Source organism: Streptomyces sp. WZ-12, assembly GCF_028898845.1.
In the GTDB taxonomy this organism is placed as follows: Bacteria; Actinomycetota; Actinomycetes; order Streptomycetales; family Streptomycetaceae; genus Streptomyces.
The window spans coordinates 115,343-173,013 of the sequence record NZ_CP118574.1 but is presented as its reverse complement, the minus strand read 5'-3'; the positions used below and the strand labels follow the sequence as shown (position 1 = coordinate 173,013).

10 protein-coding genes and 1 pseudogene (2 of these 11 running past the window's edge) are annotated in these 57,671 nt (G+C 72.3%); 7 read left to right on the top strand and 4 right to left on the bottom strand.

The window, feature by feature from the left end:
- Positions 1-2,251: the 3' portion of a type I polyketide synthase gene (locus tag PV796_RS00445; RefSeq protein ID WP_274910691.1), read on the top strand. 3,938 nt of this gene lie to the left of the window's left edge; the window shows 2,251 of its 6,189 coding nt (coding positions 3,939-6,189); its start codon lies beyond the left edge, outside the window; it ends in the stop codon at positions 2,249-2,251.
- 143 nt (positions 2,252-2,394) lie between these two features.
- Positions 2,395-3,579, top strand: a complete 1,185-nt coding sequence (locus tag PV796_RS00440; RefSeq protein ID WP_274910689.1) for a cytochrome P450 — start codon at positions 2,395-2,397, stop codon at positions 3,577-3,579.
- Positions 3,580-3,662: 83 nt separating this feature from the next.
- Here PV796_RS00440 and PV796_RS00435 read toward each other — a convergent pair whose 3' ends face one another.
- The 4 genes from PV796_RS00435 to PV796_RS00420 are packed head-to-tail and all read right to left on the bottom strand — an operon-like array spanning position 3,663 to position 7,566.
- Complete coding sequence (locus tag PV796_RS00435; protein ID WP_274910687.1) at positions 3,663-3,851, bottom strand: ferredoxin; 189 nt, start codon at positions 3,849-3,851, stop codon at positions 3,663-3,665.
- A gap of 49 nt (positions 3,852-3,900) precedes the next feature.
- Positions 3,901-5,103, bottom strand: a complete 1,203-nt coding sequence (locus tag PV796_RS00430) for a cytochrome P450 (RefSeq protein WP_274910686.1) — start codon at positions 5,101-5,103, stop codon at positions 3,901-3,903.
- On the bottom strand, positions 5,100-6,158 hold the full coding sequence (locus PV796_RS00425; RefSeq protein ID WP_274910685.1) for a DegT/DnrJ/EryC1/StrS family aminotransferase: 1,059 nt from the start codon (positions 6,156-6,158) through the stop codon (positions 5,100-5,102). Before PV796_RS00425 ends, PV796_RS00430 begins: the two co-directional genes overlap by 4 nt.
- 16 nt (positions 6,159-6,174) lie before the next feature.
- Positions 6,175-7,566, bottom strand: coding sequence for a glycosyltransferase (locus tag PV796_RS00420; protein ID WP_274910684.1), 1,392 nt, complete (start codon positions 7,564-7,566; stop codon positions 6,175-6,177).
- Between the two features lie 365 nt (positions 7,567-7,931).
- Between PV796_RS00420 and PV796_RS00415 the strand changes: the two are divergent.
- The 5 genes and pseudogenes from PV796_RS00415 to PV796_RS00395 all read left to right on the top strand — a co-directional run.
- Positions 7,932-11,987 (top strand): annotated as a pseudogene (locus PV796_RS00415) (type I polyketide synthase); the annotation flags it as partial.
- A 45-nt stretch (positions 11,988-12,032) separates the two neighbouring features.
- Complete coding sequence (locus PV796_RS00410) at positions 12,033-21,578, top strand: type I polyketide synthase (RefSeq protein ID WP_274910682.1); 9,546 nt, start codon at positions 12,033-12,035, stop codon at positions 21,576-21,578.
- 19 nt (positions 21,579-21,597) lie between these two features.
- A complete protein-coding gene (locus tag PV796_RS00405) occupies positions 21,598-54,633 on the top strand; it encodes a type I polyketide synthase (RefSeq protein WP_274910681.1) in 33,036 nt (11,011 codons plus the stop codon).
- 304 nt (positions 54,634-54,937) lie between these two features.
- Positions 54,938-55,693 carry a thioesterase II family protein gene (locus tag PV796_RS00400; protein WP_274910680.1) on the top strand — a complete coding sequence of 252 codons (756 nt, stop codon included), beginning with the start codon at positions 54,938-54,940 and terminating at the stop codon, positions 55,691-55,693.
- Positions 55,694-56,081: 388 nt separating this feature from the next.
- On the top strand, positions 56,082-57,671 hold the 5' portion of the coding sequence (locus PV796_RS00395; RefSeq protein WP_274910679.1) for a helix-turn-helix transcriptional regulator. The gene runs 1,311 nt beyond the window's last position; the window shows 1,590 of its 2,901 coding nt (coding positions 1-1,590); it begins with the start codon at positions 56,082-56,084; its stop codon lies off the right edge, out of view.

Sequence of the window (57,671 nt, the reverse complement as noted above, 5' to 3'; positions counted from 1 at the left end):
CACCGCCCGGCTCGTCTTCGTCACCCGCGGCGCCGTCGCCGCCGGCCGCGCGACCGGCAACGACCCGGCCGCCGCCGCGGTCTGCGGCCTGGTGCGCTCCGCCCAGACGGAGAACCCCGGCAGCCTGCTGCTGGTCGACCTCGACGACGCGTTCCGGTCCGCCGGGATGCTGCCGCACCTCCTCGGCCTCGACGAGCAGCAACTCGTCGTCCGCGACCGGACGGTGCGCGCCGCCCGCCTGGCCCGGCTGCCGGAACCGGCCGTCGACGCCGCGCCGGCCCGCACCTGGAACCCGGACGGCACCGTCCTGATCACCGGCGGCACCGGCGGCCTGGGAGCCGCGCTCGCCCGACACCTGGTCAACACCCGCGGCGTCCGGCACCTGCTGCTCGCCGGCCGCCGCGGCCCCGACGCCCCCGGCGCCCGGGAACTGACCGGGGAACTGACCGGACTCGGCGCACAGGTCCGCGTGGCGGCCTGCGACGTCGGCGACCGCGCGGCGCTGGACGCGCTCCTCGCCTCGGTGCCCACCGCGCATCCGCTGACCGCGGTCGTGCACACCGCCGGCATCCTCGACGACACCCTGATCGGCTCCCTCACCACCGACCAACTGGCCGCCGTGCTCCGCCCCAAGGCCGACGCCGCCTGGCACCTGCACGACGCCACCCGCGACCGCGACCTGGCCGGCTTCGTCCTGTACTCCTCGGTCTCCGGCGTCCTCGGCACCCCCGGCCAGGCCAACTACGCCGCCGCCAACGCCTACCTCGACGCACTGGCCCAACACCGCGCCGCACAGGGCCTGGTGGCGCACTCCCTCGCCTGGGGACCATGGGGCCGGGGCAGCGGCATGACCGCCTCGGTCAGCGACGCCCACCTGGAACGCATGGCCCGCGGCGGCCTGCCGGCCCTGGACATCGAGGACGGTCTGGCGCTCTTCGACGCCGCCCTCGCCCGCCCCGAGCCGGCCGTGGCGCCCAGCCGCCTCAACATCGCCGGGCTGCGGGACCAGCAGGCGCTGCCCGCGATCTGGCGCGACCTGGTGCCGCGCGGCCGACGGTCCGCCGCCACCGCCGACCGCTCGCCCGTCACACTCCGCGAGCGCCTGGGCCGCCTCGACGAGGCCGGCCAGGAACAACTGCTCACCGACCTGGTCGTCGGCTACACCGCCGGCCTGCTCGGCCACCCCGACCCCAGCGCCGTCGACCCCGAACGGGGCTTCCTGGAGCTGGGCTTCGACTCCCTGGTCTCGGTCAGCCTGCGCAACCAACTCGGCCCGATCCTCGGCCTGCGACTTCCCTCGTCGGTCGTCTTCGACCACAAGTCGCCCGCCAAACTGGCACGTTGGCTGCACCAGGAGCTCGGCAACAGCCCCGACGCCGGTGGGTCCGGTCCGACCGCCGCCGCCCGTTCCACGGCGCGCTCCGACGACACCCTGGAGGGCCTGTTCTACAACGCGGTGCGCGGCGGCAAGCTCGTCGAGGCGATGCGGATGCTCAAGGCCGTCGCCAACACCCGGCCGATGTTCGACACCCCGGCCGAACTGGAGGAACTCTCCGAGCCGGTCACGCTCGCCGACGGCCCCGACAACCCGCGGCTGATCTTCGTCAGCGCCCCCGGCGCCACCGGCGGCGTCCACCAATACGCCCGCATCGCGGCGCACTTCCGCGGCCAGCGGCACGTCTCGGCGCTGCCGCTGATGGGCTTCGCCCCCGGCGAACCGCTGCCCGCCACCAGCGAGGCCGCCGCCCGGGTCGTCGCCGAGAGCGTCCTGATGGCCAGCGACGGCGAACCGTTCGTCATGGTCGGCCACTCCACCGGCGGCTCGCTCGCCTACCTGGCCGCCGGCGTCCTGGAGGACACCTGGGACGTCCGGCCCGAGGCGGTGATCCTCCTCGACACCGCCTCCATCCGCTACAGCCCCGGCGAGGGCAACGACCTGGACCGCACCACGCGGTTCTACCTCGCCGACATCGACTCGCCCTCGGTGACGCTGAACAGCGCCCGGATGTCGGCCATGGCCCACTGGTTCATGGCCATGACCGACATCGAAGCGCCCGCCCCCACCGCGCCGACCCTCCTCGTGCGCGCCGCCCGCGACCTCGACGGCTTCCGCCTCGACACCTCGTCCGTCCCCGCCGACCACGTCCGCGACATCGACGCCGACCATCTCTCCCTGGCCAAGGAACACTCGGCGCTGACCGCGCGGGCCATCGCGGATTGGCTCACGGAACTGGAGGAATCAGCGGTTTGAGAAACAACTGAGCGGGGCCGCCGGCCAAGCCGCCACATATCCCGCCGAGGCGGTGCGGGGTGGCGCCGCTCCGCGCTCCCCGGCCCGCCGCAGACAGGCAGGCGCCTGCCCCCCCACGGCACCACCCTCCAGAGGAGTCCTCCATGAGCACATCCACCGCGCCGCCCTCCCTCGCCGCGGAGGCACGCACCGTCCTGCACCTGAGCCCCCTGCTGCGCGACCTGCAATCCAAGGCCCCCGTCTGCAAGGTCCGCACCCCGGCCGGAGACGAGGGCTGGCTCGTCACCCGCCACTCCGAACTCAAACAACTGCTGCACGACGAGCGGTTGGCCCGCGCCCACGCCGACCCGGCCAACGCGCCGCGCTACGTGCGCAATCCGCTACTGGACCTCCTGGTCACCGACGACGTCGACGCGGCGCGCGCCGTGCACGCGGAGATGCGCTCGCTGCTCACCCCGCAGTTCTCCGCCCGTCGGGTGCTGGACCTGCAGCCGAAGGTCGAGGCATTCGCCGAACAGGCGCTCGCGCACCTCGTCGCCCAGGGCCCGCCCGCCGACCTGCACGGCGACTTCTCCATGCCGTTCTCGCTGTCGGTGCTGTGCGCCCTCATCGGCGTCCCCGCCGCGGAGCAGGGCCAGTTGATCGGCGCGCTCGCCAAGCTCGGCGAACTCGACGACCTGCCCCGGGCGCAGGAAGCCCAGGACGAGCTGTTCGGCCTGCTGTCCGGACTGGCCCGCAGCAAGCGCACCGCACCCGAGGACGACGTCATCTCCCGGCTGTGCCTGAAGGTGCCGTCCGACGACCGCATCGGACCGATCGTCGCCGGACTGCTCTTCGCCGGCCTGGACAGCGTCGCCAGCCACATCGACCTGGGCGCGGTGCTGTTCACCCAGTACCCGGACCAGCTCGCCGCGGCGCTCGCCGACGAGCAACTGATGCGCAGCGGCGTCGAGGAGATCCTGCGGTCCGCGAAGGCCGGCGGTTCGGTGCTCCCGCGGTACGCCACCGCCGACGTGCCGGTCGGCGACGTGACCATCAAGGCCGGCGACCTGGTACTGCTGGACTTCACGCTGGTGAACTTCGACCGCACTGTCTTCGACGAGCCCGAGCTGTTCGACATCCAGCGGGCGCCCAACCCGCACCTGACGTTCGGCCACGGGATGTGGCACTGCATCGGTGCACCGCTGGCCCGGGTCCAACTGCGCATCGCCTACACCCTGCTGTTCACCCGGCTCCCGGGCCTGCGGCTGGCCCGCCCGATCGAGGAACTGGGCTACGCCTCCGGCCAGTTGTCCGCCGCACTGACCCAGCTGTCCGTCACCTGGTGACGATCCGTCTGCCGCTCCGGGCAGGCAGCAGTTGAGGGCCCCCGTCCCACTCGGACGGGGGCCCTCACGCACGGGGAGCGGGCTCAGTCCGCCGCGACGTTGATCGCGCCGGACGGGCACAGCGCCGCCGCCTCGCGGGCGGCGGCCGGCGCGCCATCCGCCGCGTCCAGGACGGTCACCAGACCGTCGTCGTCCTGGTCGAACAGGTCAGGCGCGGTCAGGACGCACTGGCCGGCGCCGACGCAGCGGCCGGTGTCCACGGTGATGCGCACGAGGTTCCTCCGAGGGTCGGGTCCTGGCGGCCGGGTGTCCCGGCCGCCCTCACTTCCAGGTGACGGGCAGTTCGTGCAGACCGAACAGCACCCCGTCGTACTTCAGCGGCAGTTCGGACACCGGCACGGCCAGCGTGAGGGAGGGGATCCGCGCGAACAGCGTCTTGTAGGCGATCTCCATCTCGACGCGCACCAGGTTCTGGCCCAGGCACTGGTGGACGCCGTAGCCGAACGCCACATGAGAACGCGCCGAGCGCTCCGGGTCGAAGCGGTCCGGCGCGGCGAACACCGCGTCGTCGTGGTTGGCCGCCGCGATCAGCGGCACGATGCCCTCGCCGGCCCGGATCAGCCGGCCACCCACCTCCACGTCCTCGACGGCCACCCGGAACGCCACCAGATCCGCCACCGAGTAGTAGCGCAGCAGCTCCTCGACGATCCGGTCGTCACCGACCCACTGCGGGTTGCTGAGCAACTGCACCACGCCCAGGCCGATGTTGTTCGCCGTCGTCTCGTGCCCGGCGATCAGCAGCAGCATGGCCACCCCGGACAGCTCCTGCCGGGACAGCGTGCCCGCGGCGATCAGCCGGCTGATGAGGTCGTCGCCGGGGCGCCGCTGCTTGATCTGGATCAGCCGGCCCAGGTACCGCAACAGCGCCCGGGTCGCCTCGTCGCGCTGCGCGTCGGTCGAGCTGAGCCGGACCAGGACCCGGGTGCGGTCCTCGAAGAAGTCCCGGTCGGCCTTGGGCACGCCCAGCAGGCTGGAGATCACCAGGGACGGCACCGGCAGCGCGAAGGACTCGACGAGGTCCGCCGAGGTGCCCGCGGCCAGCATGGCGTCGATCCGCCCGTCCACGATCTGCTGGATCACCGGCCGCAGTTCGCGCACCTTGCGGACGGTGAACTCCGGGATCAGCGTCTTGCGGAACCGGCCGTGCTCCGGCGGGTCCAGCGCCACGAACCACCCCGGCACCTCGTGCTGCGACGGCGCCCCGCCGGTCCGGGCGGCCTTGGGGAAACCCGGCTTGGACGGGTCGGCGCTGATCCGCGGATCGGTCAACACCGCCCGGACGTCCTCGTGGCGGGTCACCAACCACACCGGGCCGCTGGGCAGTTCGGAGCGGACCGGGCCGCCGCCCGCGCGGTACTCCGCGTACTCCGGCGGCGGGAAGGGCCGCCCCGGTTGCCGCAACGGGAAAGCGACCGGGCACCGCGCGGCCGCCGCCGACTGCTCCGCTTCCGTTTCGGTACTCATGCCACTCCGTAGAACGCGCGGATCCGGCCGGTGATGAACTCCTGGTCGCGGGCGGTCAGACCGGTGTGCGTCGGCAGGTAGAAGCCGTCGGCGCTGAACCGGGCGGCGTTGAGCGAGGGCCAGTCGGCCCGGAAGTAACCGGGCTGCTGGCTCATCGGCTTGAAGAACACCCGGGTCTCGATGCCCTCGCCGGCGAGGTACGCGCACAACTCGTCGCGCCGCTCGGCCCGCAGGTCGTACATCCACAGCACCTCGCGCGGCGGCATCAGCGTGATGCCGGGCACGTCGCGCAGCGCCTCGTCGTACCGCTTCTCGATGTCCCGGCGCAGCGCGAGGATCATGTCCAACTGCTCGGTCTGGGCGAGCGCCACCGCGGCCTGCATGTTGGTCATGCGGTAGTTGTAGGCCAGCTTCTTGTGCAGGAAGCTGTGGTCCTTGGTGAACGCCATCGCGCGCAGATGCGCCATCTGCGCGGCCAGGTGCGGGTCCCGGGTCAGGCAGATCCCGCCCTCACCGGCCGTGATGATCTTGTTGGCGAAGAGCGAGAAGCAGGCGATGTCGCCCCGCGGCCGCACCCCGTGCGCCTCCGCGGAGTCCTCCACCACCCGCAGGTTGTACTCGTGGGCCAGGTCCAACACGGCGTCCATGGCGCACTGCCGGCCGTAGATGTGCACCGGCATGATCACCTTGGTGCGCGGGGTGATCTTCTCTTCGATGCGGGACACGTCGATGTTCAGGTCGTCGCCGCAGTCCACGAAGACCGGCGTGGCGCCGGTGTAGGTCACCGCCCACGCGGACGCGATCATCGTGAACTCCGGGACGATCACCTCGTCACCGGGACCGACGCCGAGCGCCCGCAGCGCCAGCGTCAGCGCCGTGGTCCCCGACGAACACGCCACGCCGTACGGCACGTCGTTGTACGCCGCGAACGCCTCCTCGAACCGCTTGACGTACGGCCCTTGGGAGGAGATCCAGCCGCCGCCGACGGCCTCGGTCACATAGTCGAGCTCGCGGCCGTTGAGCCACGGCATGGACACCGGATGCGTATAGGACATGAGTCGTCTTCCTCGGTCAGTCGGTTGCCAGGGCGGGAAGGCCGAGCAGCAGGTCCGCCGCCGCGGCCCGGCCGCCGGCGTCCCGCAGCAACCCGGCGAAGTGCTCGGCGCGCTCGGTGAAATGGGGTTGGTCGAGCACGCGGGTGATCTTGTCCAGGACGTCGTCGGCGTCCACCGTCTCGGGCCGGTCCAACGTCAGGCTTACCCCGAAGTCCTGGCCGCGGACCGCCTGGTCGTCGCAGTCCACCCACAGCGGGCGCACCACCAGCGGCTTCCCGAAGTACAACCCCTCGTGGTAGCCGTTGCCGCCGGCGTGCGTGAAGAACACCCGCACGTTCGGATGGGCCAGCACGTCCAACTGCGACGGGACCCACGCCTCGATCCGCAGATTGTCCGGCAGTTGGTCGGCCGGCGGCAGCAACTCCTGCTGCTCGCGGGGGAGTTTCCACAGCACCTGGTGGCCCGCGCCGTCCAACCGCCGCGCGACCTCCACCAGCGACGCCACCTGCTCCCGGGTCAGCCGGGTGATGGTGCCGAAGCCCATGTAGACCACGGACTTCTGCGCCGACAACCAGTCACCGAGCCCGTCGTCGTCCGGCGCCTGCGGCAGCGGCGGCACCATCGTGCCCACCAGGTGCATCTTCGGGTGCATCGGGAACGGGTAGTCCAACTCCCGCACGGAGTAGCACAACACCCGCTCCGCGTGGTCGATCCGCGCCATCATCTGCCGTGCCTCGGGCGCGATGCCCAGCTCGGTGCGGATCCGGTTGTCCTCCTCGACGACCTTGCGGATCGACGGCGTCAGGAACATCTTGAGCGTCCGCAGCCGGAACAGCCGGTTCTCCACCCGCTGCGGGAGAGTCATCGCCCCCGGCAGGCCCGAATGCGGCACCGGAAAATCCGACGGGGTGTAGGACTTGGCGAACGGCACGTGCGAGGTGAGCACATTGCTCGGCACGAACGGCACCCCCAGCACGAACGGAATGCCCTTGGTGATCGCCAACTCGTACCCGAACTGGCACATGCTCTCGATCACCATCAGCGCCGGCTGTACCTCCGCCACGATCTCCTCCAGGCGGCGGTACTTGGCGATCCGCGACTCCGGCGCGAACGAATGCCGGATCACCGCGGCGTGCGCCTTGAACCGCGAACGCTGCGTCACCTCGGCATAGGTCGCGTCGTCCCACGTGACCGCCGACATCCGCGAAACGGTGTCACCCAGGGACGCGAAGTGCAGCGGGCTGCCGTCCACCGCCGCCGCCACCTCGTCGCGGGCCTTCTCGTCCGCCGCGAACCACAGGTCACCGACGCCGCGCCGGGACAATTCCCCGGCGAGCACGAGCAGCGGATTGAGCAGGCCGCTTTCGGCATAACTCACGAACAGGATCGGCCGCCGATTCGCGCCCATGGACAACACCCCTCGGAAAGTGGCGGGCCGCTCGCCCGCGCGTCGCGCGACCACCCGGCCGGACGCCGAGTGACCGCTTTCGCCGACGCCGCAGCCCGGGGCGCACCGCCGGAACGGACAGCGGTCGGCACCCGGAACGCGCCGCGGGGAAAACGGGTCGCTTACTTGGTCTCACGCCACGGACCGGGGATTCCCTAGTCTTCGCCCCGCGACGGCCCTATCCGGCCCCACCGGCCAATGACCACCGCCGGCCGCCGCCATTCCTTAGGGAAAAGTACAGGCTTTGCGACCGTACGATCCGGCACGCAGAGGTGAGCCGAGGCCGACTTTTCCGCGGGGGGAGACACGACATGACGATCGGAGCCGACGAGGACCCGGTAGTGGTCGTCGGAATGGCCTGCCGCTATCCGGGCGGCGTCGCCGGGCCGGAGGACCTGTGGGAACTGGTCCGCAGCGGCCGCGACGCCACGACCGGCTTCCCGACCGACCGCGGCTGGGACCTGGCCGCCCTGGCCGGCGACGGCCCCGGCCGCAGCGCGGCCCAAGAGGGCGGATTCCTCACCGGTGCCGCCGAGTTCGACGCCGCCTTCTTCGGCATGTCGCCGCGCGAGGCCGTCTCCACCGACCCGCAGCAGCGCCTCGTCCTGGAGACCGCCTGGGAGGCCCTGGAGCGGGCCGGCATCGACCCGCACTCGCTGCGCGGCAGCCGCACCGGCGTCTTCGTCGGCGCCAGCGGCCAGGACTACGCCGCCGTCACCCGCACCTCGCCCGACGACCTCGACGGCCACGCCCTCACCGGCCTGACTCCCGGCGTCATCTCCGGCCGCCTGGCCTACGTGCTCGGCCTCGAAGGCCCCGCCGTCACCGTCGACACCACGTCCTCCTCGTCACTGGTCGCCCTGCACTGGGCGATACGCGCGCTGCGCGCGGGGGAGTGCAGCACCGCCCTGGCCGGCGGCGTCACCGTGATGTCCACCCCCGCCGCGTTCGTCGGCCACACCCGACAGGGCGGCCTCGCCGCCGACGGCCGCTGCCGGCCCTTCTCCGACGACGCGGCCGGCACCGCCTGGGCGGAGGGCGTCGGCATCGTCGCCCTGGAACACCTCTCCACCGCCCGCGCCGCCGGCAACCCCGTCCTCGCCGTACTGCGCGGCTCGGCCGTCAACCAGGACGGCGCCACCAACGGCCTGACCGCCCCCAGCGGACCCGCGCAGGAACGCGTCCTGCGCGCGGCCCTGGCCGACGCCCGACTCGACCCCGCCGACATCGACCTCGTCGAGGCCCACGGCACCGGCACCCCCCTCGGCGACCCCATCGAGGCCCGCGCCCTCCTCGCCACCTACGGCCCCCATCGAGACCCCGAACGCCCGCTGTTCCTCGGCTCGTTGAAGGCCGACATCGGCCACGCCCAGGCCGCCGCCGGGGTCGGCGGACTCATCAAGACCGTGCTGGCCCTCCAACACGGCCTGATGCCGCGCATCCGCCGCCTCGCCACCCCCACCCGCCAAGTGGACTGGTCCCAAGGCACCGTGGCCCCGCTCGCCGCCGACATGCCCTGGCCGTGCAGCGACCGGCCGCGCCGCGCCGGCGTCTCCTCCTTCGGCATCAGCGGCACCAACGCCCACGTGATCCTGGAAGAGGTCCCACCGGCCACCGACCGACCCACCAACCGGACCGGCACCCTCCGTCCCACCACCGTCCCCTGGCTGGTGTCCGCCGCCACCCCCGAAGCCCTCGACGCGCAACTCGACCGCCTCCGGACCCACCTGAGCGAACGGCCCGCCGCCGACCCGCTGGACGTCGGCCACTCGCTCGCCACCGGTCGCGCCGCACTGCGCCACCGCGCGGTCCTGCTGCCGACCGCCGACGGCGTCGTGGAGCACGCCCGCGGCGAGGCCGGCGACCGCCGCACCGCCGTCCTCTTCTCCGGACAGGGCAGCCAGCGCCTCGGCATGGGACGCGAACTCGCCGCCCGCCACCCGGTGTTCGCCGACGCCCTCGACGAGGTCCTGCGCGCCCTCGACCCGCACCTGGACCGCCCGGTGCGCGAGGTGATGTGGGGCACCGACGCGGCGCTGCTGGACCGGACCGGATGGACCCAACCCGCACTGTTCGCCGTCGAGGTCGCCCTCCACCGACTGGTCACCTCCCTCGGCCTGCGCCCCGACGCCGTCGGCGGGCACTCCGTCGGCGAGATCGCCGCCGCGCACGTCGCCGGGGTGCTGACGCTGAAGGACGCCTGCCGCCTGGTGGCCGCCCGCGCCACCCTCATGCAGGCGCTCCCGGCCGGCGGCGCGATGGCCGCACTGGAGGCCACCGAGGACGAAGTGGCCCCGCTGCTCGGCGCACACGCCGCGCTGGCCGCCGTCAACGGCCCCACCGCGGTCGTCGTCGCCGGCACCGAGGACGCCGTACGGCACCTCACCGCGCACTTCGCCCACCGCGACCGCCGCACCAGCCGCCTCGCCGTCTCGCACGCCTTCCACTCACCCCTGATGGAACCGATGCTCGACGCCTTCCGGGACGTCGTCGCCGGCCTCACCTTCCACCGGCCGTCGCTGCCCCTGGTCTCCAATCTCACCGGCGAACCCGCCGGCGACGAGATCACCACCCCCGACTACTGGGTGCGCCACGTCCGCGGCACCGTCCGCTTCGCCGACGGCATCACCGCCCTGGCCAAGGCCGGCACCGACGTCCTGGTCGAACTCGGCCCCGGCAGCGTGCTGTCCGCCATGGCCCGCGACACCCTCGGCCCCGGCAGCGCCACCCACGTCGTGCCGGCCCTGACCAAGGACCGCCCCGAAGAGGCCGCGTTCGCCGCCGCCCTCGGCCGGCTGCACACCCTCGGCGTCCCCGTCGACTGGCCCGCCTTCTACGCCGGGACCGGCGCCCGCCGCACCGACCTGCCCACCTACGCCTTCCAACGCGCCCGCCACTGGCCCACCCCACCCCGCCCGGGTGCCACCACGCCCGGCGCGCTCCGCCACCCGCTGCTCGGCTCCGCCGTCGAACTCGCCGACGGCGGCGGCACGGTGTGCTCCGGCACCCTCTCCGCCCGCACCCACCCCTGGCTGACCGACCACGCCGTCGCCGGCCGGACCCCGCTCCCGGCGACCGCACTGGTCGAACTCGCCGTCCGCGCCGGCGACGAGACCGGCTGCGACGCGCTGCACCAACTCGCCGTCACCGCACCGCCGGTCGTACCCGACGACGAGGCCCTGCACGTCCAGGTACGCGTCGGCCCCGCCGACGGCTCCGGGCGCCGCACCGTCACCGTCCACACCCGCCCGGACCACGCACCCGCCGGCGACTGGACCCCGTGCGCCACCGGCGTCCTCGGCCGTGCGCCCCGGCCCACCACCCCCACCGACCTCACCGGCCCCCTCTGGCCACCGGTCGACGCCGAACCCCTCGACCTCGACGACCACTACGAACGCCTCGCCGACCGCGGCTTCGACTACGGCCCCGCCTTCCGCGGCCTGCGCGCCGCCTGGCGCCGCGACACCGAACTCTTCGCCGAAGTGGCCTGCCCGCCCGGCACCGCGGACGACGCCGCCCAATACGGCCTGCACCCCGCCCTGTTGGACGCCGCCCGGCACGTCACCCTGACCGCGCAGGGCACCCTGCCGGTCGCCTGGCACGGCGTCCGCCTGCACGCCGTCGGTGCCGACACGCTGCGCGTCCACCTCCGCCCCGACGACTCCACAACGCTGCGCCTGACCGCCGTCGACGTGCACGGCGCACCGGTCGTCACCGTCGACGCCCTCACCGTCCGCCCCCTGACCGACGACGAACGCGACGCCCCCCGACGCCCCAAGCGCGCCCGCGGCGGCCCGCCCGCCGACACCCGCCCGCCCCGACCCGCCGCGGCCCGCCCCGGACCCACCGCCGAGCCCGCGCCGGCCACCACCGGCGCCCCGCTCGCCGCGCTGCCACCGGCCGCCCGGGAACGCCACCTCCTGGAGCTCGTCCGCACCCAGGCCGCCGCCGTCCTCGGCCATCCCGGCGCGGAAGCCGTCGGCGCCCGCGGCGTCTTCAAGGAACTCGGCTTCGACTCGCTCGCCGGCGTCGAACTCGCCGACCGGCTCGGCGCCCACACCGGACTGCGACTGCCGGCCACCCTCGTCTTCAACTTCCCCACCCCCGAACGCGCGGCCCGTCGCATCGGGGAACTCCTCGCCGCAGCCGCCCCCGCCGGATCCGGGGCCTACGGCGACGAACTCACCAGGTTCGAGGCGATCGTCGCCAACCTGCCGCCGGACGGACCCGAACGCCGGGCCGTCGCCGACCGGTTGGACGCCATCGTCTCCACGCTCCGTCAGAACTCGCCTGCCCAGGTGCCCTCCTCGGACGAGGACATCGACACGGTGTCGGTCGACAGACTGCTCGACATCATCGATGAAGAGTTCGAAACCACATAGCGCAATTGTTGCTTTCGTTCGCGACCCGATGACGAGGACAAACCGATGCCGGAACCCCAGCAGGACCAGCCCGACCAGCAGGAGAAAATCGTCGACTATCTCCGGCGGGTCACCTCCGATCTCCGACGCGCTCGGCGCCGCCTGGGCGAACTGGAATCCAAGGACAACGAACCCATCGCGATCGTCGGAATGGGCTGCCGGCTGCCCGGCGGCGTCAATTCACCGGAATCCCTCTGGGACCTGGTGCGGTCCGGTGCCGACGCCATTTCCGGATTTCCCGCGGACCGCGGCTGGGACCTGGAAACCCTCACCGGAAAAGGCGACGGAAGCAGCACCACCCACCAAGGCGGATTCCTCCACGACGCCGCCGAATTCGACGCCTCCTTCTTCGGCATCTCGCCCCGCGAGGCGACCGCGATGGACCCCCAGCAGCGCCTCCTCCTCGAAGTCGCCTGGGAGGCCCTGGAGCGCGCCGGCATCGCCCCCACCTCCCTGCGCGGCAGCAACTCCGGCGTCTTCGTCGGCTCCTACCACTGGGGCGCCCCCGCCGCCGACACCGCCGCCGAACTCCGCGGCCACGCCCTGACCGGCACCGCCGCCAGCGTGCTCTCCGGCCGCCTCTCCTACACCCTCGGCCTCGAAGGCCCGGCCGTCACCGTCGACACCGCCTGCTCCTCCTCCCTCGTCGCCCTGCACCTGGCCACCCAGTCGCTGCGCGCCGGCGAGTCCGGCCTCGCCCTGATCGGCGGCGTCACCCTGCTCGCCGAACCCTCCGTCTTCGTCGAGTTCAGCGCCCAGGGCGGCCTGGCCCCCGACGGCCGCTGCAAGGCGTTCTCCGACGCCGCCGACGGCACCGGCTGGGCCGAAGGCGTCGGCGTCCTCGTCGCCGAGCGCCTCTGCGACGCCCGCGCCAACGGACACCGGGTCCTCGCCGTCATCCGCGGCTCCGCCGTCAACCAGGACGGCGCCTCCAACGGCCTGACCGCCCCCAACGGCCCCTCCCAGGAACGCGTCATCCACCAGGCCCTCACCCGGACCGGCCTCACCGCCGCGGACGTCGACGCCGTCGAGGCCCACGGCACCGGCACCCGGCTCGGCGACCCCATCGAGGCCCAGGCCCTGCTCGCCACCTACGGCGCGGCCCACACCGCCGAACAGCCGCTCTGGCTCGGCTCGTTGAAGTCCAACATCGGCCACACCCAGGCCGCCGCGGGCGTCGCCGGCGTCATCAAGATGGTGATGGCGCTGCGCCACGGCTGGCTGCCGGGGACGTTGCACGCCGATGAGCCGTCCTCGCATGTGGACTGGTCGGCGGGGACGGTGCGGTTGCTCGCCGAGGCTCGGGAGTGGCCGGTGACCGGTCGTCCGCGGCGGGCCGCGGTCTCGTCGTTCGGTATCAGCGGTACCAACGCCCATGCCCTGCTGGAGCAGGCGCCGGAAGCCGCCGACGCCGCGGCCGACACCGGCGCTGCCCCCGCCGCGCTGCCCTGGATCGTCTCCGGCCACACCGAACAGGCCCTGCACGACCAGGCCGCCGCGCTGACCTCCCGAGTGGCGGACGACCCCGCGCTACGCCCCCAGGACATCGGCCACACCCTCCACGCGGCCCGCGCCCTGCTCGACCACCGCGCCGTCGTCGTCGCCCCCACCGGCCCCGAACTCCTCGCCGGCACCGAGGCGTTGGCCGCCGGCCGCGCCGCGAACACCCTGGTGCGCGGCGTAGCGGACGTCGAGGGTCGTACGGTGTTTGTCTTCCCCGGTCAGGGTTCGCAGTGGGTGGGGATGGGGGCGCGGTTGTTGGAGGCGCCGGTGTTCGCGGAGCGGATCGCCGAGTGTGCGGCGGCGTTGGGGGAGTTCACTGACTGGTCGTTGGTGGAGGTGTTGCGGGGGGTTGAGGGTGCGCCGTCGTTGGAGCGGGTGGATGTGGTGCAGCCGGCTTCGTTTGCGGTGATGGTGTCGTTGGCGGCGTTGTGGCGGGCGCATGGTGTGGTGCCGGATGCGGTGGTGGGGCACTCGCAGGGGGAGATTGCTGCGGCTGTGGTGTCGGGTGGGTTGTCGTTGCGGGATGGTGCTCGTGTTGTTGCGTTGCGGAGTCAGGCGATCGGTCGGTCGTTGGCGGGGCGGGGCGGGATGATGTCCGTCGCGCTGCCGGTGGCGGAGTTGGAGCCGCGCCTGGAGCCGTTCCAGGGGCGGGTGTCGGTAGCCGCGGTCAACGGGCCGCGCTCCGCCGTGGTCGCCGGCGAACCCGAGGCGCTGGACGAGTTGCAGGCCAGGCTGACCGCCGAGGAGGTCCGCGCCCGGCGGATCGCGGTGGACTACGCCTCGCACTCGCACCAGGTCGAGGACCTGCGCGACGAACTGCTGGAAACCCTGGCGGAGTTGACGCCGCGGCCGGCTGAGGTGCCGTTCTTCTCCACGGTCAGTGGTGACTGGCTGGACACGACCGGGATGGACGCCGATTACTGGTTCCGGAATCTGCGGGGGCGGGTGCGGTTCGCGGATGCGGTGGGGGAGTTGTTGGCGGGGGAGTACCGGGCGTTCGTGGAGGTGAGTTCGCATCCGGTGTTGTCGATGGCGGTGCAGGAGGCCATGGACGAGGTCGGGGTGGCGGCGGTCGCTGTGGGGACGTTGCGGCGTGAGCAGGGTGGGTTGGACCGCTTCCTGCTGTCGGTGGGTGAGGCGTTCGTCCGGGGCGTGGAGGTCGACTGGTCGCAGGTGTTCGAGGGGACCGGTGCGTCCCTGGTGGACCTGCCCACCTACGCCTTCCAGCGTGAACACCTCTGGGCCGTGCCGCCCGCCCCGGAGGCCGGCGCCGGCACCGACCCGGAGGACGCCCAATTCTGGGCCGCCGTCGAGCAGTCGGACCTCTCCGCGCTGACCGCCGCGCTCGGCACCGACGAGGACTCCGTCGCCGCCGTGCTCCCGGCGCTGTCCTCCTGGCGCCGGGCCCGCCGCGACCGGTCCACGGTGGACTCCTGGCGCTACCGCGTCGTCTGGCAGCCGCTCGGCGGCACCCTGCCGCGCCCGTCGCTGACCGGCACCTGGCTGCTGGTCACCGCCGACGGCGTCGATGACGCCGAGGTCGTCGGGGCGTTGACGGAGCACGGGGCCGAGGTGCGGCGCCTGGTCCTGGACGAGGCGTGCACCGACCGGGCCGTGCTCGCCGCGCGACTGGCCGGCGCCCAGGACGTGGCCGGCGTGGTGTCCGTCCTCGCCGAGGCGGAAGACGACGACGCCCACCACCCCGGCCTGACCCGCGGACTCGCCCTCAGCCTCGCCCTCGTCCAGGCACTCGGCGACGCCGAAGTCCCCGCGCCGCTGTGGTTCCTGACCCGCGGCGCCTTCGCCACCGGCCCGTCCGACACGGTCGCCCGGCCACTCCAGGCCCAGGTGGCCGGCGTCGGCTGGACCGCCGCGCTGGAGCACCCGCAGCGCTGGGGCGGCACCGTCGACCTGCCCGCCGCCCTCGACGCCCGGGCCGCCCAGCGGCTCGCCGCCGTACTGTCCGGCGCCCTCGGGGCAGAGGACCAACTCGCCGTCCGACCGGCGGGCGTACTGGCCCGCCGGATCGTCCGGGCCGGGCACCGCCCCGAGCAGCGGGCCCGCGCCTGGTCCCCGCGCGGCACCACCCTGGTCACCGGCGGCTCCGGCACCCTCGCCCCGCACCTCGCCCGCTGGCTCGCCGAACGCGGCGCCGAGCACGTGGTGCTGGTCAGCCGGCGCGGCACCGCGGCCCCGGGAGCACCCGAACTCCGCGCCGAACTGGCCGACTTGGGAACCGAGGCGACCTTCGCCGCCTGCGACATCACCGACCGCGCCGCCGTCGCCGCCCTCCTGGACGGCCTCAAGGCCGACGGCCGCACCGTCCGCACGGTCATCCACGCCGCCGCCACCATCGAGCTCGCCGCGCTCGCCGACACCACCGCGCCGGCGTTCGCCGACGTCGTCCACGCCAAGGTCACCGGCGCCCGGATCCTCGACGAACTGCTCGACGACGCCGAGTTGGACGACTTCGTCCTGTACTCCTCCACCGCCGGCATGTGGGGCAGCGGCGTCCACGCCGCCTACGTCGCCGGCAACGCCTACCTCTCCGCCCTCGCCGAACACCGCCGCGCCCGCGGACTGCGCGCCACCTCCGTCCACTGGGGCAAGTGGCCCGACGACCGCGCGCGCGAACTGGCCGACCCGCACCGGATCCGCCGCAGCGGCCTGGAATACCTCGACCCCGACGTGGCGTTGACCGGTCTCCAGCAGGTCCTGGACGACGACGAGACCGTCATCGGCCTCATGGACATCGACTGGGACACCTACCACGACGTCTTCACCGCGGGCCGGGCCGCGCACCTCTTCGACCGGATCCCCGAGGTGCGGCGCCGCCTGGACCGGGCGTCCGCCCCCGCCGCCACGGGCCCGGCCACCAGCGACCTGGCCGCCCAACTGCACGGCCTCGCCGGCGCCGAGCAGGACCGGCTGCTGCTCGCGCTGGTCCGCACCGAGGCCGCCGCCGTCCTCGGGCACGCCTCCGCGGAGTCCTTCCCGGAGCGCCGGGCCTTCCGTGACCTCGGCTTCGACTCGGTCACCGCCGTCGACCTCCGCAACCGGCTCGCGGCCGGCACCGGGCTGCGGCTGCCCTCGACGCTGGTCTTCGACCACCCCAACTGCGCGGCGCTCGCCGCGTTCCTGAAGGCGACCGCGCTCGGCGCCACCGGTGACGCACCCCGACCGGGCCCGGCCGCCGGCAGCACCCCGGCCGCCGTCGATGACGACCCGATCGTCGTCATCGGCATGAGCTGCCGCTACCCGGGCGGCGCCGACACCCCCGAGGAGCTGCTGCGGCTCGCCCTCGACGGCGCCGACGCCATCTCCGCCTTCCCCACCGACCGCGGCTGGGACGCCCGGGGCCTGTACGACCCCGACCCGGACCGGGCCGGCCACACCTACTCGCTCCAGGGCGGATTCCTGCACGACGCCGCCGGCTTCGACCCCGGCTTCTTCGGCATCTCCCCGCGCGAGGCCCTCGCCATGGACCCGCAGCAACGGCTGCTGCTGGAGACGTCCTGGGAGGCGTGCGAACGGGCCGGCATCGCCCCGGAGTCGCTGCGCGGCAACGCCGCCGGCACCTTCTTCGGCGCCAGCTACCAGGACTACTCGACCACCGTGCAGCACGGCACGGGGGAGTCCGAGGCCCACATGGTGACCGGCACCGCGGCCAGCGTCCTCTCCGGCCGGGTCTCCTACCTGCTGGGCCTGGAAGGCCCGGCGGTCACCGTCGACACCGCCTGCTCCTCCTCGCTGGTCGCCCTGCACCTGGCCTGCCAGTCCCTGCGCAGCGGCGAGAGCAGCCTCGCCCTGGCCGGCGGCGCGGCCGTGATGGCCACTCCGCACGCGTTCGTCGGCTTCAGCCGGCAGCGCGCGCTGGCCGAGGACGGCCGCTGCAAGCCGTTCTCCGACGCCGCCGACGGCATGACGCTCGCCGAGGGCGTCGGCGTGGTGCTGCTGGAGCGGCTCTCCGACGCCCGCGCCAACGGGCACCGGGTGCTCGCCGTCATCCGCGGCTCCGCCGTCAACCAGGACGGCGCCTCCAACGGCCTGACCGCCCCCAACGGTCCCTCCCAACAACGCGTCATCCGCGCCGCGTTGGCCAACTCCGGCCTCACCACCGCCGACGTCGACGCGGTGGAGGCGCACGGCACCGGCACCACCCTCGGCGACCCCATCGAGGCGCAGGCGCTGCTGGCCACCTACGGACAGGACCGCGACCCCCAACGGCCGCTGCTGCTCGGCTCGGTCAAGTCCAACATCGGCCACACCCAGGCCGCCGCGGGCGTCGCCGGCGTCATCAAGATGGTGCAGGCGATGGCCGCCGGGGTACTGCCCGGCACCCTGCACCTCGACGAGCCGTCGCGCCATGTCGACTGGGAAGCCGGCGCCGTCGCGCTGCTCACCGAGGGCACCCCCTGGCCCGAGACCGGGCGCCCCCGCCGCGCCGGCGTCTCCTCCTTCGGCATCAGCGGCACCAACGCCCACCTCATCCTGGAACAGGCCCCGGCCACCGAGCCCCTGACCGACCGGCCCGAGGACGCCGACACGGTCGTCGCCTGGCCCCTCTCCGCCAAGTCCCCCGCGGCCCTGCGCGCCCAGGCGGCCCACCTGCTCACCACCGTCGAGCGGGCCCCGGACCTCCCGCCCGCCCGCGTCGGACACGCCCTGGCCACCACCCGCACCGCGTTCGACCACCGCGCCGTCGTCGTCGGCGAGCGGCGCGAGGAGCTCCTGCGCGGCCTGACCGCCCTGTCCACCGGCTCCTCCGCGGCCGGCCTGGTCACCGGCGCCGCCGGCCCGGACCCCGCGGGCGCGGTCTTCGTCTTCCCCGGCCAGGGCTCCCAGTGGTGGGGCATGGGACGCGAACTCCTCGCCGACTCCGAGGTGTTCCGCACCGCGGTCGACGACTGCGCCGCCGCCCTCGCCCCGTACGTCGACTGGTCGCTGCACGACGTCCTGGCCGGCGAGGGCGACCCCGCCCTGCTGGAACGCGTCGACGTGGTCCAACCCGCCCTGTTCGCCATGATGGTGGCGCTGTCCGCGCTCTGGCGCGCGCACGGCGTCGCCCCGGCCGCCGTGGTCGGTCACTCCCAGGGCGAGATCGCCGCGGCCTGCGTCGCCGGCGCGCTCAGCCTCGCGGACGCCGCCCGGGTGGTGGCGCTGCGCAGCCAGGCGCTGCCGCAACTGTCCGGGCGCGGCGGCATGATGTCGGTGTCGGCGCCCGTCGAACGGGTCGCCGCGCTCCTCGCCCCGTGGCAGGAGGCGCTGTCGGTCGCCGCGGTCAACGGGCCCGGTTCCGTCGTCGTGTCCGGCGACACCGACGCGCTCGACGCCCTCCAGGCCGCCTGCGAGGAACAGGGCGTCCGGGCCCGCAGGGTGTCCGTGGACTACGCCTCGCACGGCCGGCACGTCGAGGCCGTCCGCGACGAACTCGCCCGCGTCCTCGCGCCGGTCAGCCCGCGCGCCCCCGAAGTGCCGTTCTACTCGACCGTCACCGGCGCGCGGATCGACGACGCCGCGTTCGACGGCACCTACTGGTATACCAACCTGCGCCAGACCGTCCGTATGGAAGAGGCCACCCGCGCCCTCCTCGCCGCCGGCCACCGCGTCTTCGTCGAGGTCAGCCCGCACCCGGTGCTGGCCGCCCCGATCCAGGAGACCCAGGAGGCAGCGGCCGGAGACGGCGCCGCCGCCGCGGTGGTCCTCGGCTCGCTCCGCCGCGACGAGGGTGGCCGCCGCCGCTTTTTGACCTCGCTCGCCGAGGCCCACAGCCACGGCGCACCGGTCGACTGGACCACCACCTTCGCCCGGCCCGCCTACGGCCCGGTGGACCTGCCCACCTACCCCTTCCAACGGCGGGACTTCTGGCCCGCACCCCGCCCCGCCACCCCGGCCGCCGGCGACGCCTCGGACGCCGCGTTCTGGGAGCTGGTCGACAACCAGGACCCGGCCGCGCTCGCCGACGCGCTCGGCGTCCCCGCCGACGAGGGGCACACCGCCCTCGGCGCCGTCCTGCCCGCCCTGTCCGCCTGGCGCACCAAGTCCCGGGCCCGCTCCCGCATCGACGCCCTGCGCTACCACGTGGAGTGGACCCGCGTCCCGGAACCCGCCGTCCGGACCACCGGCCGGCTGCTGGTCGCCGTACCGCCGGACCACGCCGACACCCCCTGGGTCGCCGCGGTCCTCGACGCGCTGGGCACCGACACCGTCCGCTTCGAGGCCAAGGGCACCGACCGGGCGGCCTGGGCCGCGCACCTCGGCCAACTCGTCGAGGACGGCGAGGAGTTCGCGGCCGTGGTGTCGCTGCTGGCGGCCGCCGAGGACCTCCACCCGGACCTCGGCTCGGTACCCCTGGGACTCGGCCAGACCCTCGTCCTCGTCCAGGCCCTCGGCGACGCCGGACTCACCGCACCCCTGTGGTGCCTGACCCACGGCGCCGTGACCACCGGCCACGACGACACCCTGGGCAGCCCGGTACAGGGCGCCCTATGGGGCCTCGGCCGGGTCGTCGCGCTGGAGCACCCCGACCGCTGGGGCGGCCTGATCGACCTGCCCGCCACCCCCGACGCCCGCACCGCCGCCCGCCTCACCGGCCTGCTCGCCGACCCGGCCGGCGAGGACCAACTCGCCGTCCGCGCCTCCGGAATCCTCGCCCGCCGCCTGGCACACGCCGCCCCGGCCGCGCCCCGCCCGGGCCGCCGCTGGACCGGCCGCGGCACCTGCCTGATCACCGGCGGCACCGGCGGCATCGGCGGCCGGGTGGCGCGCTGGATGGCCGAACACGGCGCCCCCCACCTGCTGCTCACCAGCCGGCGCGGCCCCGACGCCCCCGGCGCCGCCGAACTCCGCGCCGAACTGGAGGCGTTGGGCGCCCGCGTCACCCTCGCCGCCTGCGACGCCGCCGACCGCGACGCGCTGGCCGCCCTCCTCGCCACCCTCCCCGACGACCAGCCGCTCACCTCCGTCTTCCACTCCGCGGGCGTGGCCGACGGCGACGCCCGGGTCGCCGACCTGACCCTCGACCAGCTCGACGCGCTGCTCCGCGCCAAGCTCACCGCCGCCCACCACCTGCACGCACTCACCGCCGACCGCGACCTCGACGCCTTCGTACTGTTCTCGTCCGGCGCCGCCGTCTGGGGCAGCGGCGGCCAACCCGGCTACGCCGCCGCCAACGCCTACCTCGACGCCCTCGCCGCCTACCGCAGGTCCCTCGGCCTGACCGGCGCGTCCGTCGCCTGGGGCACCTGGGGCGAGGTCGGCATGGCCACCGACCCCGAGGTCCACGAACGCCTGCACCGCCAGGGCGTCCGCGCCATGGAACCCGACCACGCCCTCGGGGCGTTGCAACAGATGCTGGAGGACGACGACACCACCCTCGCCGTCACCCTCATGGACTGGGAGGTCTTCGCCCCCAGCTTCACCGCCACCCGCCCCAGCGCCCTGATCGGCACCGTGCCCGAGGCCGTCCACGCCCTCACCGACGACCCGTCCACCACGACCGGCGACGGCGCCGCCCCGGCCGTCCCGCCGCTCCGTCACCACCTGGAAGAACTCTCCGCGGCGGAGCGCGGCCGCGCCCTCGTCGACGCGGTCCGCGCCGAGGCCGCCGCGACCCTCGGCCACGACACCCCCGACGCCGTCCCCGCCGGCCGCGCCTTCCGCGACGTCGGATTCGACTCCGTCACCGCCGTCGAACTGCGCAACCGACTGCGCACCGCGCTCGGCCTGCCCCTCCCGGCCGCGCTCGTCTTCGACCACCCCACCCCCACGGCCCTCGCCGGACACCTCGGCACGCTGCTCTTCGGCACCGCGCCCGAGGACCCCGACACCGGCCGCCCCGACGACCCCGACGCCCGCATCCGCGAGGCGCTCGCCACCGTCCCCATCGGACGGCTCCGCAAGGCGGGCCTCCTCGACCTGGTGCTGAAACTCGCCGACTCCGAACCCGCCGACGACCCCGCCCCCGAGGCCGACGGCGCCTCGGAATCCCTCGACGACATGGACGCCGAAGCCCTGCTGCGGCTGGCCACCGAGAACTCGGCTAACTGAAAGAGAGCTGGAGCCCACCATGAGCACGCCCCCCAACAAGTACGTCGAGGCACTCCGGTCGTCCCTGAAGGAGATCGAGCGGCTGCGCCGGCAGAACGAACAACTGGTGGCGGCGGCGGTGGAACCCGTCGCGGTCGTCGGCATCGGCTGCCGGTTCCCCGGCGGCGTCACCACCCCCGAGGACCTGTGGGACCTGGTCGCCCAAGGCCGCGACGCCATCGGGCCGTTCCCGCAGGACCGCGGCTGGGACCTGGAGAAGCTGGCCGGCGGCGGCGAGGGCAGCAGCCTCGCCCAGGTCGGCGGATTCGTCGCCGACGCCGCCGGCTTCGACCCCGGCTTCTTCGGCATCTCCCCGCGCGAAGCGGTCGCCATGGACCCCCAGCAGCGCATCCTCCTGGAGATCACCTGGGAGGCCCTGGAACGCGCCGGCATCGACCCCTCCACCCTGCGCGGCAGCCAAACCGGCGTCTTCGTCGGCACCACCGGACAGGACTACGGCGAGGTCATCAAGGCGTCCGACGAGGACGTCGAGGTCTACTCGACCACCGGCCACGCCGCCAGCGTCATCTCCGGACGCCTCTCCTACACCCTCGGCGCCGAGGGCCCCGCGGCCACCGTCGACACCGGCTGCTCCTCCTCACTGGTGGCCCTGCACTGGGCCGTTCAGGCCCTGCGCGGCGGCGAGTGCGCCATGGCCCTGGCCGGCGGCGCCTCCATCATGTCCACCCCCGGCCCGTTCGTCTCCTTCACCGCGCAGAGCGGACTGGCCGCCGACGGCCGCTGCAAGTCCTTCTCCGACCACGCCGACGGCACCGGTTGGGGCGAGGGCGCCGGCATGCTCGTCCTGATGCGGCTCTCCGACGCCGAGCGCGAGGGCCGCCCGGTCCTCGCCGTGCTGCGCGGCTCCGCCATCAACCAGGACGGCGCCTCCAACGGCCTGACCGCCCCCAACGGCCCCTCCCAACAGCGCGTCATCCGCGCCGCGTTGGACAACGCCCACCTCACCGGCGCCGACATCGACGCCGTCGAGGCGCACGGCACCGGCACCACCCTCGGCGACCCCATCGAGGCCCAGGCGCTGCTGGCCACCTACGGACAGGACCGGCCCCGGCCGTTGCTGCTCGGCGCGCTCAAGTCCAACATCGGCCACACCCAGGCCGCTTCGGGCGTCGCCGGCGTGATCAAAATGATCATGGCGTTGCAGCGCGGTGTGCTGCCCCGCAGCCTGCACGCCACCGAACCCACCGCCGACGTCGACTGGACCGCCGGCGCCGTCACGCTCCTCGCCGAGCCCGTCGCCTGGCCCACCACCGGCCGCGCCCGCCGCGCCGGCGTCTCCTCCTTCGGCATCAGCGGCACCAACGCCCACGTCATCCTCGAACAGGCCCCCACCGCCCCCGAACCGCCCAGCACCGCACCCGCCCACCGCCCCGCCGTCGTCCCCTGGGCGCTGTCCGCCCGCACCGCCGCCGCCCTCGACGCCCAACACGCCCGCCTCACCGCCCACCTCGCCGGCACCCCCGAAGCCGACCCCCTCGACATCGGCTACTCCCTCGCCGACGGCCGCGCCACCTTCGAACACCGCACCGTCCTCCTCGCCGACCCCACCGGCCCCACCGAACTCGCCCGCGGCACCGCCGAAGACGGCCCCTTCGCCGTCCTCTTCTCCGGCCAGGGCTCCCAACGCCTGGGCATGGGGCGCGAACTCCACGCCCGCTTCCCGGTGTTCGCCGCCGCCTTCGACGAGATCACCGACCTCCTCGACGCCCACACCGACCGCCCGCTCCGCGACATCGTCTGGGGCACCGACGCCGAACCCCTCAACGACACCGGCTGGGCCCAACCCGCCCTGTTCGCCGTCGAGGTCGCCCTCTACCGCCTGGTCGAATCCCTCGGCGTCACCCCCGACTTCGTCGGCGGCCACTCCATCGGCGAACTCGCCGCCGCCCACGTCGCCGGCGTCCTCACCCTCGCCGACGCCTGCACCCTCGTCGCCGCCCGCGCCCGCCTGATGCAGGCCCTGCCGCGCGGCGGCGCCATGCTCGCCGTCCGCGCCACCGAGGACGAGGTCACCCCCCTGCTGAACGACGGCGTCACGATCGCCGCCGTCAACGGCCCCGCCGCCATCGTCGTCGCCGGCACCGAGGACGCCGTCGAGGCCCTCGCCGCCCACTTCGCTGACCAGGACCGCAAGACCACCCGACTGCGGGTCAGCCACGCCTTCCACTCGCCGCTGATGGACCCCATGCTCGCGGACTTCCGCGCCGTCGCCGAGGGCCTGACCTACCACGAGCCGCGCATCCCGGTCGTCTCCAACCTCACCGGCACCATCGCCACCGCCAGCGACCTGCGCTCCGCCGACTACTGGGTCCGCCACGTCCGCGAGGCCGTCCGCTTCGCCGACGGCGTGACCGCCCTCACCGACCGCGGCGTCACCACCCTCGTCGAACTCGGCCCGGACGGCGTGCTGTCCGCCATGGCCCAGGAATCCCTCCCCGCCGGCGCCGCCGCCGTCCCGCTGCTGCGCAAGGGCCGCCCCGAGGAGCTCTCCGCCGTCACCGGCCTGGCCCGCGCCCACGTCCGTGGCGTCACCGTCCGCTGGGCCCGGCTCTTCGACGGCACCGGCGCCCACCGCACCGACCTGCCCACCTACCCCTTCCAACACCAGCGCTACTGGCCCACCACCGCCCGCACCGCCCAAGACGTCAGCGCCGCCGGACTGGCCAGCGCCGACCACCCGCTGCTCGGCGCCAGCGTCGAACTCGCCGACGGCGCCGGCTACTTGTTCACCAGCCGCCTCTCCGTCCGCACCCACCCCTGGCTCGCCGACCACGCGGTCCAGGGCCGGGCACTGCTGCCCGGCACCGCCTTCGTCGAACTGGCCGTCCGCGCCGGCGACGAGGCCGACTGCGACCGCGTCGAGGAACTCACCCTCGCCGCACCCCTGGTGCTCCCCGAACACGGCGGCGTCCAACTCCAGGTCCGCGTCGGCGCCCCCGACGCCACCGGCCGCCGCACCCTCGGCATCTTCTCCCGCACCGAGGACGACCACGACCTGCCCTGGTCGCAACACGCCACCGGCGTCCTCACCACCGGCACCCCCACCCCGGCCGCCGCCTTCGACGCCACCGTCTGGCCCCCCACCGGCGCCGAACCCCTCGACCTCACCGGCGCCTACGCCCGCCTGGCCGGACTCGGCTTCGACTACGGCCCCGCGTTCCAGGGCCTGCGCGCCGCCTGGCGCCGCGGCAACGAGGTCTACGCCGAGGTCGCCCTGCCCGACGACGCCGGCACCGACCCCACCGAATTCGGCCTGCACCCGGCCCTGTTGGACGCCGCCCAGCACGCCGCCGCCTACGCCGACCTCGGCGCCATCAGCCGCGGCGGCCTGCCCTTCGCCTGGGAGGGCGTCTCGCTCGCCGCCACCGGCGCCACCACCGTCCGCGCCCGGATCGCCCCCGTCGGCGACGACACCGTCACCATCGCCGTCCACGACACCACCGGCGCCACCGTCCTGACCGTGGACTCCCTGGTCTCCCGCGAGATCCCCGCCAACGACGCCGGCACCACCACCCTCCACCGCGACTCCCTCTTCCACGTCGAGTGGACCCCGCTGCGCACCCGCCCCACCCATGCGCCGACCGCCGTCGCCGTCCTCGGCCCCGACCCGGACGGCCTCGCCAGCACCCTGCGCGCCACCGGCCTGACCCTCACCACCCACCCCGACCTCGACGCCCTCGCCGCCGAAGGCCCCGTCCCCGAGTTGGTCGTCACCACCCTGACCACCGACCCCGCGGCCACCACCCCGGACGCCGCCCACACCCGAACCACGGCCACCCTCCGCCTCGCCCAACAGTGGCTCGCCGACGACCGCTTCGCCGCCGCCCGCCTGGTCCTCGTCACCCGCGGCGCCACCGACGGCACCGACCCCGCCGCCGCGGCCGCCGGCGGACTGATCCGCACCGCCCGCACCGAAAACCCCGGCCGCTTCGCCCTCCTCGACCTCGCCCCCGACACCCCCCACCCCGACGCCGCCACCCTGGCGACCGCCCTGGCCGCCACCCACGACGAACCCGACCTCACCCTCCGCGGCACCACCCCGCACACCGCCCGCCTGACCCGCGTCCCCCACCCCACCACCCCCGTCGACTGGAACCCCGACGGCACCGTGCTGATCACCGGCGGCACCGGCGGCCTCGGCGCGGTCCTCGCCCGCCACCTGGTCACCACCCACGGCGTCCGCCACCTGCTGCTCGCCAGCCGCCGCGGCCCCACCGCCCCCGGCGCCGACGCCCTGACCACCGAACTCACCAACCACGGCGCCACCGTTCACATCGCCGCCTGCGACGTCACTGACCCCGCGGCCCTCACCGACCTGCTCGCCACCGTCCCCGCCACCCACCCCCTCACCGCCGTCCTCCACACCGCCGGCATCGTCGACGACGGCGTCCTCGGCTCCCTCACCCCCGAACGCCTGGCCGCCGTGCTGCGCCCCAAGGTGGACGCCGCCTGGCACCTGCACCAGGCCACCCGCCACCTCGACCTGGACGCCTTCGTCCTGTTCTCCTCCGTCGCCGCCACCCTCGGCAGCCCCGGCCAGGCCAACTACGCCGCCGGCAACGCCTTCCTGGACGCCCTCGCCGCCCAACGTGCCACCGCCGGCCTGCCCGCCACCTCCCTCGCCTGGGGCCCCTGGACCCAGAGCGTCGGCATGACCAAGAGCCTGACCGACCTCGACGTCGAACGCATCGCCCGCTCCGGCATGCCCCCGCTCACCCTGGAACAGGGCACCGCCCTCTTCGACGCGGCCCTCGCCGCCGGACCCGCCGCCCTCGCCCCGGTCCGCCTCGACCTGCCCGTCCTGCGCACCCAGGGCGAGATCGCCCCCCTGCTCCGCGGCCTGATCCGCACCCCCGCCCGGCGCGCCGCCGCCCAGGTCTCCCAGACCGCCGACGGCCTCACCCAACGCCTCGCCGGCCTCGACGCCACCGCCCGCCGCGAAGCCCTCCTCGACCTCGTCCGCACCCAGATCGCCCACGTCCTCGGCCACGCGGACGCCACCGACGTCGAAGCCGGCCGCCAGTTCCAGGACCTCGGCTTCGACTCCCTCACCGCCGTCGAACTCCGCAACGCCCTCACCACCGCAACGGGCCTCCGCCTGCCCGCCACCATGGTGTTCGACTACCCGACCCCGCACACGCTCGCCGACCACCTCCGCGACGAACTCCTGGGCACCACAGAGGAGTTGACACCCGCCACACCCCTCCCCGCCGCGCCCGCCACCACCGACGACCCGGTCGTCATCGTCGGCATGGCCTGCCGCTACCCCGGCGGCGTCGCCACCCCCGAGGACCTGTGGCGCCTGGTCAGCGAAGGCGCCGACGCCACCGGCCCGTTCCCCACCAACCGCGGCTGGGACCTGGACAACCTCTACGACCCGGACCCCGACCGCCCCGGCCGCACCCACGTCCGCGCCGGCGGCTTCCTGCACGACGCCGGCGCCTTCGACCCCGACTTCTTCGGCATGAGCCCCCGCGAGGCCACCGCCACCGACTCCCAACAGCGCCTCCTGCTCGAACTCTCCTGGGAAGCCGTCGAACGCGCCGGCATCGACCCCGCCTCCCTGCGCGACAGCCGCACCGGCGTCTTCGCCGGCGTCATGTACAACGACTACGGCACCACCCTCACCGGCGACGAGTACGAGGCGTTCCGCGGCAACGGCAGCGCCCCCAGCGTCGCCTCCGGCCGCATCTCCTACACCCTCGGCCTCGAAGGCCCCGCCGTCACCGTCGACACCGCCTGCTCCTCCTCCCTGGTCGCCCTGCACTGGGCCGCCCAGGCACTCCGCGCCGGAGAGTGCTCCCTGGCCCTGGCCGGCGGCGTGACCGTGATGTCCACCCCCAGCACCTTCGTCGAGTTCTCCCGACAGCGCGGACTGGCCCCCGACGGCCGCTCCAAGGCATTCGCCGACGCGGCCGACGGCGTCGCCTGGTCCGAGGGCGTGGGCATGCTGGTGCTGGAGCGCCAGTCCGACGCCCTCCGCAACGGTCACCAGATCCTGGCCGTGGTGCGCGGCTCGGCCGTCAACCAGGACGGTGCGTCCAACGGCCTGACGGCTCCCAACGGCCCGTCCCAACAGCGCGTCATCCGCCAGGCGTTGGCCAGTGGCGGCCTGTCCACGGGTGACGTGGACGTGGTCGAGGCGCACGGCACCGGGACGACGCTCGGTGACCCGATCGAGGCCCAGGCACTCATCGCCACCTACGGTCGCGACCGCGATCCCGAGCACCCGCTGCTGCTCGGCTCGGTCAAGTCCAACATCGGACACACCCAGGCCGCCGCGGGCGTCGCCGGCATCATCAAGATGGTCCTGGCGATGCGACACGGAGTGGTTCCGCAGACCCTGCACGTCGACGCGCCGTCCTCGCACGTCGACTGGGACGCGGGTGCCGTCGAGTTGCTCACCGAGCAGACGGCCTGGCCGGAGACGGGGAGGGCCCGCCGCGCCGGCGTCTCCTCCTTCGGCATCAGCGGCACCAACGCCCACGTCGTCATCGAGCAACCGCCCACCGTCGTCCCCGGCACGGTCGTGCCCACCGACCGCCCCGTCGAGGAACTGCCCGTCGCCCCCTGGGCGTTGTCCGCCAAGACCCCCGACGCCCTGCGCGACCAGGCCGCCCGCCTCCTCACCCACGTCGAGGCCCACCCCGAACTGCGCCCCGTCGACATCAGCTACTCACTGATCAGCACCCGCACCGCCTTCGACCACCGCGCCGTCATCCTCGGCACCGACCGCGCCGAGGCCCTCCGCGGCCTGACCGCCCTCGCCACCGGCACCGACGACCCGGCCGTCCTCACCGGCACCGCCCGCGCCGGCCGGACCGCCTTCCTCTTCTCCGGCCAGGGCTCCCAACGACTCGGCATGGGCCGCGTCCTCTACGAACGCTTCCCCGCCTTCGCCGAAGCCCTCGACACCGTCCTCACCCGCCTGGACGCCGAACTCGGCCAGCCCCTCCGCGACATCGTCTGGGGCGACGACGCCCAACTCCTCGACCGCACCGGCTACACCCAGCCCGCCCTGTTCGCCGTCGAGGTGGCACTGTTCCGCCTTCTGGAAAGCTGGGGCATCACACCGGACTTCGTGGCCGGCCACTCCATCGGCGAGATCGTCGCCGCGCACGTCTCGGGCGTCCTCTCCCTGAACGACGCCTGCCGCCTCGTCGTCGCCCGCGCCGCGCTGATGCAGTCGCTGCCCGAAGGCGGCGCGATGATCGCCGTCCAGGCCACCGAGGACGAGGTGCTGCCCCTCCTCACCGACGACGCCTCCCTCGCCGCCATCAACGGCCCGACCTCCGTCGTCGTCTCCGGCCACGAGGACGCCGCCCTCGAAATCGCCCGACACTTCGCCGACCAGGGCCGCCGCACCACCCGCCTGCGCGTCAGCCACGCCTTCCACTCCCCGCTGATGGCCCCGATGTTGGACGACTTCCGCGCGGTCGTCGACGGCCTCGCCTTCGCCGCCCCCACCGTCCCCGTCGTGTCCAACCTCACCGGCGGACTGGCCACCGCCGACGAACTCCGCTCGGCCGACTACTGGGTCCGACACGTCCGCGACGCGGTCCGCTTCGCCGACGGCATCCGCACCCTCGCCGACCGCGGCGTCACCACCTTCGTCGAACTCGGCCCGGACAGCGTGCTGTCCGCCGTGGCCCAGGAATCCGCCCCCGAAGGCGCCACCACGGTCCCGCTGTTGCGCAAGGACCGCCCCGAGGAACAGGCCGTCATCACCGCCCTCTGCCACCTCCAGGCACTCGGCGTCGAGGCCGACTGGACCGCCACCTACGACGGCCTCGACGCCACCCGCGTCGACCTGCCGACCTACGCCTTCCAACACCGCTGGTTCTGGCCCGCCGCCCGCACCGCCCGCCCCGACGACGTCCGCGCCGCCGGCCTCGGCGCCACGCAACACCCGCTCCTCGGCGCCGCCGTGCACCTCCCCGACGACGACGGCGCACTCTTCACCGGCCGCCTCTCGCTGCGCACCCACCCCTGGCTGGCCGACCACACCGTCCTTGGCACCGTCCTCGTCCCCGGCACCGCCCTGCTCGAACTCGCCATCCGCGCCGGCGACGAGACCGGCTGCGGCCACGTCGAGGAACTCACCCTGGCCGCCCCCCTGACCCTGCCCGAGGACGCCGCCGCCCTCCTCCAGGTACGCGTCGGCCCCGCCGACGCCACCGGTCGCCGCACCCTCACCCTCCACGCCCGCCCCGAAGACCCCGACGCCCGCCCCTGGACCCTGCACGCCACCGGCATCCTGACGGCCGGCGCGGCCCCGGTCGACCCCGGTTTCGACGCCACGGTCTGGCCGCCCGTCGGCGCCGAGCCGCTCAACTCGGCGGACTGCTATGCCCACTTCGCCGCCCTGGGCTTCGGTTACGGGCCGGTCTTCCAGGGGTTGCGGTCTGCCTGGCGCACCGGCGACGTTCTCTATGCCGAGGTGGCGCTCCCCGAGTCGGCCGTCGACGACGCGTCCGCCTTCGGTCTCCACCCGGCCCTCCTGGACGCCGCCCTGCACGCCGCCCTCCTCACCGACGACGGCAATACCGGGCTCCCCTTCTCCTGGGAAGGCGTCACTCTCCACGCCACCGGCGCCACCGCACTACGCGTCCGCCTCGCCCCCGCCGGCCCCAACGCCCTCTCCCTCACCGCCGTCGACCCGGCCGGCAACCCCGTCACCACCATCACCCGACTCCTCGCCCGCCCCGTGGACGCCGACCAACTGACCACCGACGCCACCCACTCCCACGACGCGCTCTTCCACCTCGACTGGACCCCGGTCCCACTACCCGACACCGGCACACCCACGCCGCTGACCCTCATCGGCCCGGACACCACCGCACTCGCCGACGCCCTCGGCGGTCAGGTCACCGCGCACCACGCCACCCTCGCCGACCTCCCGGCCGGCGACACCGCCCCACCCACCACCGTCCTCGCCCCCCTCACCGCTCCCTTCGACGGTGACACCGCGCAGCGCGCGCACACCCTCACCGCCCACGCCCTGACCCTCGCCCAACAGTGGCTGGCTGCCGACCGCCCGGCCGGCTCCCGACTGGTCTTCGTCACCCAAGGAGCCATCGCCACCGACGACGCGCCCGCCACCGACCCGGCCGCCGCCGCGGTCTGGGGCCTGATCCGCTCCGCCCAGACCGAGAACCCCGACACCTTCAGCCTCCTCGACCTCGACACCGAACCCGCCTCCACCACCGCGCTCAGCCGAGCCCTCACCCTCGACGAACCCCAACTCCTCCTCCGCGCCGGCCACGCCCGCGCCGCCCGCCTCACCCGCACCCCCGGCCCCACGACCACCCACACGCCGTGGTCCGCGGACGGAACGGTGTTGGTGACGGGTGGTACCGGTGGTCTGGGTGGGGTGTTGGCCCGGCATTTGGTGCGTTCGTGTGGTGTGCGCAATGTGGTGTTGACGAGTCGGTCTGGTGCTGGGGCTGCTGGTGTGGCGGAGTTGGTTGCGGAGTTGGAGTCGTTGGGTGCTGCTGAGGTGTCGGTGGTGGCGTGTGATGTCGCTGACCGTGATGCGGTGGTGGAGTTGGTGGAGACCCTCTCCGTTGTGCGTCCGTTGAGTGTGGTGGTGCATGCGGCTGGTGTGTTGGATGACGGTGTGGTGGGTTCGTTGACGCCGGAGCGTTTGGCGGCGGTGTTGCGTCCGAAGGTGGATGGTGCGTGGAATCTGCATCAGGCGACTCGTGGTCTGGATCTGGATGCGTTTGTTGTCTTTTCCTCTGTGGCGGGTGTGTTTGGTGGTGCTGGCCAGGCTAACTACGCGGCGGGGAATGCCTTTTTGGATGCTTTGGCGGCTGATCGGGTGGCTGCTGGGTTGTGTGGTGTGTCGTTGGCGTGGGGTGCTTGGGAGCAGGGGGTGGGGATGACGTCTGGGTTGACGGAGCGGGATGTTCGCCGTGCCGCTGAGTCCGGGATGCCGCTGCTGACTGTTGAGCAGGGTCTGGCGCTCTTCGACGCGGCCCTGGCCACCGGAAGCCCCGCGCTGGTCCCGGTCCGCCTGGACCTCACCGCACTGCGCACCCAGGGCGAGATCGCACCACTCCTCCGTGGCCTCGTCCGCGCACCGCAGCGCCGCACCGCAGCCACCGGATCCGCCACCGGCGCGGACACCGGACTCATCCAACGGCTCGGCCGACTCGACCGTGCCCAACGCCACGAGGCACTGCTCGACATCGTCCGCAGCAGCGCCGCCCTGGTCCTCGGACATGCCGACGGCAACGCCATCGACGCCGAACGCGCCTTCCGCGACCTGGGATTCGACTCGCTCACTGCCGTCGAACTCCGCAACCGCCTGCGCACCGCCACCGGCCTACACCTGTCCGCCACCATGGTCTTCGACCACCCCACCCTGTCCGCCCTGGCGGATCATCTGCAGGACGAGTTGTTCGGCGGGATCGACAGTCAGCCTCAGGTGCCGGTTCAGTCGCTGCCGCCGGCGGTCGACGATCCGATCGTGGTGGTGGGGATGGCGTGCCGCTTCCCGGGTGGTGTTGCTTCGCCTGAGGATCTGTGGCGTCTGGTGAGCGAGGGGGCGGATGCGATCACTTCGTTCCCGACCAATCGCGGTTGGGACGTGGACAGCCTCTACGACCCGGACCCCGAGCACTTCGGGACGTCTTACACGCGTAGTGGTGGGTTCCTGCATGAGGCGGGGGAGTTCGATCCGGGTTTCTTCGGGATGAGTCCGCGGGAGGCGTTGGCGACGGATTCGCAGCAGCGTCTGTTGTTGGAGTCGTCGTGGGAGGCGATCGAGCGGGCCGGTATTGATCCGGTGTCCCTGCGCGGTAGTCAGACGGGCGTGTTCGCCGGTGTGATGTATGGCGATTACGGAAGCATGTTGGGCGGTAGGGAGTTTGAGGGGTTCCAGGGGCAGGGGAGTGCGGGCAGTGTGGCCTCCGGTCGCGTCTCGTACACCTTCGGCTTCGAGGGCCCGGCCGTCACCGTGGACACCGCCTGTTCCTCCTCCCTGGTCGCCCTGCACTGGGCGGCCCAGGCCCTGCGCGCCGGGGAATGCTCGTTGGCTCTGGCCGGCGGTGTGACGGTGATGTCCACGCCCAGCACCTTCGTGGAGTTCTCGCGTCAGCGAGGGTTGGCTCCGGACGGCCGTTCCAAGGCGTTCGCCGAGGCCGCTGATGGTGTGGGATGGTCCGAGGGCGTGGGCATGTTGGTGCTGGAGCGCCAGTCCGACGCGGTCCGCAACGGTCACCAGATCCTGGCCGTGGTGCGCGGCTCGGCCGTCAACCAGGACGGCGCGTCCAACGGTCTGACGGCTCCCAACGGCCCGTCCCAACAGCGCGTGATTCGCCAGGCGTTGGCGAGTGGTGGCCTGTCCACGGGTGATGTGGATGTGGTCGAGGCGCACGGCACCGGTACGACGCTCGGTGACCCGATCGAGGCCCAGGCACTCATCGCCACCTACGGTCAGCGTCGCCCGGAGGACCGGCCCCTGTGGCTCGGTTCGCTCAAGTCCAACATCGGGCACGCGCAGGCCGCGGCGGGTGTTGCCGGTGTCATCAAGATGGTGTTGGCGATGCGGCATGGTGTGTTGCCGCGGACCCTGCATGTCGACGCGCCGTCCTCGCACGTCGACTGGGGCGCGGGTGCCGTCGAGTTGCTGACCGAGCAGACGGCTTGGCCGGAGACGGGGAGGGCCCGGCGGGCCGGTGTGTCCTCGTTCGGTATCAGTGGCACCAACGCCCACGTCATCCTGGAACAGCCGGGGGACAGTCAGAGCCTCGCCGAGGAGCCGACCGGGCCCGAACTCGCCGTTGTGCCCGTCCCGTTGGCCGGAGCGACCTCCGAAGCCCTGCGTGGCCAGGCCGCGCGCCTGCTGACTTGGCTGGCTGAGCGCCCCGACCTGCGCCCGCTCGACCTCGGCCACTCACTGGCCACGACCCGTTCGGCGTTCGATCACCGTGCGGTGGTTCTCGCGGCCGAACGCGCCGATGTGGTCCGGGCGTTGGAGGCCATCGCCAACGGTGGCGACGACCCTGCCGCCATTGTCGACCAGAGGCGCCCGGGGCGTCATGCGGTGCTGTTCTCGGGTCAGGGTTCGCAGCGTTTGGGGATGGGGCGTGAGTTGTATGGCCGGTTCCCGGTGTTCGCGCAGGCATTGGACTCCGTGATCGAGCTGTTGGACGAGGAGCTTCCCGGTTCGTCCCCCTCGTTCGGTATGCGTGAGGTGATGTGGGGCGGGGATGCCGATGCGTTGAATGAGACGGGTTGGGCGCAGCCGGCCTTGTTCGCTGTTGAGGTGGCGTTGTATCGGTTGGTGGAGAGTTGGGGTGTGCGGCCGGACTTCGTTGCCGGCCACTCCATCGGTGAGATCGCCGCGGCGCATGTCGCCGGGGTGTTCACCTTGCGGGATGCGTGCCGTTTGGTCGCTGCGCGTGCGTCGTTGATGCAGGCGTTGCCGTCTGGTGGGGCGATGGTTGCGGTTCAGGCCGCCGAGGACGAGGTGGTTCCGCACCTGTCCGACGGCCTGTCCATCGCCGCCGTCAACGGCCCCACCTCCGTGGTCATTTCCGGCACCGAGCGTGCGGCGCATGCGCTGGCGGAACGGTTGGCCGAAACCGGGCGCAAGACAACCCGGCTGCGCGTCTCGCACGCGTTCCACTCCCCGCTGATGGACCCGATGCTCGACGAGTTCCGGACCGTTGCCGAGGGGCTGTCCTACACCGCCCCCACCCTCCCCGTCGTGTCGAATCTGACCGGCGGACTGGCCTCTGCCGACGAGTTGTGCACGGCGGAGTACTGGGTCCGGCACGTCCGGGAAGCGGTGCGCTTCGCCGACGGCGTTGCCACGATGGAGCGCGAAGGCGTCACCGTGTTCCTGGAACTGGGGCCGGACGGCGTGTTGTCCGCCATGTCCCAGGAATCGTTGACCGGCGACGCGGTCACCGTCCCGGTCCTGCGCAAGGACCGCGACGAGGAGACCTCCGCACTCACCGCACTCGCTCACCTGCACGCCGCGGGACTCCGCATCGACTGGTCGACGCTCTTCGCCGGCACCGCCGCCGTCCGCGTCGATCTGCCGACCTACGCCTTCCAGCACGCCACCTACTGGCCCACCGGCACCCTGGCCACCGCGAACGCCAAGGCCGCCGGCCTCACCGCCGCCGAACACCCGCTCCTCGACGGTTCGGTCGAACTCGCCGAAGGGGAAGGGGTGTTGTTCACCGGACGGTTGTCGCTCCAGACGCATCCATGGCTGGCCGACCACGCCGTCATGGGCCAGACGTTGCTGCCCGGCACAGCGCTGCTGGAGCTGGCGCTCCGCGCGGGTGACGAGGCCGGTTGCGATCGCGTTGAGGAGTTGACCCTGGCCGCACCGCTCGTCCTGCCGGAGCGCGGAGCGCTACAGACCCAGGTACGCGTCGGCGTCGCCGACGCCACCGGCCGCCGCACCGTCACCGTCCACTCGCGGCCGGCAAACGCGACCGACGTGTCCTGGGCCCTGCACGCCACCGGCATCCTGACGGCCGCCGCTGCCCCGGTCGACCCCGACTTCGATGCCACGGTCTGGCCGCCCGTCGGCGCCGAGCCGCTCAACTCGGCGGACTGCTATGCCCACTTCGCCGCCCTGGGCTTCGGTTACGGGCCGGTCTTCCAGGGGTTGCGGTCTGCCTGGCGCACCGGCGATGTCCTCTACGCCGAGGTGGCGCTCCCCGAGTCGGCCGTCGACGGCGCGTCCGCCTTCGGTCTCCACCCGGCCCTCCTGGACGCCGCCCTGCACGCCGCCCTCCTCACCGACGGCGGCAGCACTGGCCTGCCGTTCTCCTGGGAAGGCGCAACCCTGCACGCCACCGGCGCCACCGCACTACGCGTCCGGTTGACCCCGACGGGCGACGACGGCGGATCGGTGGCCCTCGCCGTCGCCGACACCGCCGGTCGCCCGGTCGCCACCATCGACCAGCTCGTCTCCCGCCCCGTCTCCGGCGCGCAGTTGACCGGCTCCACGAGCCTCGCCCGCGATGCCCTGTTCGCCCTGGACTGGACCCCGGTACCGGAGGCGGAGAGCGCGACCGGTGCGGACGACGGCCACGGTGCCCCCACCACCCTCGCGCTCATCGGAACGACGGCGATCGGCGCCGAACTCGCCGCCGACCTGGCCGCCGCCGGCGTTCGCGTCACCACCCACGCCGACCTGTCCGCACTGTCCGCCCTCGCCGCGGACGACACCGATGTTCCGGACACGGTCCTGATCGCCATCGGGGAAACCAGGACCGCGGCCCTCGGCACGACATCGAACGCCCCGTCCCCGGCCGAGGCCGCACACACCTTGGCCGCCGACGCACTCGCCCTCGTCCAGCAATGGACCGGGCAGGGGCGTTCCGCGGGCGCCGCACGGCTGGCGTTCGTCACGACCGGGGCCGTGGCCGCCGGCGGGAGCGACATCATCGACCTCGCCGCGTCCGCGGTCTGGGGCCTGGTGCGCTCCGCACAGTCCGAGGCCCCGGACACCTTCGTCCTCATCGACCGGGACCCGCGCCCGGCCGGCCCGTACGACAGCGCCGCGGCCGCCGAACGGGGCCGCCTGCTGCTCCGCGCCCTGCACACCACCGAACCGCAACTCGCGCTCCGCGACGGCGGAGTGCTCGCCGCCAGGCTGGCCCGCTTCGATGCGGACGCCGTCCTCGCCCCGCCGGCCGAGCCGGCATGGCGACTCGACAGCACGGCCAAGGGCAGCCTCAACGGCCTCGCCCTGACCCCGTATCCGGCGGCGCTGGAACCGCTGACGGGCCACGAGGTCCGCGTCGAGGTCCGGGCGGCGGGCCTGAACTTCCGCGACGTCCTCAACGCGCTCGGCATGTACCCCGGGGACGACGTGGGCCTGTTCGGCTCCGAGGCGGCCGGCGTGGTCGTCGAGGTCGGACCGGAGGTCACCGACCTCGCCCCCGGCGACCACATCATGGGCATGATCACCGGCAGCTTCGGCTCCCTCGCCGTGGACGACGCCCGCCGCCTGACCCACCTGCCCGAGGACTGGTCCTGGGAGACGGGTGCCTCGGTGCCGTTGGTGTTCCTGACCGCGTACTACGCCCTGCGGGAGTTGGGCGGACTGCGGGCGGGGGAGCGGGTGTTGGTGCATGCCGGTGCCGGTGGTGTGGGGATGGCGGCGGTCCAGATCGCCCGTCATCTGGGTGCCGAGGTCTTCGCGACGGCCAGTGAGGGCAAGTGGGAGGTGCTGCGTTCTCTGGGGGTGGCCGATGACCACATCGCCTCCTCCCGGACCCTGGACTTCGCGGTGTCGTTCGCGGAGGTCGCCGGTGACGGCGGCCTGGACGTGGTGTTGAACGCGTTGTCCGGCGAGTTCGTGGACGCCTCGATGGGGTTGCTCGGTGCGGGCGGCCGGTTCCTGGAGATGGGCAAGACCGACATCCGGGAGGCCGACTCCGTCCCGGACCACCTCGCCTACCACTCCTTCGACCTCGCCTGGGTGGCGCCCGCAACCATCGGCACCATGCTGGCCGAGCTGATGGACCTCTTCCACACCGGGGCGCTGCGCCCCCTCCCGGTCCGCACCTGGGACGTCCGGCACGCCAAGGACGCGTTCCGGTACATGAGCATGGCCAAGCACATCGGCAAGATCGTGCTGACCCTGCCCCGCAACTGGCGGCCCGACGGAACGGTGTTGGTGACGGGTGGTACCGGTGGTTTGGGTGGGGTGTTGGCCCGGCATTTGGTGCGTTCGTGTGGTGTGCGCAATGTGGTGTTGACGAGTCGGTCTGGTGTTGGGGCTGTGGGTGTGGCGGAGTTGGTTGCGGAGTTGGAGTCGTTGGGTGCTGCTGAGGTGTCGGTGGTGGCGTGTGATGTGGCTGACCGTGATGCGGTGGTGGAGTTGGTTGATGGCATTTCCGTTGTGCGTCCGTTGAGTGTGGTGGTGCATGCGGCGGGTGTGTTGGATGACGGTGTGGTGGGTTCGTTGACGCCGGAGCGTTTGGCGGCGGTGTTGCGTCCGAAGGTGGATGGTGCGTGGAATCTGCATCAGGCGACTCGTGGTCTGGATCTGGATGCGTTTGTTGTCTTTTCCTCTGTGGCGGGTGTGTTTGGTGGTGCTGGCCAGGCCAACTACGCGGCGGGGAATGCCTTTTTGGATGCTTTGGCGGCTGATCGGGTGGCTGCTGGGTTGTGTGGTGTGTCGTTGGCGTGGGGTGCGTGGGAGCAGGGGGTGGGGATGACGTCTGGGTTGACGGAGCGGGATGTTCGCCGTGCCGCTGAGTCCGGGATGCCGCTGCTGACTGTTGAGCAGGGTCTGGCGCTCTTCGACGCGGCTCTGGCCACTGGAAGCCCCGCGCTGGTCCCGGTCCGCCTGGACCTCACCGCACTGCGTCACCAGCCCACCGTCCCACCGCTGTTGCGCGGGCTGGTCAAGGCACCCCTCCGCCGCACGGCGGCAACGACCGCGCCCGGCGACGACACCGGACTGGCCGAACGACTCACCCGACTCCAGCGCACCGAGCGACGGGAGACCCTCCTCGCCCTCGTCCGCGACCAGGCCGCCATGGTCCTGGGCCACACCACCGGCGACGGCGTCGACCCGTCCCGCGCCTTCCGCGACCTCGGCTTCGACTCGCTCACCGCGGTCGAACTCCGCAACCGCATCGGCTCCGCGACCGGCCTGCGCCTCCCGGCCACCGCGGTCTTCGACTACCCCACCGCAACCGCCCTCGCCGAGTACCTGCTCGCCGAACTCCTCGGCCCCGACGCCGAATCGGACCCCCAGGAACCCAACGCCCCGACCGTCGCTCCGGACGACGACCCCATCGTCGTCATCGGCATGAGCTGCCGCTTCCCGGGCGGCATCGCCTCCCCCGAGGACCTGTGGCGCCTGCTCGGGGACGGCGCCGATGTCGTCTCCGACTTCCCGACCAACCGCGGTTGGGACCTCGACAACCTCTATGACCCCGACCCCGCCCACACAGGCACCTCCTACGCCCGCTCCGGCGGCTTCCTGCACGACGCCGCCGAGTTCGACGCCGACTTCTTCGGCATGAGCCCCCGCGAGGCGATGGCCACCGACTCCCAGCAGCGCCTGCTCCTGGAGTCCACCTGGGAGGCGATCGAACGCGCCGGCATCGACCCCGTCTCCCTGCGCGACAGCCGCACCGGCGTCTTCGCCGGCGTCATGTACAGCGGTTACGGCACCCGCCTCGACGGCGCGGAATTCGAAGGGTTCCAGGGCCAGGGCAGCGCACTGAGCGTCGCATCCGGCCGCGTCTCGTACACCTTCGGCTTCGAAGGCCCGGCGATGACCGTGGACACCGCCTGCTCCTCCTCCCTGGTCGCGCTGCACCTCGCCGCACAGGCACTGCGCGGTGGCGAGTGCACCCTCGCCCTCGCGGGCGGCGTCACCGTCATGTCCATCCCGGACACCTTCATCGAGTTCTCCCGACAGCGCGGACTGGCCTCCGACGGCCGCTCCAAGCCCTTCTCCGAATCCGCCGACGGCGTCGGCTGGTCCGAAGGCATCGGCATGCTCGTACTGGAGCGCCAGTCCGACGCCCTCCGCAACGGTCACCAGATCCTGGCCGTGGTGCGCGGCTCGGCGGTCAACCAGGACGGTGCGTCCAACGGCCTGACGGCCCCCAACGGCCCGTCCCAACAGCGCGTCATCCGCCAGGCGTTGGCCAGTGGCGGCCTGTCCACGGGTGACGTGGACGTGGTCGAGGCGCACGGCACCGGCACGACGCTCGGCGACCCCATCGAGGCCCAGGCACTCATCGCCACCTACGGCCAGGACCGCGACCCCGAGCACCCGCTGCTGCTGGGTTCGATCAAGTCCAACCTCGGGCACACCCAGGCCGCGGCCGGCGTCGCCGGCGTTATCAAGATGGTGCTCGCGATGCGACACGGCATGCTGCCGCGCAGCCTGAACATCACCGAACCCTCCACGCACGTCGATTGGGACGCCGGCGCGGTCGAGCTGCTGACCGAGCAGACGGCCTGGCCGGAGACGGGGAGGGCCAGGCGGGCCGGTGTCTCCTCGTTCGGCATCAGCGGCACCAACGCCCACGTCATCCTGGAACAGCCGGCGATCGCGCCGCGCCCCGAGGCAGCGGAACAGGCAGTCGCTCCGGAGCCGACCGTGGTCCCGGTGGTCCCGTGGACGCTCTCGGGCAAGACCCCGGAAGCCCTGCGCGACCAGGCCGCACGCCTGCACGCGCACATCCAACAACACCCCGACCTCGCCCCCGTCGACGTCGCCCTCTCCCTCGCCACCCAGCGCTCGCACTTCGCCCACCGGGCCGTCGTCCTGCGTGCTGACCACGACGAGGCGACCCGGGCCCTCTCCGCCATCGCGGCGGACGAACCAGACCCCTCGGCCCTCACCGGCCAAGCCCGCACGGGCCGTTGCGCCGTGCTGTTCTCGGGTCAGGGTTCGCAGCGTTTGGGGATGGGGCGTGAGTTGTACGACCGGTTCCCGGTGTTCGCCCGGGCCCTGGACTCCGTGATCGAGCTGTTGGACGGCGATCTGTCTGGTGTGTCGTCCGTGGTTGGTGTGCGTGAGGTGATGTGGGGCGGGGATGCCGATGCGTTGAATGAGACGGGTTGGGCGCAGCCGGCCTTGTTCGCGGTTGAGGTGGCGTTGTATCGGTTGGTGGAGAGTTGGGGTGTGCGGCCGGACTTCGTGGCGGGTCACTCCATTGGTGAGGTTGCTGCGGCGCATGTCGCCGGGGTGTTCACCTTGCGGGATGCGTGCCGTTTGGTGGTGGCGCGTGCGTCGTTGATGCAGGCGTTGCCGTCTGGTGGGGCGATGGTTGCGGTTCAGGCCGCCGAGGAGGAGGTCGTGCCGCGCCTGTCTGGTGAGGTGTCGATCGCTGCGGTCAACGGGCCTACTGCTGTGGTGGTTTCGGGTGTGGAGGATGCCGTTCTGGGGGTCGCGGGTGTCTTTGAGGCGGAGGGGCGTAGGGTGACGCGGTTGCGGGTGTCGCATGCGTTCCACTCGCCGTTGATGGATCCGATGTTGGATGATTTCCGGGCTGTTGCCGAGGAGTTGTCCTACTCCGCTCCGTCGATTCCCGTCGTGTCGAATCTGACGGGTGGGTTGGCTTCGGCGGATGAGTTGTGCTCGGCGGGGTATTGGGTGCGGCATGTTCGGGAGGCGGTGCGTTTCGCGGAGGGTGTGCGGTGTCTGGAGGCTGAGGGGGTGCGGACGTTCCTGGAGCTCGGGCCGGACGGCGTCCTCGCCGCCATGGCGAGGGAGACGCTCACCGACGAGAGCGTCACCCTCCCCGCCCTCCGCCGGAACACGTCCGAGGAACGTGCCCTGCTCACCGCGCTCGGCCGGCTCCACGCCACCGGTACGCCGATCGACTGGACCACCTTCCTGGCCCCGGCCGGCGCACGCCCGGTGAGCCTGCCGACGTACGCGTTCCAACACCGGCCGTTCTGGCCGGCCGGCGGCCGCGGGACCGTGGACGCCGCCGCCATCGGCATCACCGGAGCCAGTCACCCCCTCCTCAACGGCATCGTCGAACTCGCCGAGGACGAGGGCACGTTGCTGACCGGCCGCCTCTCGTTGCAGTCCCACCCGTGGCTGGCCGACCACGCCGTCATGGGCCAGGCACTGCTGCCGGGCACCGCGCTCCTGGAACTCGCACTGCGGGCCGGTGATGAGGTCGGCTGCGATCACGTCGAGGAGTTGACCCTGGCCGCACCGCTCGTCCTGCCGGAGCGCGGGGCGGTCCGGGCCCAGGTCCGGGTGGGCGTCGCCGACGCCGCCGGCCGCCGCACCCTCACCATCCACTCGCGCCCCGAACACACCGGGAACTCGCCGTGGACCCAGCACGCCACCGGCGTCCTCGCCACCGGCCTGCCGGCCGCGACCACCGTCCCCTTCGACGCCACGACTTGGCCACCGACCCACGCCGAACCCGTTGACCTCGCGGACTTCTACGCGTCGCGCGCCGTCGAAGGATTCGACTACGGGCCCGCCTTCCAGGGCCTGCGAGCGGCATGGCGGCGCGACGGCGAGGTCTACGCCGAGGTCGCCCTGCCGGAGGCCGGCCGGTCCGACGCCGAGGAGTTCGGGCTGCACCCGGCGCTGCTCGACGCCGGCCTGCACGCCGCCTGGCTCGTCGCCCCGGACACGCAGGCGCCACGGACCGGCAGCGTGCCGTTCGCCTGGCACGGCGTTTCCCTGGCCGCCTCCGGCGCCTCGTCCGTCCGCGTCCGGCTCCGCCAAGACACCGACGGAACACTCACATTGGCCCTCGCCGACGCCACGGGTGCACCCGTCGCCTCGGTACAGGCCCTCACCCTGCGCACCGTCTCGGCGGAGGCCCTCAGCCCCCTGGCGACCCTCGCCCGCGAAGCCCTGTTCCGCCTGGACTGGACCACGGCGCCGCACCCCGCGACGCAGTCGGACGACGGGACACCCACAGGCATCCCGGTGACGATCGTCGGCGAGGACGGCATCGACCTCGCCGCAACCCTCCGCGCAGCGGGTGCGGACGTCGACGTCCACGCGACGCTGCCGTCGACCATGGAACCGGCTCCCGCGGTGCTCGTGCTGCCCCTCGTCGCACCCGGCCGGCCCGGTGCTGACGAGTCGACCTCAGCTCCGTCCTCCGTTCCGGAGGACGTCCACGACCTCGCCCGCCGCGCCCTGACACTCGTGCAGGCCCGGTTGGAGCAACCGGCCTTCGCGGACACGAAGTTCGTCTTCGTGACCCGAGGCGCGACGACCGGCGAGGACGTGGCCGCCGCCGCGGTGTGGGGTCTGGTGCGCTCGGCGCAGTCGGAGAACCCCGGCTGTTTCGCCCTGCTCGACCTCGACCCGCACGCCCCCACGTCGCTCCCACTGGCCGCCTTGGCCAGCGACGAGCCACAGTTGCGGACCCACCAGGGCGACCTACAGGCCGCGCGCCTGACCCGCCGGCCAGTCACAGAGGCCGCAGCCGACGTTGATGCAGGCGCTGGTGTGACGTTCAGCGGCGCGGGCTCGGTTCTGATCACTGGTGGTACGGGTGGTCTGGGTGCGGTGGTGGCTCGGCATGTGGTGGCTGAGCATGGGGTGCGGGATGTGCTGTTGGTCAGTCGTCGTGGTGAACGGGCCGAGGGTGCGCTTGAGTTGGTGGCCGAGTTGGCGGAGGTGGGTGCGCGGGCGGAGGTGGTCGCGTGTGATGTGACCGACCGGGCCGCCGTCGCGGAGCTGGTCGCGGCGCATGCGGTGTCGTCGGTGATCCATGCGGCGGGTGTGCTGGACGACGGGATGGTCGGCGCGCTGACCCCGGAGCGGCTGGCCGCTGTGCTGCGGCCGAAGGTGGATGCCGTCTGGTATCTGCACGAGGCCACCCGGGATCTCGCCCTGGACGCGTTCATCGTCTTCTCGTCCGTCGCGGGCGTCTTCGGCAACTCCGGTCAGGCCAACTACGCGGCCGGCAACGCCTTCTTGGACGGGCTCATGGTCCGGCGGCGGGCCGAGGGCCTGCCCGCGCTGTCGCTGGCCTGGGGCCCGTGGGAGCTGGCGGGAGACGGCTCCGGCATGCTCGCCGAGACCGACGCGGACCGCCTGGCGCGATCCGGAGTGCCACCGCTCTCGGCGGAACAGGGTCTCGCCCTCTTCGACGCCGCCCTGGCCACCGGTGACGCCACCGTCGTTCCCGCACGCCTGGACCTGCCGGCGCTGCGTGCCCAGGGCGAAGTCCCGCCGCTGCTCCGGTCGTTGATCCGCAGCCGCTCGCGCCGCACGGCCGCCGCCGATTCGGCAACCGCCACCAACCTGCGGGAACGGCTCACCAGCCTGAGCCCGCTCGAACGGCACGAGATCCTCCTGGACCTCGTGCGCGGCCAGGTCGCGCTGGTCCTCGGCCATGCGACCGGCGGCGACGTCGACGCCGGCCGCGCCTTCCGCGAGTTGGGCTTCGACTCCCTCACCTCGGTCGAACTGCGGAACCGCCTGAACACCGTCACGGGCCTCCGGCTGCCCGCCACCCTGGTCTTCGACTACCCGACCATCGACACCCTGGTCTCCTACCTCCTGGACGAACTGCTGGGCACGGACGCCGAGATGACGACGGTGGCGCGGGTCGCCACGGCGGTCGCGGACGATCCGATCGTGATCGTCGGCATGGCCTGCCGCTACCCCGGCGGCGTCACCTCGCCGGACGACCTGTGGAAACTGGTCACGGACGGCCTGGACGCGGTGTCCGCTTTCCCGACCAACCGCGGTTGGGACCTGGACAACCTCTACGACCCGAACCCCGAGCACGTCGGCACGTCCTACACCCGTTCCGGTGGGTTTCTGCATGAGGCGGGGGAGTTCGATCCGGGTTTCTTCGGGATGAGTCCGCGGGAGGCGTTGGCGACGGATTCGCAGCAGCGTCTGTTGTTGGAGTCGTCGTGGGAGGCGGTTGAGCGGGCTGGTATTGATCCGGTGTCGTTGCGCGGTAGTCAGACGGGTGTGTTTGCCGGTGTGATGTACAGCGATTACAGCGCGATGTTGGCGAGTCCGGAGTTCGAGGGTTTTCAGGGCAGTGGGAGTTCGCCGAGTCTGGCGTCGGGTCGGGTGGCCTACACGCTGGGCTTGGAGGGTCCGGCGGTGACGGTGGATACGGCGTGTTCGTCGTCGTTGGTGGCGATGCACTGGGCGATGCAGGCGTTGCGCAGTGGTGAGTGCTCGTTGGCGTTGGCCGGTGGTGTGACGGTGATGTCGACGCCGGCGGTGTTCGTGGACTTCGCCCGGCAGCGGGGACTGTCGCCCGATGGGCGGTGCAAGGCGTTCGCGGACGCGGCTGACGGGGTCGGCTGGGCCGAGGGCGTGGGCATGCTGGTGCTGGAGCGCCAGTCCGACGCGGTCCGTAACGGTCATCAGATCCTGGCTGTGGTGTGTGGTTCGGCGGTTAATCAGGACGGTGCGTCCAACGGTCTGACGGCTCCCAACGGTCCGTCCCAACAGCGCGTGATTCGCCAGGCGTTGGCGAGTGGTGGCTTGTCTGTGGGTGAGGTGGATGTGGTCGAGGCGCATGGGACGGGCACGACGCTGGGCGACCCGATCGAGGCCCAGGCCGTGATCGCCACCTACGGTCGTGACCGCGATCCTGAGAACCCGCTGCTGCTGGGCTCGATCAAGTCCAACATCGGGCACACGCAGGCGGCGGCTGGTGTCGCCGGCGTGATCAAGATGGTGTTGGCGATGCGGCACGGTGTGGTGCCGCGGACCCTGCATGTCGACGCGCCGTCCTCGCACGTGGAGTGGTCCGAGGGCGCGGTGGAGCTGCTGACCGAGCAGACCGCCTGGCCGGAGACGGGGAGGGCCCGGCGCGCCGGTGTCTCCTCGTTCGGCATCAGCGGGACGAATGCCCATCTGATCCTGGAACAGCCGGCGGGCGTGCGACGTCCGTTGGCATCGGACGCCACCGTGGAGCCGGCCGTGGTGCCGTGGGTACTGTCCGGCAAGACCTCGGAGGCGCTACGGGCCCAGGCAGCGAAGCTGCTGTCCTCGATGGAGGAACGGTCGGACCTCGGCCTGGCCGATGTGGGCATGTCCCTGGCCATGGGCCGTTCGGTCTTCGATCACCGAGCGGTGGTGCTTGCGGCCGACCCCGCCGATGCGGTCCGGGCGTTGGCGGCTGTCGCGGCCGGTGACGAAGACCCTGCTGCCGTCGTCGACCGGAGCCGTTCGGGCCGTTGCGCCGTGTTGTTCTCGGGTCAGGGTTCGCAGCGTTTGGGGATGGGGCGTGAGTTGTATGGCCGGTTCCCGGTGTTCGCGCAGGCATTGGACTCCGTGATCGAGCTGTTGGACGAGGAGCTTCTCGGTTCGTCTCCCTCGTTCGGTATGCGTGAGGTGATGTGGGGTGGGGATGCCGATGCGTTGAATGAGACGGGTTGGGCGCAGCCGGCCTTGTTCGCGGTTGAGGTGGCGTTGTATCGGTTGGTGGAGAGTTGGGGTGTGCGGCCGGACTTCGTGGCGGGTCACTCCATTGGTGAGGTTGCTGCGGCGCATGTCGCCGGGGTGTTGACGCTTCAGGACGCTTGCCGTTTGGTGGTGGCGCGTGCGTCGTTGATGCAGGCGTTGCCGTCTGGTGGGGCGATGGTTGCGGTTCAGGCTGCCGAGGAGGAGGTGGTTCCGTACCTGTCCGATGGCCTGTCCATCGCCGCCGTCAATGGTCCTACCTCCGTGGTCATCTCCGGCACTGACGAGGACGTGCGGGGCGTGGCACAACACTTCGCCGACGAGGGGCGCCGCACCAGTCGTCTCCAGGTGTCGCATGCGTTCCATTCGCCGTTGATGGATCCGATGTTGGATGATTTCCGGGCTGTTGCCGAGGAGTTGTCCTACTCCGCTCCGTCGATTCCCGTCGTGTCGAATCTGACCGGCGGACTGGCCTCGGCGGATGAGTTGTGCTCGGCGGGGTATTGGGTGCGGCATGTTCGGGAGGCGGTGCGTTTCGCGGAGGGTGTGCGGTGCCTGGAGGCTGAGGGTGTGCGGACGTTCCTGGAGCTCGGGCCGGACGGCGTCCTCGCCGCCATGGTGGGACGGTGCCTGACGGAACCCTCGCTCACGGTGCCGCTGCTGCGGAAGGACCGCCCCGAGGAGCCGGCAGCGCTCGCGGCACTGGCCCAACTGCACGCCTCGGGCACGAGGATCGACTGGACCGGCATCTTCGCTGGTGTGGGTGCGGGGTGGGTGGAGTTGCCGACGTATGCGTTCCAGCGGGAGTGGTTTTGGCCGGTGGGGCGGTTGGTTGGTGGTGGTGATGTGCGTGCTGTGGGGCTTGGTGTGGCGGGGCATCCGTTGTTGGGTGCGGCGGTGGAGGTGGCTTCTGGTGGTGGGGTGTTGTTTACGGGGCGTGTGTCGTTGGGGTCGCATGGGTGGTTGGGTGATCACGTGGTGATGGGGCGTGTGGTGGTTCCGGGTACGGGGTTGTTGGAGATGGTGTTGTGTGCGGGTGAGGGTGTGGGGTGTGAGCGGGTTGAGGAGTTGACGTTGGCGGCTCCGTTGGTGTTGCCGGAGCGTGGTGGGGTGCGGGTTCAGGTTGTGGTGGGGGAGTTGGATGAGTTGGGTCGTCGTGTGGTTGGGGTGTATTCGGCGCCAGATGTCCCGGATGGTGGCGCGGGTGGGACGGTTTGGTCGCAGCATGCGACGGGTCTGTTGGCTCCTTCCGACACGTCAGTTGTCGCTCCGAGGGATGCTGCTCTTGGTGCGGTGTGGCCGCCTGAGGGTGCTGTGTCCGTGGATGCTGTTGGTTGTTATGAGGTGTTTGCGGAGGCGGGGTTCGACTATGGGCCGGTGTTCCGTGGGTTGCGTGCGGTGTGGCGGCGTGGTGAGGAGTTGTTCGCTGAGGTTGCGTTGCCGGAGGTGGTTGTGGAGGCCGGTGGGGTGGCGGGGTTTGGTTGTCATCCGGCGTTGTTGGATGCGGCTTTGCATGGGTCGTTGCTTGCTGCTTTGGGGGGTGGGCCGGTTGGTGGTGGGGCTGCGTTGCCGTTCTCGTGGGAGGGGGTGTCGTTGTTTGCGGGGGGTGCTTCGGTGTTGCGGGTGCGGTTGGCGCCTGTTGGTGAGGGGGCGGTGTCGGTGAGTGCGGTGGATTCGGCGGGCGAACCCGTCATCTCCATCGACTCCCTCCGCACCCGCACCGTGACCAACGAGCAGTTCGGCGGCGCCGACGATCGCCTGCGAGATGCGCTCTTCGGCGTCCGCTGGACCGCGCTGCCGGAGATCTCGGCGGAACGGGCGGGCCAGGCAGCCCAGGCCATCGCGATCCTTGGTCCCGATCCGCTGCGGCTCGCCCACGAGTTGAGCCGCCCCGGCGCAACCGTGGAGAAGCACGAGACCCTCGATGCGTTGACCGCGGCCAACCCCGAGGATTCCGTACCCGGCATCGTGCTGGTTGCAGTCACCGCCCAGGATGACGACGCGACCATCGACGCCGCTCACCGGCTCACGGCCGATGCCCTGCAAACGATCCAGACGTGGCTGGCCGACGCACGTTGCGCGGACGCTCGCCTGGTCTTCGTCACCCGAGGTGCGGCCGACGGCGAGGATGCCGCGGCGGCGGCAGTTCAGGGCCTGGTGCGCTCGGCCCAGACCGAACACCCCGGCGTCTTCGGCCTGATCGACCTCGATGGGTCCCAGGCATCCGCGGCCGCCCTCGCGGCGGCCCTCGGTTCCGACGAGCCGCAGTTGCTCCTGCGTGACGGGCAACTCCATGCCGCGAGGCTGAGCCGCCTGGCGCCGCCCACTGAACCGTCCGACGCCGTCACCGGTACTGACGACACGACGGCCCGCGACGGTTGGAACACCGACGGAACGGTCCTGATCACCGGTGGCACCGGCGGCCTCGGCGCACAGTTCGCACGGCACCTCGTCGACGAGTACGGCGTCAGCCACCTCCTGCTCGTCAGCAGGCGCGGTCCCGACGCCCCCGGTTCCACGGAGCTGGTGGCGGAACTGACGGCCCACGGCGCAGAAGTGACCGTCCAGGCATGCGACATGTCCGACCGGGACGCCGTGGCGGCGCTCGTCGCCGGCATCGCGGACGAACACCCGCTGACGGCGGTCGTACACACGGCGGGCACGCTGGACGACGGCATGATCGGCTCGCTCACCCCCGAGCGGCTGGCCACCGTCCTGCGGCCGAAGGCGGACGCCGCCTGGCATCTGCACGAGGCCACCCGCGATCTCGACCTGGCTGCGTTCGTCGCCTTCTCCTCCGTCGCGGGCGTGTTCGGCGGTGCCGGCCAGGCCAACTACGCAGCGGGGAACGCCTTCTTGGACGCCCTGATGACACAGCGCCGTGCGGCGGGCCTGCCCGGCCTGTCGCTGGCCTGGGGCCCGTGGGACCAGTCCGGCGGAATGACCGGCACGCTGACGGATGCCGAGGCCGACCGGCTCGCCCGCTCCGGCGTGCCGCCGCTCTCCACGGAACAGGGCCTGGCCCTGTTCGACGCGGCACTCGCCCTCAGCCAAGAGCCCGCGCAGGGTGTGCCGCTGATCGCTCCGGTCCGGCTCGACTTCGGGGCACTCTCCGCACAGGCCGAGGTGCCGGCGATCCTGCGCGGACTGGTGCGGACCCGCACGCGCCGTACGGCGGCCGGCGGTTCCGCGACCGTCGCCGGGCTCGTCAACCGTCTGGCCGGGCGCACGCCCGACGAACGCCGGCAGGAACTCCTCGACCTGGTCCGCACCCAGTCGGCCCTGGTCCTGGGCCACGCCGACCCGGCCTCCGTGGACACCACGGCACACTTCCGTGACCTCGGCTTCGACTCGCTCACGGCCGTGGAACTGCGCAACCGCCTGAGCACGGCAACGGGCCTGCGCCTGACCGCAACACTCGTCTTCGACTACCCCAACACCGATGCCCTGGCGGATCATCTGCACGATGAGTTGTTCGGCGGGATCGACAGTCAGCCTCAGGTGCCGGTTCAGTCGCTGCCGCCGGCGGTCGACGATCCGATCGTGGTGGTGGGGATGGCGTGCCGCTTCCCGGGTGGTGTTGCTTCGCCTGAGGATCTGTGGCGTCTGGTGAGCGAGGGGGCGGATGCGATCACTTCGTTCCCGACCAATCGCGGTTGGGACGTGGACAGCCTCTACGACCCGGACCCCGAGCACTTCGGGACGTCTTACACGCGTAGTGGTGGGTTCCTGCATGAGGCGGGGGAGTTCGATCCGGGTTTCTTCGGGATGAGTCCGCGGGAGGCGTTGGCGACGGATTCGCAGCAGCGTCTGTTGTTGGAGTCGTCGTGGGAGGCGATCGAGCGGGCCGGTATTGATCCGGTGTCCCTGCGCGGTAGTCAGACGGGCGTGTTCGCCGGTGTGATGTATGGCGATTACGGAAGCATGTTGGGCGGTAGGGAGTTTGAGGGGTTCCAGGGGCAGGGGAGTGCGGGCAGTGTGGCCTCCGGTCGCGTCTCGTACACCTTCGGCTTCGAGGGCCCGGCCGTCACCGTGGACACCGCCTGTTCCTCCTCCCTGGTCGCCCTGCACTTGGGGGCTCAGGCACTCCGAGCCGGCGAGTGCACTCTCGCCCTGGCCGGCGGTGTGACGGTGATGTCGACACCAGGCACGTTCGTGGAGTTCTCGCGTCAGCGGGGGTTGGCTCCGGACGGCCGTTCCAAGGCGTTCGCCGAGGCCGCTGATGGTGTGGGGTGGTCCGAGGGCGTGGGCATGTTGGTGCTGGAGCGCCAGTCCGACGCGGTCCGCAACGGTCACCAGATCCTGGCCGTGGTGCGCGGCTCGGCCGTCAACCAGGACGGTGCGTCCAACGGTCTGACGGCTCCCAACGGTCCGTCCCAACAGCGCGTGATTCGCCAGGCGTTGGCGAGTGGTGGGCTGTCCACGGGTGATGTGGATGTGGTCGAGGCGCACGGCACCGGGACGACGCTCGGTGACCCGATCGAGGCCCAGGCACTCATCGCCACCTACGGTCGCGACCGCGACTCCGAGCACCCGCTGCTGCTCGGCTCGGTCAAGTCCAACATCGGACACACCCAGGCCGCCGCGGGCGTCGCCGGCATCATCAAGATGGTCCTGGCGATGCGACACGGAGTGGTTCCGCAGACCCTGCACGTCGACGCGCCGTCCTCGCACGTCGACTGGGACGCGGGCGCCGTCGAGTTGCTCACCGAGCAGACCGCCTGGCCGGAGACGGGGAGGGCCCGCCGCGCCGGTGTCTCCTCGTTCGGTATCAGTGGCACCAACGCCCACGTCATCCTGGAACAGCCGGAGAGCGGCGCCGACCGTCCGGTGACGGAAAGCGGCGCTACGGAGCCCGACTTGGTGCCGTGGGTGCTGTCCGGAAAGACGCCCGAGGCCCTGCGCGACCAGGCCGCCCGTCTCCGTGACTCCTTGCTGGCCCGGCCCGGCCTGCGCTCGGTGGACATCGGCCACTCGCTGGCTGCCACGCGTTCGCTGTTCGACCACCGTGCGGTCCTGCTCGTCAGTGACAACACGAACCCCGTTGCCGCCCTGGGTGCCCTGGCCCTCGGTGCGCCCGATCCGTCCGTGGTCTCCGACTCGGTGGCGAGCGGCAGTTCGGCCGTGTTGTTCTCGGGTCAGGGTTCGCAGCGTGTGGGGATGGGGCGTGAGTTGTATGGCCGGTTCCCGGTGTTCGCGCAGGCATTGGACTCCGTGATCGAGCTGTTGGACGAGGAGCTTCTCGGTTCGTCTCCCTCGTTCGGTATGCGTGAGGTGATGTGGGGTGGGGATGCCGATGCGTTGAATGAGACGGGTTGGGCGCAGCCGGCCTTGTTCGCGGTTGAGGTGGCGTTGTATCGGTTGGTGGAGAGTTGGGGTGTGCGGCCGGACTTCGTGGCGGGTCACTCCATTGGTGAGGTTGCTGCGGCGCATGTCGCCGGGGTGTTGACGCTTCAGGACGCTTGCCGTTTGGTGGTGGCGCGTGCGTCGTTGATGCAGGCGTTGCCGTCTGGTGGGGCGATGGTTGCGGTTCAGGCTGCCGAGGAGGAGGTGGTTCCGTACCTGTCCGATGGCCTGTCCATCGCCGCCGTCAATGGTCCTACCTCCGTGGTCATCTCCGGCACTGACGAGGACGTGCGGGGCGTGGCACAACACTTCGCCGACGAGGGGCGCCGCACCAGTCGTCTCCAGGTGTCGCATGCGTTCCACTCGCCGTTGATGGATCCGATGTTGGATGATTTCCGGGCTGTTGCCGAGGAGTTGTCCTACTCCGCTCCGTCGATTCCCGTCGTGTCGAATCTGACTGGCGGACTGGCCTCGGCCGATGAGTTGTGCACGGCGGAGTACTGGGTCCGGCACGTCCGGGAAGCCGTCCGTTTCGCCGACGGCGTCACCACCCTCGAAGCCGAGGGAGTGCGGACCTTCGTGGAGCTGGGACCCGACGGTGTCCTGTCCGCCCTGGCCCAACAGTCCCTCGCGGGAGAAGCCGTGGCCGTTCCGGTCCTGCGGAAGGATCGTGACGAGGAGTCGGCGGTGCTCGCGGCCCGGGCCCACCTCCACACTCGCGGACTCGTCGCGGACTGGCGGGACTTCTTCGCTGGTGTGGGTGCGGGGTGGGTGGAGTTGCCGACGTATGCGTTCCAGCGGGAGTGGTTTTGGCCGGTGGGGCGGTTGGTTGGTGGTGGTGATGTGCGTGCTGTGGGGCTTGGTGTGGCGGGGCATCCGTTGTTGGGTGCGGCGGTGGAGGTGGCTTCTGGTGGTGGGGTGTTGTTTACGGGGCGTGTGTCGTTGGGGTCGCATGGGTGGTTGGGTGATCACGTGGTGATGGGGCGTGTGGTGGTTCCGGGTACGGGGTTGTTGGAGATGGTGTTGTGTGCGGGTGAGGGTGTGGGGTGTGAGCGGGTTGAGGAGTTGACGTTGGCGGCTCCGTTGGTGTTGCCGGAGCGTGGTGGGGTGCGGGTTCAGGTTGTGGTGGGGGAGTTGGATGAGTTGGGTCGTCGTGTGGTTGGGGTGTATTCGGCGCCAGATGTCCCGGATGGTGGCGCGGGTGGGACGGTTTGGTCGCAGCATGCGACGGGTCTGTTGGCTCCTTCCGACACGTCAGTTGTCGCTCCGAGGGATGCTGCTCTTGGTGCGGTGTGGCCGCCTGAGGGTGCTGTGTCCGTGGATGCTGTTGGTTGTTATGAGGTGTTTGCGGAGGCGGGGTTCGACTATGGGCCGGTGTTCCGTGGGTTGCGTGCGGTGTGGCGGCGTGGTGAGGAGTTGTTCGCTGAGGTTGCGTTGCCGGAGGTGGTTGTGGAGGCCGGTGGGGTGGCGGGGTTTGGTTGTCATCCGGCGTTGTTGGATGCGGCTTTGCATGGGTCGTTGCTTGCTGCTTTGGGGGGTGGGCCGGTTGGTGGTGGGGCTGCGTTGCCGTTCTCGTGGGAGGGGGTGTCGTTGTTTGCGGGGGGTGCTTCGGTGTTGCGGGTGCGGTTGGCGCCTGTTGGTGAGGGGGCGGTGTCGGTGAGTGCGGTGGATTCGGCGGGCGAACCCGTCATCTCCATCGACTCCCTCCGCACCCGCACCGTCACTCCGGAACAACTCCGAGCCGCCGACGGCGGAAGCGGCGCGTTCCAGGACTCCCTGTTCCACGTCGACTGGACGGAGATCCCGGTCTCGGCCTCGCCCTCGCCGGTCTCCGTCGCCCTTGTCGGAAGCGACTCCTTCGGTCTCGCCGAGGCGCTCGCGGACACCCTGGCCGTGGTCGCGGAACCCGGCGGCCTCAAGGCGCTTGCCGCGTCCGAGGACCCCGTGCCGAACGTGGTTCTCGCCCCGATCACGGGCATCTTGGCCCAGGAGGGCTCCGCGGACGTGCTCGACGCCGTGCGGGAGAACACGGCACGGGTGTTGGAGCAGATTCAGCAGTGGTTGGCGGATGACCGGTTCGCCGGGGCGCGGTTGGTGTTCGTGACCAGCGGCGCGGTGTCCGTGGACGGGAGCGGAATCGCCGACCTGGCGGCCTCGGCCGTCTGGGGCCTCGTTCGATCCGCACAGTCGGAGAACCCCGGCTGCTTCGGCCTGATCGACCTCGACCCAACGGCGCATGCCGGCACAGGCACAGGCACCGCAACCACCTCCGCCCTCCTCACCTCATCCCTCCTGGCCACCACAACCGAGCCGCAACTCGCCCTCCGCGGCACGGCGTTGAAGGCCGCCCGGCTGGCCCGGGCCGCCGCGCCGGAGGCCATCGGCTCGCCCGCCGTCGAGGAGTCGGCTGCCGACGAGCCCGCGGAGGAGACGAACCGGCGGTCCGGCACCGTGCTGATCACCGGTGGCACCGGCGGTCTGGGCGGACTGCTGGCCCGGCATCTCGTTGCCGAGCGGGGCGTGCGGAGCCTGGTCCTCGCCAGCCGCAGCGGGCTCGCGGCCGACGGGGCCGAGAAGTTGGTGGCCGATCTGGAGGCGCTGGGTGCCGAGGTGTCCGTGCGGGCCTGCGACGTGGGTGATCGGCAGGCGGTCGCGGAGCTGATCGCCGCCGTCCCGGAGGGGCATCCGCTCACCGGGGTCGTGCACACGGCGGGCGTGTTGGACGACGGCGTGATCGGTTCGCTCACCGCCGAGCGGGTGGCCACCGTCCTGCGGCCGAAGGCGGACGCCGCCTGGCATCTGCACGAGGCCACCCGCGGCCTGGCGTTGGAGAGCTTCGTGGTCTTCTCGTCCGCGGCCGGTGTGCTCGGCGGTGCCGGGCAGGCCAACTACGCGGCGGCGAACACGTTCCTGGACGCGCTGATGGCGCAGCGCCGCGCGGCCGGACTGCCGGGCGTCGCGCTGGCGTGGGGTCCGTGGGACCGGGCCGGCGGCATGACCGGGACGCTGTCGGAGGCCGAGGCCGAACGGCTCGCGCGCGCCGGCATGCCGCCGCTCGCGGTGGAGCAGGGGCTCGCGCTGTATGACGCGGCCACGGCCGGCGAGCGAGCGTTGATGGTGCCGGTGCGGCTGGACTTCGCCGCGTTCCGCGGGCTCGCGGAGGTCCCGGCGTTGCTGCGCGGTCTGGTCCGGGCGCCCGCGCGGCGCGCGGCGGCGGCCGGTGCGGCGCCCTCCGCCGACGCGCTCACCCGGCAACTCGCCGGGCTCGGCGCGGCGGAGCAGGACGAGGTGCTGCTCGCGCTGGTGCGCGGGCAGGCCGCGGTGGTGCTCGGGCACGCCGACGGTTCGGCGGTCGGCGCGAACCGGCAGTTCCAGGAGCTGGGCTTCGACTCGCTGACCGCCGTGGAGTTCCGGAACCGCCTCAACGCGGCCACCGGACTGCGCCTGCCGGCCACCCTGATGTTCGACTACCCGACGCCGACGGACGTCGTCAGGCATCTGCGCGGCTGCCTCGTCACCGAGGAGGCGACGGGCGCGGGCTCGGTGCTCGCGGCGCTCGACAACCTGGAGGCGATCCTCGCCGGTCTGTCCCTCGACGACGAGGGGGAGCACCAGTTGGTGGCCGGCCGGCTGGAGGTCCTCAAGGCCAAGTGGGCCGAGCTGCGGCACACGGGGGTGTCCGCGGGCGGCACCGAGGACCTCGACATCGAGGGGGCGACCGATGACGACATGTTCGCCTTGCTGGACGACGAACTCGGGCTGAACTGAGCGGTTCCGCGGCGGGAACGCCGCGGCGCGGTGGCCGGACGTGCGGTTCCGGCCACCGTGAGGCCCTTACCGGCCTCTTCCGAAGAAAGGCAAAGAACTAGGGAATCACCCACAGTCCGATCATGTCCAATGAATTCCGCGGCTCGGAAAACCCGTTGCGGGCCGCAGAGTTACGGTGTGCTCATGCGTCCGTGCCGCAGCGGCGGTGCGCTACCCGGGATGTCGCGGCAGGTCCCCGCCGAGGCGTCCGGCCGCTGTTGCCGGGAGGCGTGTGCCGCTCGGTTCGTCCCTAGGAGGTCCCCCCATGACGACGCCTACTGAGGAGAGCTTGTGGGCCCGGTGCTTCCACCCGGCGCCAAACGCCCCCACCCGGCTCTTCTGTTTCCCGCACGCGGGCGGCTCGGCCTCCTTCTACTTCCCCGTTTCCGCCCAACTCTCCTCGGTCACCGAGGTGTTCGCGATCCAGTACCCGGGACGTCAGGACCGGCGCAAGGAGGCCGGCGTCGGTGACCTCGGAGCCCTGGCCGACCAGGTGTACCAGGCGCTGCGGCCGCTGCTGAAGGAGCGGCCGAGCACGTTCTTCGGGCACAGCATGGGCGCGACCCTGGCCTTCGAGGTGGCCCGCAGGTTCGAGGCCGAGGGCGGTGAACTGGCCCACCTCTTCGCCTCCGGCCGTCGGGCTCCCGCGCGGGTGCGCGAGGAGGCCGTACACCAGCGGTCCGACGACGGCATCGTCGAGGAGTTGAAGCTGCTCGCCGGGACGGACACCGCGCTGCTCGGCGACGAGGAGATCCTGCGGATGATCCTGCCCGCGATCCGCAGCGACTACCAGGCCATCGAGACCTACCGTTGCGGTCCGGACGTCACGGTCCGGGCGCCGCTGACCGCCCTGACCGGGGACCGCGACCCCAAGACCACCCTGGACGAGGCCGAGGCGTGGCGCGGCCACACCACCGGGACCTTCGACCTCAGGGTCTACCCCGGCGGTCACTTCTTCGTCAGCTCCGCCGCAGCGGAGGTCCTCGGGCTGCTGCGCGAGCACTTCACCGCCCACGGTTAGCGGGCCGCATTCGCCATTCCCGGCAGTCGGCAGCGGCCGGCGCCGGGACGGATCCCACGTGTCTGGCGGGCGAAGCCAGGCACCCGATGACCCGCGCCGTGGTGATCCGCGAGGAGGCGTCCATGGCGCCTGGCGCGCGGACGACCCGTTCCGTTTACCGGGTGGACCGTCGACATTCTGTACGGAGACCGTCAAATGTCAGACAGGTCCGTCCCGTTCACCCCGCACAGCATCATATGATCTTGTGGTGGGGCATTACTGAGTGTGCTGCTGGCACGCTCCGAGAGTGACGCCCGGGCGGTCCGGCCGTGCGCGCAACCGGGGCGCCACGGTCCTGGAAGTGACGGCGCGAGGTCGGCTCCTGTTCTCACCCCAGGTGGAGGAACGCGTGACGCGGAATCAGCCCGGTTCGCCCAGCTTACTGACCACGCTGGTGGGACGGGACGAGGAACTGCGTACCCTCGCCCGGCACGCCGAGGCCGCCCGCGCCGGACGGGCCGGCCTGATACTGCTGCACGGCCCCGCCGGCATGGGCAAGACCAGCCTGCTGCGGGCCTTCACCGCCGGCGGTGCCTGCCGCGGCATGACCGTCCTGCACGGCACCTGCGGCGAGACCGTCGCGGGCGCCGGATACGGCGGCGTCCGCGAACTCCTCGGCGGGCTCGGCCTCAGCGATGACGCGGCCCGGCACTCGCCGCTGCTGACGGGGCTGGCCGCGCGCGCCCTGCCCGCCCTCACCGACGACCCCGCCGGCCACGACGCCGCCACCGCCGCCTACCCGGTGCTGCACGGCCTGTACTGGCTCGCCGCCCGTCTGATGACCGAACGGCCGCTCGTCCTCGTCCTCGACGACGTGCACTGGTGCGACGAACGCTCCCTGGCCTGGATCGACTTCCTGCTGCGGCGCGCCGAGGACCTGCCGCTGCTGGTCGTCCTGGCCCTGCGCAGCGAGGCCGAACCGGTCGCACCCGCGGTCCTCGCCGACCTCACAGCCCAGCGCCGCCCGACCGTCCTGGGGCTGGACCCGCTCGGGCCGGACGCCGTACGGGAGTTGGTCCGCCGGTTCTTCCCCGGCCCGGCCGCCGCGTCCTTCGTCGAACGCGTCGGAGCCGTCTCGGGAGGCAACCCGCTGACCCTCGCCCGCCTCCTCGACGAACTCCGCACCGAGGGCGTCGTACCGGACGATGCCGGGGAGCGCCGCGCCGCCGAGGTGGGCGGTCACGTCCTCGCCCGCTCCGTGCGCAGCCTGTTGGCGGGCCGACCGCCCTGGGTACGCGACGTCGCCCGCGCGCTCGCCGTACTGGGCGAGGAGTGCACCGAACTGCTGGCCGCCCTCGCCGGCGTCCCCGCCGCCACCGCCGACGAGGCCCTGTTGGTGCTCCGCCGGGCCGGCATCCTGGCCACCGACCGCATCGACTTCGTGCACGACGTGGTCCGCTCCGCCGTGCTCGACGACATCGCCCCGCCCGCCCTCGCCGAACTGCGCACCGGCGCCGCACTGTTACTCAGCGACGCCGGCCGGCCCTCCGAGGAACTCGCCGGCCAACTGATGCTGCTCCCCGAGCTCGACCAGCCCTGGATGGCCGGGGTGCTGCGCGACGCCGCTGCCCAGGCCGAGAGCCGCGGCGCACCGGAGGCCGGCGTGCGCTGCCTCTACCGGGTCCTGGAGGTGGAGCCGGACAACGTCGCGGTGCGCATCCACATGGCCCGCGCGCTCGCCGAGATCAACCCGCCGGAGGCCATCCGCCTCCTCAAGGAGGCCCGCGCGCTCGGCACCGACGTGCGCACCCGCGCCCAGGTCGCCGTGCAGTACGGCTTCACCTGCCTCGCCGTGCAGGAGTCCCCGTCCGGTGCGCGCATGCTGGCGGAGGCGCTCGACGAACTGGAGGCCGCGCTCGGCCCCGAACCGGGCCCCGCCGACCGGGAACTGCGGACCCTGGTGGAGTCCGCCCTTCTCATCGTCGGCGCCGACGAGAAG

Excerpts from the sequence above, each read along its gene's own strand:
- PV796_RS00420 (WP_274910684.1), bottom strand. The coding sequence starts at position 7,566 with ATGGGCGCGAATCGGCGGCCGATCCTGTTCGTGAGTTATGCCGAAAGC.
- PV796_RS00430 (WP_274910686.1), bottom strand. The coding sequence starts at position 5,103 with ATGAGTACCGAAACGGAAGCGGAGCAGTCGGCGGCGGCCGCGCGGTGC.
- PV796_RS00405 (WP_274910681.1), top strand. The coding sequence starts at position 21,598 with ATGAGCACGCCCCCCAACAAGTACGTCGAGGCACTCCGGTCGTCCCTG.
- PV796_RS00410 (WP_274910682.1), top strand. The coding sequence starts at position 12,033 with ATGCCGGAACCCCAGCAGGACCAGCCCGACCAGCAGGAGAAAATCGTC.
- PV796_RS00425 (WP_274910685.1), bottom strand. The coding sequence starts at position 6,158 with ATGTCCTATACGCATCCGGTGTCCATGCCGTGGCTCAACGGCCGCGAG.
- PV796_RS00400 (WP_274910680.1), top strand. The coding sequence starts at position 54,938 with ATGACGACGCCTACTGAGGAGAGCTTGTGGGCCCGGTGCTTCCACCCG.
- PV796_RS00440 (WP_274910689.1), top strand. The coding sequence starts at position 2,395 with ATGAGCACATCCACCGCGCCGCCCTCCCTCGCCGCGGAGGCACGCACC.